The sequence below is a fragment of the Terribacillus jepli genome (assembly GCF_047228925.1).
Lineage (GTDB): Bacteria > Bacillota > Bacilli > Bacillales > Amphibacillaceae > Terribacillus.
In genome coordinates, this window is the sequence record NZ_JBFEGH010000004.1 from 56,686 (window position 1) to 113,822 (window position 57,137).

General features: G+C 44.7%; 64 protein-coding genes, 1 other RNA gene and 1 pseudogene (2 of these 66 only partly in view). 52 read left to right on the plus strand and 14 right to left on the minus strand.

Going from position 1 to position 57,137, the window contains the following annotated elements; genetic code table 11:
* From panC to nth, 8 genes are all read left to right on the plus strand, one after another.
* On the plus strand, positions 1–635 hold the 3' portion of the coding sequence (panC, locus tag AB1K91_RS06090) for a pantoate--beta-alanine ligase (protein ID WP_413088893.1). 235 nt of this gene lie to the left of the window's left edge; 635 of the gene's 870 nt are visible here — the last part of the coding sequence; its start codon lies beyond the left edge, outside the window; the stop codon is at positions 633–635.
* 16 nt (positions 636–651) lie between these two features.
* On the plus strand, positions 652–1,038 hold the full coding sequence (gene panD, locus AB1K91_RS06095; protein WP_413088894.1) for an aspartate 1-decarboxylase: 387 nt from the start codon (positions 652–654) through the stop codon (positions 1,036–1,038).
* A gap of 77 nt (positions 1,039–1,115) precedes the next feature.
* Positions 1,116–3,881: an ATP-dependent DNA helicase DinG gene (gene dinG / locus AB1K91_RS06100; RefSeq protein ID WP_413088895.1), complete on the plus strand. Its 2,766-nt coding sequence runs from the start codon at positions 1,116–1,118 to the stop codon at positions 3,879–3,881.
* A 201-nt stretch (positions 3,882–4,082) separates the two neighbouring features.
* Positions 4,083–4,256, plus strand: coding sequence for a YpmA family protein (locus AB1K91_RS06105; RefSeq protein ID WP_413089072.1), 174 nt, complete (start codon positions 4,083–4,085; stop codon positions 4,254–4,256).
* Positions 4,222–4,752 (plus strand): cell wall elongation regulator TseB-like domain-containing protein, encoded by a 531-nt coding sequence (locus AB1K91_RS06110; RefSeq protein ID WP_413088896.1) that lies wholly within the window; start codon positions 4,222–4,224, stop codon positions 4,750–4,752. Before AB1K91_RS06105 ends, AB1K91_RS06110 begins: the two co-directional genes overlap by 35 nt.
* A 39-nt stretch (positions 4,753–4,791) precedes the next feature.
* On the plus strand, positions 4,792–6,084 hold the full coding sequence (asnS, locus tag AB1K91_RS06115) for an asparagine--tRNA ligase (RefSeq protein ID WP_413088897.1): 1,293 nt from the start codon (positions 4,792–4,794) through the stop codon (positions 6,082–6,084).
* A 69-nt stretch (positions 6,085–6,153) separates the two neighbouring features.
* The gene (locus AB1K91_RS06120) at positions 6,154–6,858 is read left to right on the plus strand and encodes a DnaD domain protein (protein ID WP_413088898.1); all 705 of its coding nucleotides are present in this window, start codon (positions 6,154–6,156) and stop codon (positions 6,856–6,858) included.
* A 17-nt stretch (positions 6,859–6,875) separates the two neighbouring features.
* On the plus strand, positions 6,876–7,529 hold the full coding sequence (nth, locus tag AB1K91_RS06125; protein ID WP_413088899.1) for an endonuclease III: 654 nt from the start codon (positions 6,876–6,878) through the stop codon (positions 7,527–7,529).
* A gap of 47 nt (positions 7,530–7,576) precedes the next feature.
* Here the strand turns inward: nth and AB1K91_RS06130 are convergent, their stop codons facing one another.
* Positions 7,577–10,204, minus strand: a complete 2,628-nt coding sequence (locus tag AB1K91_RS06130; protein WP_413088900.1) for a PBP1A family penicillin-binding protein — start codon at positions 10,202–10,204, stop codon at positions 7,577–7,579.
* Entirely contained in the window at positions 10,204–10,812 is a 609-nt protein-coding gene (gene recU, locus AB1K91_RS06135; RefSeq protein WP_413088901.1) for a Holliday junction resolvase RecU, read from the minus strand. The genes AB1K91_RS06130 and recU overlap by 1 nt, the downstream gene beginning before the upstream one ends.
* A 92-nt stretch (positions 10,813–10,904) precedes the next feature.
* On the opposite strand from recU, the gene AB1K91_RS06140 reads away from it, so the two are divergent.
* Positions 10,905–11,867 carry a DUF2515 family protein gene (locus AB1K91_RS06140; RefSeq protein WP_413088902.1) on the plus strand — a complete coding sequence of 321 codons (963 nt, stop codon included), beginning with the start codon at positions 10,905–10,907 and terminating at the stop codon, positions 11,865–11,867.
* A 17-nt stretch (positions 11,868–11,884) separates the two neighbouring features.
* Here the strand turns inward: AB1K91_RS06140 and AB1K91_RS06145 are convergent, their stop codons facing one another.
* On the minus strand, positions 11,885–11,998 hold the full coding sequence (locus AB1K91_RS06145; RefSeq protein ID WP_413088903.1) for a spore protein: 114 nt from the start codon (positions 11,996–11,998) through the stop codon (positions 11,885–11,887).
* A 134-nt stretch (positions 11,999–12,132) separates the two neighbouring features.
* Between AB1K91_RS06145 and AB1K91_RS06150 the strand changes: the two genes are divergently transcribed.
* From AB1K91_RS06150 to AB1K91_RS06205, 12 genes are all read left to right on the plus strand, one after another.
* Positions 12,133–12,348, plus strand: coding sequence for a hypothetical protein (locus AB1K91_RS06150; protein ID WP_413088904.1), 216 nt, complete (start codon positions 12,133–12,135; stop codon positions 12,346–12,348).
* 45 nt (positions 12,349–12,393) lie between these two features.
* Positions 12,394–12,801 (plus strand): DUF1798 family protein, encoded by a 408-nt coding sequence (locus AB1K91_RS06155; protein ID WP_413088905.1) that lies wholly within the window; start codon positions 12,394–12,396, stop codon positions 12,799–12,801.
* On the plus strand, positions 12,779–13,195 hold the full coding sequence (locus tag AB1K91_RS06160; protein WP_413088906.1) for a cytidine deaminase: 417 nt from the start codon (positions 12,779–12,781) through the stop codon (positions 13,193–13,195). The genes AB1K91_RS06155 and AB1K91_RS06160 overlap by 23 nt, the downstream gene beginning before the upstream one ends.
* A 275-nt stretch (positions 13,196–13,470) precedes the next feature.
* Entirely contained in the window at positions 13,471–13,599 is a 129-nt protein-coding gene (locus AB1K91_RS06165; protein ID WP_413088907.1) for a hypothetical protein, read from the plus strand.
* 265 nt (positions 13,600–13,864) lie between these two features.
* Positions 13,865–14,038 (plus strand): hypothetical protein, encoded by a 174-nt coding sequence (locus tag AB1K91_RS06170; protein ID WP_413088908.1) that lies wholly within the window; start codon positions 13,865–13,867, stop codon positions 14,036–14,038.
* A gap of 53 nt (positions 14,039–14,091) precedes the next feature.
* Positions 14,092–15,132: a type 2 isopentenyl-diphosphate Delta-isomerase gene (gene fni / locus AB1K91_RS06175; protein ID WP_413088909.1), complete on the plus strand. Its 1,041-nt coding sequence runs from the start codon at positions 14,092–14,094 to the stop codon at positions 15,130–15,132.
* A gap of 80 nt (positions 15,133–15,212) precedes the next feature.
* Positions 15,213–15,617 carry a CotD family spore coat protein gene (locus tag AB1K91_RS06180; protein WP_413088910.1) on the plus strand — a complete coding sequence of 135 codons (405 nt, stop codon included), beginning with the start codon at positions 15,213–15,215 and terminating at the stop codon, positions 15,615–15,617.
* A 71-nt stretch (positions 15,618–15,688) separates the two neighbouring features.
* Positions 15,689–16,258: an SLOG family protein gene (locus AB1K91_RS06185; protein ID WP_413088911.1), complete on the plus strand. Its 570-nt coding sequence runs from the start codon at positions 15,689–15,691 to the stop codon at positions 16,256–16,258.
* Between the two features lie 75 nt (positions 16,259–16,333).
* Positions 16,334–16,696 (plus strand): cell division regulator GpsB, encoded by a 363-nt coding sequence (gene gpsB, locus AB1K91_RS06190; protein WP_413088912.1) that lies wholly within the window; start codon positions 16,334–16,336, stop codon positions 16,694–16,696.
* 62 nt (positions 16,697–16,758) lie between these two features.
* Positions 16,759–17,132, plus strand: an RNA gene (gene rnpB, locus AB1K91_RS06195) — RNase P RNA component class B.
* Positions 17,133–17,226: 94 nt separating this feature from the next.
* Complete coding sequence (locus tag AB1K91_RS06200; protein ID WP_413089073.1) at positions 17,227–18,360, plus strand: THUMP domain-containing class I SAM-dependent RNA methyltransferase; 1,134 nt, start codon at positions 17,227–17,229, stop codon at positions 18,358–18,360.
* Positions 18,361–18,377: 17 nt separating this feature from the next.
* Positions 18,378–19,868 (plus strand): carboxypeptidase M32, encoded by a 1,491-nt coding sequence (locus AB1K91_RS06205; RefSeq protein WP_413088913.1) that lies wholly within the window; start codon positions 18,378–18,380, stop codon positions 19,866–19,868.
* Positions 19,869–19,906: 38 nt separating this feature from the next.
* On the opposite strand, the gene AB1K91_RS06210 is transcribed toward AB1K91_RS06205, so the two are convergent.
* The gene (locus tag AB1K91_RS06210; protein WP_413088914.1) at positions 19,907–20,437 is read right to left on the minus strand and encodes a hypothetical protein; all 531 of its coding nucleotides are present in this window, start codon (positions 20,435–20,437) and stop codon (positions 19,907–19,909) included.
* A gap of 190 nt (positions 20,438–20,627) precedes the next feature.
* Here AB1K91_RS06210 and AB1K91_RS06215 point away from each other — a divergent pair, with 190 nt between their 5' ends.
* Entirely contained in the window at positions 20,628–20,909 is a 282-nt protein-coding gene (locus tag AB1K91_RS06215; RefSeq protein ID WP_093728395.1) for a DUF6123 family protein, read from the plus strand.
* Here AB1K91_RS06215 and AB1K91_RS06220 read toward each other — a convergent pair.
* From AB1K91_RS06220 to AB1K91_RS06230, 3 genes are all read right to left on the minus strand, one after another.
* The gene (locus tag AB1K91_RS06220) at positions 20,903–21,295 is read right to left on the minus strand and encodes a ribonuclease HI family protein (RefSeq protein ID WP_413088915.1); all 393 of its coding nucleotides are present in this window, start codon (positions 21,293–21,295) and stop codon (positions 20,903–20,905) included. The genes AB1K91_RS06215 and AB1K91_RS06220 overlap by 7 nt on opposite strands.
* Before the next feature lie 12 nt (positions 21,296–21,307).
* Positions 21,308–21,991 carry a queuosine precursor transporter gene (locus AB1K91_RS06225; RefSeq protein WP_413088916.1) on the minus strand — a complete coding sequence of 228 codons (684 nt, stop codon included), beginning with the start codon at positions 21,989–21,991 and terminating at the stop codon, positions 21,308–21,310.
* 129 nt (positions 21,992–22,120) lie between these two features.
* Positions 22,121–22,321 (minus strand): cold-shock protein, encoded by a 201-nt coding sequence (locus AB1K91_RS06230; protein WP_093728398.1) that lies wholly within the window; start codon positions 22,319–22,321, stop codon positions 22,121–22,123.
* 382 nt (positions 22,322–22,703) lie between these two features.
* Between AB1K91_RS06230 and AB1K91_RS06235 the strand changes: the two genes are divergently transcribed.
* The 12 genes and pseudogenes from AB1K91_RS06235 to AB1K91_RS06290 all read left to right on the plus strand — a co-directional run bounded on the left by AB1K91_RS06235 (position 22,704) and on the right by AB1K91_RS06290 (position 34,153).
* Positions 22,704–23,555, plus strand: a complete 852-nt coding sequence (locus tag AB1K91_RS06235; RefSeq protein ID WP_413088917.1) for a DUF72 domain-containing protein — start codon at positions 22,704–22,706, stop codon at positions 23,553–23,555.
* 15 nt (positions 23,556–23,570) lie between these two features.
* Positions 23,571–24,185 (plus strand): HD domain-containing protein, encoded by a 615-nt coding sequence (locus AB1K91_RS06240; RefSeq protein WP_413088918.1) that lies wholly within the window; start codon positions 23,571–23,573, stop codon positions 24,183–24,185.
* A 15-nt stretch (positions 24,186–24,200) separates the two neighbouring features.
* Positions 24,201–25,157 (plus strand): thymidylate synthase, encoded by a 957-nt coding sequence (locus AB1K91_RS06245; protein WP_413088919.1) that lies wholly within the window; start codon positions 24,201–24,203, stop codon positions 25,155–25,157.
* Positions 25,158–25,168: 11 nt separating this feature from the next.
* The gene (locus tag AB1K91_RS06250) at positions 25,169–25,663 is read left to right on the plus strand and encodes a dihydrofolate reductase (protein WP_413088920.1); all 495 of its coding nucleotides are present in this window, start codon (positions 25,169–25,171) and stop codon (positions 25,661–25,663) included.
* A gap of 108 nt (positions 25,664–25,771) precedes the next feature.
* A complete protein-coding gene (locus AB1K91_RS06255) occupies positions 25,772–25,987 on the plus strand; it encodes a YozE family protein (RefSeq protein WP_413088921.1) in 216 nt (71 codons plus the stop codon).
* Between the two features lie 133 nt (positions 25,988–26,120).
* A complete protein-coding gene (plsY, locus tag AB1K91_RS06260; RefSeq protein ID WP_413088922.1) occupies positions 26,121–26,711 on the plus strand; it encodes a glycerol-3-phosphate 1-O-acyltransferase PlsY in 591 nt (196 codons plus the stop codon).
* Between the two features lie 6 nt (positions 26,712–26,717).
* Entirely contained in the window at positions 26,718–28,319 is a 1,602-nt protein-coding gene (locus tag AB1K91_RS06265) for a GNAT family N-acetyltransferase (protein WP_413088923.1), read from the plus strand.
* On the plus strand, positions 28,316–30,154 hold the full coding sequence (locus tag AB1K91_RS06270; RefSeq protein WP_489686330.1) for an LTA synthase family protein: 1,839 nt from the start codon (positions 28,316–28,318) through the stop codon (positions 30,152–30,154). The genes AB1K91_RS06265 and AB1K91_RS06270 overlap by 4 nt, the downstream gene beginning before the upstream one ends.
* A 206-nt stretch (positions 30,155–30,360) precedes the next feature.
* Positions 30,361–30,816, plus strand: a pseudogene (locus tag AB1K91_RS06275) (recombinase family protein); the annotation flags it as partial.
* A 63-nt stretch (positions 30,817–30,879) separates the two neighbouring features.
* Positions 30,880–31,842 carry a helix-turn-helix transcriptional regulator gene (locus AB1K91_RS06280; protein WP_413088924.1) on the plus strand — a complete coding sequence of 321 codons (963 nt, stop codon included), beginning with the start codon at positions 30,880–30,882 and terminating at the stop codon, positions 31,840–31,842.
* Positions 31,843–31,917: 75 nt separating this feature from the next.
* A complete protein-coding gene (locus tag AB1K91_RS06285) occupies positions 31,918–32,550 on the plus strand; it encodes a type 1 glutamine amidotransferase family protein (protein ID WP_413088925.1) in 633 nt (210 codons plus the stop codon).
* Between the two features lie 202 nt (positions 32,551–32,752).
* On the plus strand, positions 32,753–34,153 hold the full coding sequence (locus tag AB1K91_RS06290) for an L-cystine transporter (protein WP_413088926.1): 1,401 nt from the start codon (positions 32,753–32,755) through the stop codon (positions 34,151–34,153).
* 43 nt (positions 34,154–34,196) lie between these two features.
* Here the strand turns inward: AB1K91_RS06290 and AB1K91_RS06295 are convergent, their stop codons facing one another.
* Complete coding sequence (locus AB1K91_RS06295) at positions 34,197–34,529, minus strand: YolD-like family protein (RefSeq protein WP_413088927.1); 333 nt, start codon at positions 34,527–34,529, stop codon at positions 34,197–34,199.
* Positions 34,530–34,643: 114 nt separating this feature from the next.
* Between AB1K91_RS06295 and AB1K91_RS06300 the strand changes: the two genes are divergently transcribed.
* The 11 genes from AB1K91_RS06300 to AB1K91_RS06350 all read left to right on the plus strand — a co-directional run bounded on the left by AB1K91_RS06300 (position 34,644) and on the right by AB1K91_RS06350 (position 44,770).
* Complete coding sequence (locus AB1K91_RS06300; RefSeq protein WP_413088928.1) at positions 34,644–34,868, plus strand: WYL domain-containing protein; 225 nt, start codon at positions 34,644–34,646, stop codon at positions 34,866–34,868.
* Between the two features lie 70 nt (positions 34,869–34,938).
* A complete protein-coding gene (locus AB1K91_RS06305; protein ID WP_413088929.1) occupies positions 34,939–35,673 on the plus strand; it encodes a YqcI/YcgG family protein in 735 nt (244 codons plus the stop codon).
* A 70-nt stretch (positions 35,674–35,743) separates the two neighbouring features.
* Positions 35,744–36,895, plus strand: a complete 1,152-nt coding sequence (locus AB1K91_RS06310; protein WP_413088930.1) for an exonuclease SbcCD subunit D — start codon at positions 35,744–35,746, stop codon at positions 36,893–36,895.
* Position 36,896: 1 nt separating this feature from the next.
* Complete coding sequence (locus AB1K91_RS06315) at positions 36,897–40,004, plus strand: AAA family ATPase (protein ID WP_413088931.1); 3,108 nt, start codon at positions 36,897–36,899, stop codon at positions 40,002–40,004.
* Between the two features lie 12 nt (positions 40,005–40,016).
* Positions 40,017–40,265 (plus strand): DUF2584 family protein, encoded by a 249-nt coding sequence (locus AB1K91_RS06320; protein ID WP_413088932.1) that lies wholly within the window; start codon positions 40,017–40,019, stop codon positions 40,263–40,265.
* A 168-nt stretch (positions 40,266–40,433) separates the two neighbouring features.
* Positions 40,434–40,952, plus strand: coding sequence for a VrrA/YqfQ family protein (gene vrrA, locus AB1K91_RS06325; protein ID WP_413088933.1), 519 nt, complete (start codon positions 40,434–40,436; stop codon positions 40,950–40,952).
* Between the two features lie 67 nt (positions 40,953–41,019).
* The gene (gene msrA / locus AB1K91_RS06330) at positions 41,020–41,973 is read left to right on the plus strand and encodes a peptide-methionine (S)-S-oxide reductase MsrA (protein WP_413088934.1); all 954 of its coding nucleotides are present in this window, start codon (positions 41,020–41,022) and stop codon (positions 41,971–41,973) included.
* Between the two features lie 76 nt (positions 41,974–42,049).
* The gene (locus tag AB1K91_RS06335) at positions 42,050–42,808 is read left to right on the plus strand and encodes a TerC family protein (RefSeq protein WP_413088935.1); all 759 of its coding nucleotides are present in this window, start codon (positions 42,050–42,052) and stop codon (positions 42,806–42,808) included.
* Between the two features lie 5 nt (positions 42,809–42,813).
* Positions 42,814–43,884 (plus strand): AbrB family transcriptional regulator, encoded by a 1,071-nt coding sequence (locus AB1K91_RS06340; protein WP_413088936.1) that lies wholly within the window; start codon positions 42,814–42,816, stop codon positions 43,882–43,884.
* On the plus strand, positions 43,884–44,087 hold the full coding sequence (locus AB1K91_RS06345) for a DUF6501 family protein (RefSeq protein WP_413089075.1): 204 nt from the start codon (positions 43,884–43,886) through the stop codon (positions 44,085–44,087). Before AB1K91_RS06340 ends, AB1K91_RS06345 begins: the two co-directional genes overlap by 1 nt.
* Before the next feature lie 131 nt (positions 44,088–44,218).
* Positions 44,219–44,770: a histidine phosphatase family protein gene (locus AB1K91_RS06350; RefSeq protein WP_413088937.1), complete on the plus strand. Its 552-nt coding sequence runs from the start codon at positions 44,219–44,221 to the stop codon at positions 44,768–44,770.
* Here AB1K91_RS06350 and AB1K91_RS06355 read toward each other — a convergent pair.
* A complete protein-coding gene (locus tag AB1K91_RS06355; RefSeq protein WP_413088938.1) occupies positions 44,767–45,954 on the minus strand; it encodes a M14 family metallopeptidase in 1,188 nt (395 codons plus the stop codon). The two genes, AB1K91_RS06350 and AB1K91_RS06355, sit on opposite strands and share 4 nt — an antisense overlap.
* Before the next feature lie 234 nt (positions 45,955–46,188).
* On the opposite strand from AB1K91_RS06355, the gene AB1K91_RS06360 reads away from it, so the two are divergent.
* The 3 genes from AB1K91_RS06360 to AB1K91_RS06370 all read left to right on the plus strand — a co-directional run bounded on the left by AB1K91_RS06360 (position 46,189) and on the right by AB1K91_RS06370 (position 48,025).
* Positions 46,189–46,428 carry a ferredoxin family protein gene (locus AB1K91_RS06360; protein ID WP_093728423.1) on the plus strand — a complete coding sequence of 80 codons (240 nt, stop codon included), beginning with the start codon at positions 46,189–46,191 and terminating at the stop codon, positions 46,426–46,428.
* Positions 46,429–46,514: 86 nt separating this feature from the next.
* Positions 46,515–46,652: a hypothetical protein gene (locus AB1K91_RS06365; protein ID WP_413088939.1), complete on the plus strand. Its 138-nt coding sequence runs from the start codon at positions 46,515–46,517 to the stop codon at positions 46,650–46,652.
* A 23-nt stretch (positions 46,653–46,675) separates the two neighbouring features.
* Complete coding sequence (locus AB1K91_RS06370; RefSeq protein WP_489686332.1) at positions 46,676–48,025, plus strand: FAD-dependent oxidoreductase; 1,350 nt, start codon at positions 46,676–46,678, stop codon at positions 48,023–48,025.
* A 25-nt stretch (positions 48,026–48,050) separates the two neighbouring features.
* On the opposite strand, the gene AB1K91_RS06375 is transcribed toward AB1K91_RS06370, so the two are convergent.
* Entirely contained in the window at positions 48,051–48,323 is a 273-nt protein-coding gene (locus AB1K91_RS06375) for an acylphosphatase (RefSeq protein ID WP_093728425.1), read from the minus strand.
* A gap of 112 nt (positions 48,324–48,435) precedes the next feature.
* Between AB1K91_RS06375 and AB1K91_RS06380 the strand changes: the two genes are divergently transcribed.
* The 4 genes from AB1K91_RS06380 to AB1K91_RS06395 all read left to right on the plus strand — a co-directional run bounded on the left by AB1K91_RS06380 (position 48,436) and on the right by AB1K91_RS06395 (position 53,568).
* A complete protein-coding gene (locus AB1K91_RS06380; RefSeq protein WP_413088941.1) occupies positions 48,436–49,956 on the plus strand; it encodes an FAD-dependent oxidoreductase in 1,521 nt (506 codons plus the stop codon).
* A 125-nt stretch (positions 49,957–50,081) separates the two neighbouring features.
* Positions 50,082–51,230, plus strand: a complete 1,149-nt coding sequence (locus AB1K91_RS06385) for an NAD-dependent epimerase/dehydratase family protein (RefSeq protein ID WP_413088942.1) — start codon at positions 50,082–50,084, stop codon at positions 51,228–51,230.
* 9 nt (positions 51,231–51,239) lie between these two features.
* Positions 51,240–52,394 carry a glycosyltransferase family 4 protein gene (locus tag AB1K91_RS06390; RefSeq protein WP_413088943.1) on the plus strand — a complete coding sequence of 385 codons (1,155 nt, stop codon included), beginning with the start codon at positions 51,240–51,242 and terminating at the stop codon, positions 52,392–52,394.
* Positions 52,395–52,596: 202 nt separating this feature from the next.
* Complete coding sequence (locus AB1K91_RS06395; RefSeq protein ID WP_413088944.1) at positions 52,597–53,568, plus strand: NAD(P)H-quinone oxidoreductase; 972 nt, start codon at positions 52,597–52,599, stop codon at positions 53,566–53,568.
* Positions 53,569–53,785: 217 nt separating this feature from the next.
* Here AB1K91_RS06395 and AB1K91_RS06400 read toward each other — a convergent pair whose 3' ends face one another.
* The 4 genes in view from AB1K91_RS06400 to AB1K91_RS06415 are tightly spaced (at most 21 nt apart) and all read right to left on the minus strand, a layout consistent with a single transcriptional unit that may run on beyond the window.
* Entirely contained in the window at positions 53,786–54,331 is a 546-nt protein-coding gene (locus AB1K91_RS06400; RefSeq protein WP_413088945.1) for a DinB family protein, read from the minus strand.
* Positions 54,328–55,017 (minus strand): 4'-phosphopantetheinyl transferase family protein, encoded by a 690-nt coding sequence (locus AB1K91_RS06405; RefSeq protein WP_413088946.1) that lies wholly within the window; start codon positions 55,015–55,017, stop codon positions 54,328–54,330. Before AB1K91_RS06405 ends, AB1K91_RS06400 begins: the two co-directional genes overlap by 4 nt.
* Complete coding sequence (locus AB1K91_RS06410; RefSeq protein ID WP_413088947.1) at positions 55,014–56,225, minus strand: beta-ketoacyl-[acyl-carrier-protein] synthase family protein; 1,212 nt, start codon at positions 56,223–56,225, stop codon at positions 55,014–55,016. Before AB1K91_RS06410 ends, AB1K91_RS06405 begins: the two co-directional genes overlap by 4 nt.
* 21 nt (positions 56,226–56,246) lie before the next feature.
* Positions 56,247–57,137 carry the 3' portion of an FtsX-like permease family protein gene (locus tag AB1K91_RS06415; protein ID WP_413088948.1) on the minus strand. The gene runs 1,251 nt beyond the window's last position, so the window shows 891 of its 2,142 coding nt (coding positions 1,252–2,142); its start codon lies beyond the right edge, outside the window — the gene reads right to left on this strand; the stop codon is at positions 56,247–56,249.

Genomic DNA, 57,137 nt, shown 5'->3' on the forward strand with positions numbered 1-57,137 from the left:
AGCTCATCGCTGAACAGGAAGGCGTCGATATCGTTTTCATGCCCGAAGCAGCAGCTATGTATCCAGGCGAAAGCACAATCAAGCTGCAGGTTACCGACCGCGTCGATGTTCTGTGCGGTAAATCGAGACCTGGTCACTTCGATGGAGTTGTCACCGTTTTATCGAAACTTTTCCACTTGATCCAGCCGGACCATGCTTATTTCGGACTGAAGGATGCACAGCAAGTCGCAGTTGTCCAAGCATTGGTCCATGATCTTAACTTTCCGCTTGAAGTTGTGCCAGTGCCAACAGTCCGTGAAGCAGACGGATTAGCGAAAAGCAGCCGGAATGTTTACTTATCAGAGCACGAAAGACAAGCCGCACCAGCAATTTATCAAGCGTTGCAGCAAGCTAAGCAATGCATTCAAGGCGGGGAAAAAGATGCTTTGAGAATTGTGTCTGCTGTAAAAGAATTTATAAACAGCGAAACAAATGGTAGAATAGACTACGTTGAAATTTTGTCTTATCCTGCATTGCAGCCGGTAGGGAAAATAGAAGCACGCATCATCATCGCTGCGGCTGTCTATTTCGATAAGGCGAGGTTGATCGACAATCTTGTATTGGAAGCAGACGGCTCTATCATGGACCGTTTTTGATATAGGGGGAAATAAGATGTTTCGCACAATGATGAAAGCGAAGATACATCGCGCCCGGGTCACGGAAGCGAATTTGAATTACGTCGGCAGTATTACGATTGATACGGATATTCTGGAGCAGGTAGGTATACTGCCTCATGAAAAAGTCCAGATTGTGAACAATAATAATGGAGCTCGTCTTGAAACATATGTCATTCCGGGAGAACGGCATAGCGGTGTTATCTGTCTAAATGGCGCTGCTGCACGTCTCGTGCAGAAAGATGATATAGTGATCATCGTTTCATATGCCATGCTCTCTGATGGGGAATTGGCTGATTTCAAGCCGAAAATCGCCCTGATGAACGAAGATAATACCGTTCAGGAGATCATCGAGGAAGAACCGCCGCTCACTGTCATGATGTAACGGCGGAAAGAAATGGACGATAAGACTCTTATCATAGATAAGGGTCTTTCTTTTCTAAGCAGTATGGAGGGTGGAGTATGGATAAATTTGTAGTGGTGGATCTAGAAACAACAGGACATGCGCCGTCGAATGGCGATAAAATCATAGAGGTCGGGATTGTCGTCATCCAAGGACGTGTGATCACGGATCAATTTCAGACGATGCTGGATCCCGGTATGCCGATTCCACCTTTCATTTCCCAGCTTACCGGTATTGCCGATGAAGATGTAGCTGGAGCTCCACAATTCGAGGAAGTAGCAGGAGAAATATCAGCTTTTTTCAAAGACAGCTATGTGGTTGCCCATAATGCGAACTTTGATTTGCGATTTTTGAATAGTGCCCTGGAATTGGCTGGATTGGCACCGATCAAGCGGCCAGTACTAGATACGGTCGAGCTTGCTCGTATTTTACTGCCAACCGCACCTAGCTATAAATTGAGTGTTCTGAGCGAATATTTATCTTTTGAGCATGATCAGCCTCACCGAGCGTTGTCTGATACGCTTGTAACAGCAGAGCTTTTGCTGTCCCTGCTGGATGAATTGGCTAAGCTGCCATATGAGACAATATCACATCTGCTTTCGCTTGAAAAAGCATTGAAGAGCGATTTACGAGGCCTGCTTGAGAATCGGCTGGAAGAGCTTGCTTTTGAGGGAGCAGAAAATGATGTGCTGGAGGTTTACCGCGGACTGGCAATTCGGAAAGTGCCTGAGAATGAAGAGACAGCTTCTTCTGTCACACAGTCTTTTGGTGAGATAGCGGATCAGTTGTATCGACAAGATGGCTGGCTTTCTGAGGGGATGAAGGTATATGAACCGAGAAAAAGTCAGGTTGAAATGAGTGAGCAAATTTTTGATGTCTTTCAATCAGATAAACACGCGCTGTTGGAAGCGGAAACCGGAACTGGTAAATCACTCGCCTATCTTTTGCCAGCTGTTTATACAGCAGTCAAAAGCAATAGCAGAATCGTCATCAGCACACATTTGACACAGCTGCAAGCACAGCTGATGGACAAGGAAATCCCCCTTTTGCAGCGACTGTTGCCATTTACCTTCAAGACTGCACTGCTGAAGGGAAAGCAGCATTATTTGAGCCTCAGCCGATTTGAATCCGAGCTGCAGCAAACAGCAAATGACAATTATGATATTACGCTTACCAAGGCAATCTTGCTTGTCTGGCTGACAATGACTGAAACTGGGGATATTGATGAGGTGAACTTGCCTTCGAGCGGGAAGCGATTCTTCCTGCATATGTCTGCAGATGCAGAAGATACACAAGATCCATTTTCACCTTGGTTTTCCCGCTCCTTCTATCAGCGGGCCAAAAAAGCAGCATGGCAGGCGGACGTGATTGTGACAAATCACGCTTTACTTTGCAGTGATATGCAGGAAGAATATCAGCTTTTGCCGTCGTATCAGCGGGTCATCATCGATGAAGCGCATCATTTCGAAGCAACGGCTGCGAAGCATTTCGGCTTGGCATTGGATTATGTGTCGATTCACCATATGCTGTCCCATGCGAATACAGTTTTTGAGAAAGCGACAGCTGAGCTTCCCAATACACAGGCAGAGATGCTGATTTGGTCAAGCTTGTGGGATCAGACTAAAGTGGAAGCCGATGATATGTTCCGCTATATTCACGATTTTGTTTTATCGCAGCATAAAAAGAAGCTGGGCACTAACGATATAGGCAGGCTTCAGCTGCGACTGGATGAAGTAAGGGAAACGAAGCAGGTGCTTGTCATTGCGGAAATGAGCAGCAGGCTGCTTTTCGGTGTAAGGGATTGTATCCATCATCTCCTGCAGCTGGTGAAAACAGCTGATAAGCAAGGCGAGAAAAAAATCGCTGATTCCTTGCGTAATGCAGTCGAGCAGTTGCAGGGGATCATCGATAACATTGAACGCATGTTCCTCATTTACGATGACGAAGAGGTCAAGTGGATCGAAGTCGATATGTATGGGGCACGTAATGCTGTCTATTTGTACAGTGAACCACTGGATATTGCGGATTTATTGCTTGAGCATTTTTTTGCCGAAAAGAAAAGTGTCGTACTGACGAGTGCGACCTTGACGATGAAGCAATCCTTCGATTTCATTCAAAAACAGCTGGGATTGGATGATCAGACAATCACGAGGCGTTTTGATTCTCCTTATTCCTATCAAGATCAAGTGCAGCTGCTTGTCCCGAATGATTTCCCAGATGTCAGGGGGAAAGATAATTATCCTTTCATCTATGCTGTGTGCGAAGCCATTCTCAGCCTTGCATCGATAACCGATGGCCGTATGCTGGTGTTATTCACTTCATACGATATGCTGAAAAAAGCTTACGGACTACTAAAGGAGCTAACAGAAGATCAAGACTATACCTTGATTGCTCAAGGTATTACGAGCGGCAGCCGCGACCGGTTGAAAAAGAACTTCCAGAGTAATAAAAAAGCCATCCTTTTCGGTACAAGTTCTTTTTGGGAAGGCGTGGATATTCCGGGGGAGGATTTAAGCTGCCTGGTCATTGTCCGCTTGCCATTCCAGCCGCCTGATCATCCAATTTATGAAGCAAAAGCTGCTAAATTGAAAGCGGAAGGGAAAAATGCCTTTATGGAGCTTGCATTGCCAAATGCGGTAATCCGCTTCAAGCAAGGGTTCGGCAGGCTGATTCGTTCCTCGAGCGACAGAGGCATTGTATTCGTCTGTGATGACAGAATGATGAAAGCAAGATATGGCAGTTATTTCACAGCTTCCATACCAGCCGTTCCTACGCATTATAAAAGTACAGGCGAACTTTTGGAACTGGCAGCGGAGTGGTTATAAAAAAAGTGCGCCGCTATGGACGCACAACTGCTGGGGAAAAGGAAGAATTTTGTTGAAAAAACTTTGAACTCGTCTTAGAATTACACCATGACTACTGGTATAATAAGAATTGGATTGCTTCTCAACATACATTAGTTTGCTGCAGAAAGCCATCTCTATGAGTAACAAATCATGTAAATGGATTGCTCGGAGGTTACAATGATGGAAAATAATAAGATGGAAACATTGTCCACCGTACGTGTACAATACAGCAGCGACCTGTACAAGCTGGTCGATTCACTGAATCGTACACTAAAGGAAAAGGACTTAATGTTCGGATTAGCATTGGAAGAGGACGATCATGATACGGCGATATTCACGATTTACCGTACCTAAATGGGCAAAGATCACTCTGTTCAGCGCTTTAGCTGTTCTGATCATTGTCCTCGGCTGTGGTATATACGTGTACAGCACGGCTCAAAATGCCCGAACAGACGGCTTCGAAGCTTCAGAGGAGTTTGTGCTTGAGAACACGGATTTAGATTCCGCAGATGAAGTGACACGCTTCAATGGCGAGCATGTATATCATGTCGTAAAGGGCAAGCAGGCTGACGGGACAGAGGCTATCGCTTATGTAAAAAAAGGCGAGAAGGATCCGGAGCAAATCATCTATACCACTGATACAGCTGATGAACAGCAAGCCGAGAGCAGCTGGCAATCAGCATGCGGTGCGGACTGTGAAATGGACGATGCCAGGCTGGGATTATACGATGGTTCTCCCGCCTGGGAAGTGATCTATCGTGATGGGCAGGATCGCCTTGGCTACAGCTATTACACTTTGGATGGTACGGAGCAGCTGGAAAGCTTTGCTCTATCAAACCAATATCAATAACACAACTACATATGTAGGACAGACAATGGAGGGTTCTTTTTGAAGACAACGATCGCTAAGCTTAGTGAACATGTAGGAGAAGAAGTAACAATCGGGGCTTGGCTCCGCAATAAACGATCCAGCGGGAAGATTGCATTCCTGCAGCTGCGTGACGGAACAGGTTTCGTTCAAGGCGTCGTCGTTAAAAGTGACGTTACAGAGGAAGTTTTCCAAGCAGCGAAAAATATGACGCAGGAAACATCTCTTTATGTTACAGGAAAAGTAGTGGAGGACAGCCGTTCATCCTTTGGATATGAAATCCAAGTCAGCAATGTGGAAGTAATCCACGCTGCAACAGATTATCCGATCACACCAAAAGAGCATGGAACTGAATTCCTTATGGATAACCGCCACCTGTGGCTCCGTTCCCAAAAACAGCATGCGGTGATGAAAATCCGCAATGAAATCATCCGTGCTACTTATGAATATTTCCATGAAAATGGCTATACGAAAATCGATCCGCCTATCCTGACAGGTTCTTCCGCAGAAGGCACAACGGAATTGTTCCATACAAAATACTTCGATGAAGAAGCATATCTTTCCCAAAGCGGACAGCTTTATATGGAAGCAGCTGCAATGGCATTCAATAAAGTGTTCTCCTTCGGTCCGACATTCCGGGCAGAAAAGTCTAAAACAAGACGCCATTTGATCGAGTTCTGGATGATCGAGCCGGAGATGGCATTCGTCGAACATGAGGAAAGCTTGGAAATCCAGGAGAATTACATCAGCCATCTTGTCGCTTCTGTACTGAAGAACTGCAAACTGGACCTTGAAATCCTTGGACGTGATACAGAAAAATTGGCTAAAGTTACAGCGCCATTCCCTCGTATCACATATGATGAAGCAATTGAATTGCTGAAAGAAAAAGGCTTCGATGATATCGAGTGGGGAGAAGATTTCGGGGCTCCACATGAAACTGCTATTGCAGAAAGCTTCGATAAACCGGTATTCATCACGAATTATCCAGCGGCAATCAAAGCGTTCTACATGAAGCCAGATCCAAATCGGGAAGAAGTAGTATTATGCGCTGACTTGATTGCACCGGAAGGCTACGGAGAGATCATTGGCGGTTCCCAGCGTATCGATGATCTTGAACTGATGGAAAAACGCTATGAGGAGCATAATCTGACTGGCGATGCATACAACTGGTACTTGGAATTGCGCAAATACGGCAGTGTGCCGCACTCAGGTTTTGGACTGGGCCTTGAACGGACAGTTGCTTGGCTATCCGGCGTGGAGCACGTGCGTGAAACGATTCCATTCCCACGTCTATTGAACCGCCTATATCCATAATATATAGTTTAACTGACGATCCCTTGTCCTATGACGAGGGATTGTCCTATTAAAGGAAGGTGACCCCAGATGAATGACAATTTAAACTACCAAAGAATGCTGGGAAATCCATTTTCCTTTCCCGGTATCTTGATGGATCGTTACGCTGCTCTCGGATTGAACGAGACGGAAATGATGATCATTTTGCATATTTGCTTTTTTCAGCAGCAAGGCATCATGTTTCCGACTACAGATGAATTGGCAGCGAAAGTGACGCTGACTGAAAGGGAAGTTGCTCTTGTTTTGCGTAAGCTCGTCCAGCGGAATATGCTGCAGATTGAAGATGTGCAGGAAGAAAACGTACGAAGTCAAGCTTACAGTCTAAATGGATTATGGCAATTAGTATTTGCGGAAACCGTTTATCCAGAACCTGAAAAGAGTACGACCAAAGAAGAAGAGGCCGCCATATTCATACTCTTTGAGCAGGAATTCGGCCGGCCATTATCGCCTTTTGAAATCGAAACGGTCACCCTATGGCTGGATGAGGATATGCAGCCGCCATCGCTGATCAAGGCAGCCTTACGAGAAGCGGTGCTGATGAGTAAACTGAATTTCCGCTATATCGATCGTATTCTGCGGGAATGGAAACGCAAAGGCATCCGATCAGTGGAACAGGCTCGCAAACAGAGCAAAGCATTTCATGAAAACCAGCGGCCTGCTGCTGCTGTGCAAGCAGACCAACAAGCACCAGCCCGCGATGTGAGTATTTACTACAACTGGCTGGAAGAGGATTGAGGAGGAAAAGCTGACCAATGCTGAACAAAACACAGATACGACGGGCACTGGATGTCATGCGGGATATGTTCCCGGAAGCGGCCTGTGAGCTGGTGCATAAAAATCCATTTGAGCTTGTCATCGCCGTACTGCTTTCAGCGCAATGTACCGATAACCTTGTCAATAAAGTAACAAAGGAATTATTCCAAAAATATAAGACTCCAGAAGATTATTTGGCTGTTTCCCTCGAGGAACTGCAGCATGACATCCGTTCCATCGGTCTTTATCGCAATAAAGCTAAAAATATCCAAAAGCTATGTCAGACATTGATCGATCACTATGATGGAATCGTACCTGACACACGTGACGAACTGGTCAAGCTTGCTGGAGTAGGGCGCAAGACAGCCAATGTGGTAGCTTCTGTCGCATTCCATGAACCGGCTATCGCCGTGGACACCCACGTTGAACGAGTCTCCAAGCGGCTTGGATTTTGCCGATGGAAAGATAATGTCACCGAAGTGGAAAACACATTGATGAAAAAGGTACCGCGTGATGAGTGGAGCGATACACATCATCGGATGATCTTTTTCGGCCGCTATCATTGCAAAGCAAGAAATCCGAACTGCCTTGCATGCCCGTTGAACGACATTTGCCGGGAAGGAAAAAAGCGGCTCAAAGCAGAAGCAAACTAAAAAGACAGTCACTCCAATTTGAAGTGACTGTCTTTTTTATTGTTTCATCATTGTTGATTCTCTGTATTGCCAGAGCTTGCGCCTGTATCAGCGTTTTGGCCGGAGCCATCTCCCTGATCACCTTGATCAGTTTCGCCTTCCGAGCTGCCTGGATCCTCATTTTGACCAGCATCTTCATTTCCATTGCCGTTACCATTTTCACTGCCATTACCGTTGTTATTGCCATTGTCGGTATTTTGGTCACTGTTTTCATCGGTGTTTTGGTCTTGATTCTGGTCTTCATTTTGATCCTGGTTCTGCTCGTCCTCATTTTGCTGTTCGTCTTCGTTCTGATCCTGTTGGTCCTCAGCGTTCTCATCCGGATTTTCTTCTTCTTCCGCATTCTCATCTTCACCAGGAACAGTGACAGAAGTCGTTTTCGCCTCACTAGTCTCCCCATCAACAGAAGCCGTAACCGATATGTTGTAGGTTTGTCCAGCTTCGACGTTCTCAATCACAGCCGAAGTATCCGAAGTCGTCTGGGATCCGCTTGGATCAGCACTTACACTGAAATCAGCATCGCCGTCATAATTCCAGCTGATGTTGATGCTATTGCTTGCTTCATCATAGCTTGCAGATAGTCCGGTTACCGGATCGATTTCCTCTTCTTCATATCTTTCCGATGTAGCACCAGGCAGATGGCCTTTCAGGAATAACTCCGTCAAGATCTCGGAAGAGGGGGTTCCACTGCTTGGAGAAGCAGCGGGGCGAGAGCCTTTTTCAACTTTCGCCTCCACTACGCTACTGGGTTTTTTAAAACTTTCCGTATCTTTGCCTTGATGGACTTCGGTCATGATTTGTTTGAACAGCTGCTTGGCAACATTTGTGCCAATGACACCATTACCATCTTGTATTACCTTATTACCTTTGTCGTAACCAGTCCAGATGGATAGGGTGTAATTAGTCGTCAGGCCATTCATCCAAGAATCAGGACTTCCTTGTTGATCTTTAAGATTCGTTGTACCAGTCTTACCGGCAATATCTAATCCGGCTACATTGGCTAAAGTTCCAGTACCTTCTGTCATAACAGAACGCATCATATCGGTAACCATGTAAGCAGTAGAATCGCTCATTGCAGCTTCAGAATCTGGTTTCATATCTAGCGTACTTCCATCGCTGAATTCAATTTTCGTAATGGCATATGGTTCTGTATAAATTCCCTCATTACCGAATGCAGCATAAGCACCAGCCATATCAATGGTATGGAACTGTGCTGCGCCACCTATACTATCTCCAGTCTTGATACCATCTTCAAATTCCAGACCCAAGCCATTTGCAAATTGTTCTGCGTTCTCTGCACCAACAGCTTGGAATGTCTTGATTGCTGGAATATTATACGATTTTGCCAAGGCAGTTCTTGCGCTCATCCAGCCATGGAACCGGTCATCATAGTTGCCAGGAGACCAGTCTCCAATTGTAATAGGCTCATCATTGATTTGTTCGTACGTAGATGTATATATGCCGTTCTCAAATGCGGGGGCGTAATCCAAAATAGGCTTCATACTTGACCCCGGCTGACGTCCGTCACCTTGAATAGCATAATTAAATCCACCAAGTTCGTTGTTTCGATTACCTCCGATGGCACGTATTGCGCCGCTCTTCGTATCAAGCAACGTAATTCCAGCCTGCAGTTCTTCATCCGGCCACACTATGCTACTATCTTCACTCAATGCATTCTCCACAGTCTCCTGCGCATCCGGATCCAAAGTAGTATAAATCTTCATACCATCAAGGTTCAGATCCGTATCCTCGAAGCGCTCACTAAGTTCCTTCTGTACTTGATCAAGGAAAGCGCCGTATTTGTTCTGCTGAGGCTGCTTCTCGGTAAGCAAATCTTCTACTTTCGTCTTTTTCGCTTCGTCTGCTTCTGCCTGTGTAATCTTTTCATGCTGCACCATCAAATCAAGCACTGTATTCATGCGTTCCTGAGCCAAATCAGGATTTTCAAATGGGTTGTACGCGGTAGGGCGCTGCGGCAATCCAGCTAGCAAAGCGGCTTCCGGAAGGGTAAGATCGTTTAAATCTTCCTTGCCGAAGTAGGTGTCTGCCGCAGTAGCAACTCCATATGCATATTGACCGTAGAATACTTTGTTCAAATACATCTCCAGAATTTCTTCCTTCGAATATTTACGGTCAAGCTGGAAGGCAAGCCACCATTCCTGCATTTTTCGTTTTATGGTTTTCTCTGGTGATAGGAAGGAGCGTTTGATGACCTGCTGGTCGATCGTACTACCGCCTTCTGCACCGAAACCATTCTTAAAGTTCGAAAGCAATGCTCCTCCGGTACGGATGATATCAATTCCGTTATGTTCGAAGAAGCGGGAATCTTCCGTTGCTGTGACAGCATCGATCAGCTGCTGCGGCAGCTCATCATAGGTCACTTTTCTTCTGCTTTCCGATCCCAGTTCCGCAAATTCGTCACCATTCATGTCATAGACGATGTTCGAAGCAGGATCGGCTAATTTCTCTTCATCCAGTTTTGGTGCTGTAGCTGCGTAATAACCAAATACTGCACCACCAGCCACAACGCATAATACACCAATTAACACAATCGTAAGTAAAATTTTCTTCCAAATAGGTCTTTTTTTCTTTTTCTGTTTTCTTCTTGATGCACGAGATTGGCCCTTTTCTGCCATTACTCCTCTTCCTCCGTTCTAAAATGAAGCTGGTCGATGATGTGCAAGTAATCGACCTTTGCCTGATACTTCATCGGAATCAGAAATCCTTCCTTACAGATGATATCATAAGGTATGGATTTTCTTCCTCCATCATATTGACGTTTCCACCACGGAAAAAGTTTCTCAGCTTCGAAAAAAAATGTTTGATCATGTGCGGTGAAGCGCATGATTACGAAGCAGATGCCCCCCTGGCTGCATACATGCTCCATGTGGGCAATCTGGTGATCATGGAAATTGGAGAGAGGGAAACTGGTCTTGTTTTTCGTGACCTTTGCTTCAAAATCCACATATTTTCCACGATAGATGCCATTATAATCCGTAGTGGATGCTTGTTTGAAATACGCTTCCTTTATGACCGCTGCACTTCGTTTTGGATAATCGACTTGGACAATCTGTACAGGGGTTGGTTTTTTGTGAATGACGGCTTTTTGCCTGGCAAGGTAATACTCGTTTGTTTCGTTGATATCTTCCTCTAGAGTCATCCCCCTGTTACCAAAGTCAATATGCTGCGAAAGCCTTGATGCAGCAGTCTGTCTGATGATCTTTTTCCCATTAGGATACTGCACGTTTTCTCCCCCCACTATAGGAATGATCATACCATAATCCTTAGAATACTTCACTCTGCGCCTGTAACTCAACTAATAAAAGGGGCAATTCGATGACATTTACCGACATAGCGGAGCTGCTTGCTTCCATCGAAGAGAAAACAGCCTCTGCAAATTTAGATAATATCCGAAGAACGATGGCTTATCAAGCTTTTTATGAAAGGAATCCCGAGATACGCTGGGCATTTTTGGCATCCATGGTTTCCAGGAATGCTGGTTGGAATATGACCGATCTGCAGTTGGATATGTTTAGATGCTTACTATCAGCCCGAATCAGAAAACAACTTTTCTCTCTTTACGAACGTGCCAATTGGCTGATCTTCTCCGATGCCTATCCGCAACTGCTGCTTTATGAGGCTCATAAGCAAGGGAAAATCGATATGACTTGTCACTTGCGTCATTTTCATGTATCCGCCTTTATGAAAGAAGCATGGCAGCTGTATCTGGATGAAAATGATGGCCAGCGTTTGCTTTACAGTCTTATTGTCAATGAACAGCATGTCATCGGATCGCCTGTCATCATCCAGCCTTTTTACCAAAAGCATATCTTCAGGCGATGGCCGTATCAATTGCAGGATTTGTTTCGTTTGAATGCAGTGTTTTTCCCTACGTTGGATGGGAAATTATATGGGTTATATGCACATCATTTTACGAGTGTCGATGATCGGATACGGATGGGCAAGGAGTTGAGTCAGCTGCTCTTTCATGACCAGCTTCACCAGGCATTCGTCCAGTTCGCCCGGAAAACGCCTCATACGGCATCTCGAAATGATTATGAACGTTATGGGAGTTTTAGAACAGTGGGCAGCAGTCCCTTGCGTCAATGCTATCCGGTCATTTCACACCAAGATAGTATTCGTATGGACTGGTACAGGAATGGGGGCATCAAACAAAATTGGCTAAAAGCTCCCGTAGATAAAGCATTCCGGCCGACCGGTTCCATATTTTATTGGAAGCGAAAAATGATGGCTTTAGCTGCGGTCTTCTTTAAGAAAAAAAGCAAAGCGGTCCAGTGATCGCTTTGCTTTTTTCATTATGTGGAAGGACGATTTGGTCCATCAAGCTTCTTATCATATCCGTCGCCGGCAGTACGGGCTGTCGGGCGTTTCTGGTCGGTCGATGTCTTCTTTTCCTGCTTTTTCATCATTCACCCTCCTTTACTGTTAGGATGGGCGAAAGAGCTCTGAATCATGCGGATGCCCACGTATTTTTTGTTGTTTTGTCAGCTGTGCAGGAGAAGTCTTCTCTTACCAGAAACTTATAGGAAAAGGGGGCAAACGGATGAACAAGCAAAACGGTGTGACAAAAGAGGAATTACAGCTGGCCTTGTTCCAGCTGACAGGCACTTATCGGAGATTGGATCAAAGGCTCACCGTACAGGCGAACCGTTCCAGGATGTCATGGAAGCAGCCATTGATTGAAAGGGTGCTTCAAGTCGAGTCCCAACTGGATAGAAAGCAGGATAAATGGAGTCAAGAGCATGGTAAATTAGCCTGACTGCTTGTATAATGGAACAACACGATAAGCAGAGAAGGGGTTGCATTGACGACATTAAGCATTTATAACAAGCAGTTATCCGAATTGCTGGCCCGTCTGAAAGAGCGTTTCCTGACGCACGAGCCGCCTAGTGATAAACACGATAGAGCTTTCTTCGAGCTGGTGAAAGCCGAAACCGGACCAATGTATGAGCTTTTGCAAAAATGGCATCAGACGGCAGCTGATTTTGTCCAGCAGCGCGATGTCAGTGTACATCCGCAGCAGGTCCAATCAACGGAAGAGAATGTCCATTTGATCATCCTGCATAGCTATTACATAGACATCCGGTCCGAGCGATATATGGATTACCATCAATCGATCGGATACGTCATCCACTTGCTTGATGAAGATTTGGACCGATTGAATGGAAACGACAGAGAGGAAGAGGAACATGACGAAAGAGGAATTGATTGAATTAGCCAAAACAGCAAGAGAGCGAGCATATATACCATATTCTAAATTCGGTGTGGGGGCAGCTGTCCTGACAAAGTCAGGCATTGTCTATCAAGGCTGTAATATCGAGAATGCGGCTTACCCCGTGACATGCTGTGCCGAAAGAACTGCTATTTTCCAAGCTATTGCAAATGGAGAGCGGGAATTCTCAGGAATCGCCGTCGTAGCGAATACAGAGCGGCCGGTACCTCCATGTGGTTCGTGCAGGCAGGTTATGGCTGAGTTCTTCCCGCACGATGCAGTTATTCATATAGCAAACATGAACGGCGTTTCAAAAACAGTTACAATGGAAGAGTTGCTTCCATTCTCGTTCCAGCCGGAAGATTTGTACTCAGACGAAAAAGCAGCCCAATAACATTTGTCCTAAAAGACCTAAAGCACGTGCTTTAGGTCTTTTATCGTTATAATTTTTGTGCTTCTGAATATGTTTATTTTTTCATCATTCTATGGAAATCTGCGATAACCAGATCGCCCTCGCGGATGCTTCTGCTTCTTGTACATTTTTCTTTATCCAATTGCTGCTTAATTTCTTACGCTGGATGAAGTTCGGATTCATGTAAGCGGAAGGGATATGAATGGAGAGGCAGGATATATTGATGAAACGTGTCATCAACATCGGAGGAAGGTTGGGTGGCTGACTGTCAGCATCAACAGCTGCATGCTTGGGTCATAGGCTCGAAAAATACAAACAGTCTGGCGGAAAACGCCAGCAAGTTGTTTGGCGGTTCGTATCCAAACAAACACGGATATGGCGTGTAAACGCACTAGCCAAGGTTGAGTCATAGGAGTTACGACTACCAAATGGGACTATGCTTGTGATACGCTTATCGGAAAAGGAGCCGTCCTTGCCATGCTTTACGATGCTCATGCTGTCGATAAGCACTATGCGTAGCTCATCCTATTTTTTCCCGTCGATTATAAAAAAGGAATTCACTTTGATTATTGAGGAAAAGCTTTATATGAAAGAGCCGGCACTTTATATTTGTTTTTCGGTTGCAGATGATGCGGGACTCGCGCCTGCAAGGTGAAGAGCTTTTACAAGGAACAGCAGCTTCAGCAACTTGAAGATAGCGGACTTCCTGATTTGCCTGATTCGATAGTTTACCAGGATAAGGATACATATATTGACGTCTTTGGTATGCGGTGGATTCGATTTCATCCAAGCGGCGGTACGCCGGTTGTGAACTCAAGCGGGTAATTGTCAGCCCAAGCAATCATACAGGATAGCTCCAGGAGCCAGGGGGAAACAGAATGACAGAAAGATCCATACATAACCGTAAGGATGAACATATACATATTACACTGAATGAACAGGTGCAAGGGAAAGGTATTTCGACGGGTTTTGAGTATTACCGATTCGAACATCAGGCTCTCCCCGAAATCAGCTTTGCATCCATCGATACTTCGACTGCGTTTCTTGATAAACGGGTGAAAGTCCCTTTTCTGATCAGCAGCATGACCGGGGGTACAACACGTGCCCATGAAATCAACCGTAATTTAGCAGGCGCGGCTGAACAAAAGGGGTGGGCATTAGGGCTTGGTTCCAGCCGGGTAGCGCTGGAGAATAAAACCGCAGCTGCAAGCTTTCAGCTGCGGGAACAAGCACCGACCATCCCGATTTTTGCAAATATCGGTGCGGTGCAGCTGAATTATGGTTACGGAGCAGAAGAATGCAGTGAAATCGTGCGTTTGACAGGCGCAGATGCCATCGTCTTGCATCTTAACAGCATGCAGGAAATTTTTCAGGATGAAGGAGATACCGATTTCAGCGGACTTTTGATAAAGATTGCAAAAGTGGCAGATAAATTGAATGTACCTATCGGGGTGAAAGAGGTAGGTTTCGGAATTGCACCGGATACTTGCAGTCAGCTAATCGAAGCTGGTGTGCAATTCATCGATACTGCCGGGGCTGGCGGCACTTCTTGGATCGAGGTGGAAAAATACCGTTCGCAGGATACGATAAAGCAAAGAGCTGCATCAGCATTCCTTGACTGGGGAATTCCGACAGCCAGAAGTATCGAGCAGCTAAGCGGGTTGCCAAAGCCCCCTGACTGTTTGATTGCAAGCGGAGGGATCACCAATGGCGTGGATGCTGCCAAAGCGATTGCTTTAGGCGCTGATATGGCAGGATACGGCCGCTCGATACTCCCTGAGGCAGTAAATTCAGCAGAAGCACTGCTTGAGCGTTTCGAGCAGCTCGAACTTGAGCTTCGGATCAGCATGTTCGGCATTGGAGCAATGAACTTGGAGGCATTAAAAAATACGGACAGGTTAATCAGGCAAAACGCCTGAAATTTAGGTTGTTGTCATAGTACATGTTCTGTCGCCCTCTCATATGTTATAGGGAATCCAATACAGAAAGGGGAAAGAACATGCGAAAAAGACATTGTTGTCCTAAGATTCAGCCGCAACACACTGTCCACTGCGGTACGAAGACACTTGTCGATCCCGTTATGAATAATGTACAACACACATATTCCGAAGAGGTAATAGAGCATATACACCCTGTCCACACTACAGTCGTGAACCATCATAAGGTAAAGAATGTCCATGCGTATCCGCATACGACTTCTTTTGCGAATGAGCAATCAGTAGAGGAAACTCATCTCAGCCCGACTCATAACTCTCCGCCTCGCCCGAATCCATGCAATAACTGCGGACCGATGATGCCAATGCCACAGCACATGCCGCAGCAAGTAAGCCCGGAAATGTATCAGCCACAGCAGCAGCCTCAAATGGCACCAAAACCAAAACCGAATCAGAAAAAGTGGTATTGATGGAGCTGGCTTATGCCAGCTCTTTTATGTTTAGATAGAAACAGTAAAAGGAAAAGGAGAGCATCTCCCGGATGAAGAATTTATACATTACAGGATACAAGCACTATGAAATGGGAATCTTTAAAATGAGTGATCCGCGTGTGCATTATATCAAGCAAACCATACGGGACAAGCTGATCGGTTTGATCGAAGCAGGACTACAATGGGTGCTCTTATCCGGTCAGACAGGCGTGGAACTGTGGGCAGCCCAGATCGTACTCGATTTGAAGGAGGAAGGATATGACATCCAGCTTGCTGTCATACCGCCTTTTGATAATCAGGATGCACGATGGTCAGAGGAACTGCAGGAAGACTACCAGGAAGTGATCATGCTTGCTGATTTCCATCAGCCCATATATGAAGGGGATTATAAAGGACCTTACCAATTCAAAGCACGCGACAAATGGATGCTGTCGAAAACCGAGGCGGCACTCGTCATGTATGACGAGAACCAGACCGGCAGTATCGACTTCTTCCTTAAAGAAGCTCGGAGCTATCAAGAAGCCCATAATTATGAGCTTTACTATATAACCGCCCTGGATTTACAGGACACCGTCGAACGGGAACAAATGAACGATCCATCCTATTGGGACCAGACTTGAGAAGAAAATTGACAATCCTGCTTGATTTTGAAAGAATGTACTTATATACAATCGTATAAATGAGGTGACTTGTGTATGGCATTGGCAAATATCCAACTGACACAAAAAGATATCTTTGAAAAGAATTTTAAAACCGGTATGCGCGGTTATAATCAAGATGAAGTCGACGAATACCTGGATAAGATCATCCAAGATTATGAAACATTCCAAAAAGAAATCGATCGTCTGAAAAGCGAAAACGAACGACTCAGACAGCAGCTCTCAAACGACAGCAGACCACAATCGAGATCAGCGCAGCAGCCAAAGGAACAAGCAGCACCGGCTGCACCAGTGCGAGAGGCACAGACAAACCATCAGGTGAATTATGATATCCTGAAACGTCTTTCCAATTTGGAAAAGGCTGTTTTCGGTAAAAAATTCGCCGAGAATGATGTTTGATGCCGAACCGTCTTGACTATTGACGTCGAACCGCGTACAATAGGTTAGCAACTTAAAAATGAATGTTTGAGTAATCGCTGCAGCAATGCAGAGGAAAGTCCATGCTCACACAGGCTGAGATGCTTGTAGTGTTCGTGCTTGGCGAATTCATAAGCCAAGGTAGCAGCAATGCTAACGGCAGGCAGAACGCCTAAGTCTTCGGATATGGCCGACATGTCTTGAAAGTGCCACAGTGACGTAGTCAGCTTGGAAACTTGCTGAGTGGAACGAGGTAAACCCCGCGAGTGAGCAACCCAAATGTTGGTAGGGGCACCCTTGATTATGGGAATTCAACCTAAAAAGGGACAGGCAATGCGCTTGTAGATAGATGATTACTGCCGTTGTACGAGGCTGACCACCGCTCGCAGTGCATCGGTACAGAACATGGCTTACAGAACATTCATTTGGTCCACTGTATACAACAAACAGCCCTTTCTAACTGGTTACAGCTAGAGAGGGCTTTTTAATACATAAAAGCGAGGTTTTACATGATGAACAGGCAAGTGACCCTGATTGCCACTGCTGCGATGGGACTGGAAGCAGTCGTTGCCCGCGAAGTGAAGCAGCTGGGCTATGAAGAAGTGCAAGTTGATAATGGAAGGGTAGTTTTCCAGGCGGATCCGTCCGCCATTGCGCGCTGCAATCTATGGCTGCGGACAGCCGATCGTATCAAAGTACTCGTCGGTGAATTCAAGGCGACGACTTTTGATGAGCTTTTTGAACAGACGAAGGCATTGCCATGGGAAACGTACATACAGGAAAACGGGGAATTCCCGGTTATCGGAAAAAGTGTCAAATCGACGCTTTATAGTGTCCCCGATTGTCAGCGTATCGTCAAGAAGGCTGTCGTTGAGCGGCTGAAACAAAAGCATGGTATTGCTTCCTGGCTGGAAGAGTCAGGTCCAAGACACCGTATCGAAGTGGCTATCTTGAAGGATACGGTAAGTCTGACATTGGATACAAGCGGTACAGGCTTGCATAAGCGCGGCTATCGTGTCGGGCAAGGCGAAGCGCCGATCAAAGAAACCCTGGCAGCTGCTATGGTGCTTTTGACGAATTGGCGTCCGGAATTCCCGCTGCATGATCCGTTCTGCGGAAGCGGCACGATTGCCATCGAAGCTGCACTGATCGGTCAGAATATCGCACCTGGATTTAACCGCGAATTTGATGCCGAGAACTGGCATTGGGTAAAATCCGACCTTTGGGAAAAGGCACTGGAAGAAGCCGAGGATCTAGCCGATTATGATCAAGAACTCGAGATTTCCGGCTCGGATATCGACCATAAAATGGTCGATATCGCAAAAGCAAATAGTATTGAGGCGGGTCTTGGCGAATTGGTCAACTGGAGACAGATGCAGGTGGCAGATTGGAATCCAAAGCAGGATAATGGCTATATGATAACGAATCCGCCATATGGGGAAAGATTGGGAGATCGCCCTGAAGTGGAAAAGGCCTACAAAGAGCTAGGTTCCATCATGAAGGACAATCCTTCTTGGAGCGGTTATATTTTAACTTCCCATGAAGGTTTCGAAACATTCTATGGCAAGCAGGCAACGAAGAAACGCAAGCTTTTCAATGGTTTTATCAAAACCGATTATTATCAGTATTTCGGTAAACATATCTGAAAAAGGGAGCCGATAGTATGTCAGATGCAACACAGCAATATTGGGACTTGATCAAGGAACAAAAAGCGTATGAAGAAGCAATCGCCCTCATGCATTGGGACTTGCGGACGAAAGCACCGAAAGCCGGTATGGAATATCGGGCTGAAGCCATCAGCTATTTATCACAGCAGTCGCATCGTCTATCCACATCTGACAAACTGAAAGAACTGATTGACGAACTGAAGCCAATCGCCAAGGACGAAATTCTGATCAAATCACTGGCTGAGAGTGAAAAAGAATACAACCGCAACAAGAAAATCCCTGAAGCGGAATTTAAAGCATATGTTATGCTTCAATCCAAAGCCGAATCCGTTTGGGGAGAAGCAAGGGAGAAAGATGATTTCAGTTTGCTCCAGCCGTATTTGGAGGAACTGGTCGCCTATAAGAAGAAATTCGCTTCCTATTGGGATGCCGATCAGCATCCTTATGACGTGCTGCTGGACTTGTATGAGCCAGGTGTGACGATGCAGACACTTGACGAAGTGTTCCCGACTTTGCGAAAATCATTGACGAATTTGCTTGAACGAATCAAGCAGTCCGAAGTAAAACCGGATGTGAGCGTCCTCCAGACACATTTCTCGAAGGACCAGCAGAAGGCTTTCACCATTTCCGTCCTGAAGAAAATGGGCTATGCTTTTGAAGCAGGAAGACTGGATGATACGATCCATCCGTTTGAGATTACCCTGAATCCCAAAGATGTCCGCATCACGACACGTTATGATGAGGAAGACTTCCGAATGGCTGTCTTCGGTACAATCCATGAAGGCGGACATGCACTTTATGAACAGAATATAGCGGAAAAGCTAGCTGCAACCCCTTTGGCAAGTGGAACAAGCATGGGGATCCATGAATCACAGTCGTTATTCTGGGAGAACTTCGTTGCCCGCAGCGAGTCATTCTGGAAAGGGCACTTCGAAGAATTCAAGACGTATGCACCTGCTTCCTTGCAGGAAATCGATTTTGATACGTTCTATCAAGCAGTAAATGAAGTGAAAGCATCCTTCATCCGAATCGAGGCTGACGAATTGACGTATGCTTTGCATATCATGATTCGTTATGAATTGGAGAAGGCTTTATTCAAGGAAGAGATTACGGTTGCCGAGCTGCCGGCAATCTGGAACAAAAAAATGGAGGAATACCTCGGCATCGTTCCGGAAAATGATTCACAAGGCGTGCTGCAGGACATTCACTGGTCCGGTGGTGATTTTGGCTATTTCCCTTCCTACGCTTTAGGTTATATGTATGCGGCACAATTCCATGCGAAGATGCAGGAAACCTTGGATACAGACCGTCTGATTGAACAAGGAGAATTTGCGCCGATCAAGCAGTGGCTGACAGAACAAATCCATCAATACGGGAAAATGAAGAAACCTTTGGAACTGCTGCAGGATGTGACTGGTGAAGGATTGAATGCCGATCATCTAGTATCCTATCTGACTGAGAAATACAGCAAAATCTATCAGCTATAAAAAAACGATGCAGAGTCCATCTCTGCATCGTTTTTCCTTTAGCTCAGAGCTGTGGCCATGTTTGGTACTTGCAAGCCAGCATCTTCATAGATAACCTCTAGATCGGACTGGAAAGCATCGAATTGCTTCTGAGCTGCATCGAAGTTCGGCTCTGTTTCAGAAGCGTCTATTGCTTTTGTCACTTCCTCGAAATAAGCTTTTAAAGAATCCAAAGATTTCGTGAATGCTTCTTTTTGCTCATCCGGAAGATTGCTTTCCAGTTTGTAATCAGCAAGTTTTGCCGCACCTTCATCCGCTGCTTTCTTAGCTGCTTCGGCAGATGTCTTGATAACATCGTCCGTGGAAGCTTCATCGGCCAGAGCAGTCTGATACGCTGCAATCGGTGCGTAATTAGCACTTAAATCAGCTGTAAAATCCATTTGTGTACTAAGAAGTTCTTTTTTGACATCGGTCGTTTCTGTTTTTTCTGAACCGCTATCAGCTTTACTTTGTGAGTCAGCACTTGAACAACCTGTTGCGAATATGGCTACGATAGCCGTTAACGCAAGCAAGAACATGAGCTTTTTCACGCTAACATCCCCTTTCTGATTGGCTTCATTAGTTTAATGCTAATTTTTTGAATTGTAAATACTTAGTAGAAATGTTCCAAGAATGGGAAGAATCTGATAAATTAAAGGAAATAGAATTTTCATGATTCTGTTGAAACCGGAAACAACAATGCTATAATTATAAGCGGATTCTGATAAAGGAGTTTTGCAGTTGAAGAAACAAAGCTTAGCATATTTTCTGGATGATTTATGGGCGAAAGGGTTTAAACTGACAGATGAAGATGTACAATTCATCTATTTCGGAAAAAATTATGCGAATGCGCCCGATTGGAAAGTAGTGGTTGCCCTCCAGGTCACACTTCGGTTCCAGCATGCATTTGATGGCAGTTTCTACCTTAGTGTATTGGACTTGATCGGTGAAGATGGGGTGCAGACAAAAAAACAAGCAGAAGATCTGCTTGCGAAAAAAGGGTTCCAGCTTCAATATCATTGATTCTGGCGGATTGCTTCCCTGGCAAGCTGATCTGCTGCTTTGTTTTGTTTTTCCGGTATCCATTTGATGAAGAAATAAGGAAACACTCGGCTCAACTCCATTATTTGTTCTAATAATGGCTGGAATTCTTTGTTCTTTGTATATTCCTTATCGATTGCCTGCACGGCAGCCTGGGAATCCGAACGTAAGGAGATGATGGCTTCGGGGTGATCTTCGCGACAGATTTCCAAAGCTTTGATGATGGCCCAGAATTCAGCTTGGTGATTCGTCATTGTCCCAAGCTGTATGCTGTATGTCTTGCGCACTCCTTCTTTTATGACCACGATCCCTGCTCCGCTTACCCCTGGATTACCGCTGGTAGCACCATCGGTATATACCTCGATCAATCCGTATCCCTCCTAGTCGTCGATATTTCTGTACATTCTTTTTGCTCCGTAAAGGAACGGCGTGGAGATGATGCTGACCACGAATTTCAGCACATATGTCGAAATGAAGATTTCCATCCATACTGAGCCTTCATAAGTCCCGGCGAAAGCAATTGTACAGAAGACGAGCGTATCAAGCAGCTGACTGAGCATCGTGCTGACATTATTTCGCACCCAAAGGAATTTATCATCCGGAAGTACACGTTTGACAAGCGCGTACAGCCAGACATCGACATATTGACTGATGGCAAATGCAATCAAGCTTCCAAGTGCCACTCGGGGAATAAAACCGAATATCGTACTGAGCGATGACTGGGCAAAGTCACTTGGTGCCGGATCGAACAATAGGACGAACTGCATGATCACAGTCATCATGATCAAGGTAGCAAAGCCGAGACCAACAGCTTTCCTGGCAATTTTCTTACCATAATTTTCGTTCAATATATCCGAAGCCAAGAAGATGGTACCATATATGATGTTACCCATTGTTGCTGTCAATCCGAACAGCTCGATTGTCTTTGTTACCTGTATATTTGCCAGCACTGTTGCCATGCCGACCCATACGAACAGTCCGAGGCGTCCGAATAGCCGATACATGACCAAAAGCAGGACGAAGTTTATAATGGAAAAAGCAATCCAAAGTAAATCATTATGCAATGCTGCTCCTCCTAGTGTAAATTACTTAGACAATGGAAAAGTATACGCGCTTTTCCAGGAGTATGCAACATATGGAAGGATTCTGATACAGAAAAGCGGCAATCCCGAGGATTGCCGCTTGCGCTTATATTATAGTTTTACCACGTTAGCTGCTTGAGGTCCTCTTTCTCCTTCGATTACTTCAAAGGATACTTCCTGACCTTCTTCAAGATTCTTGAAGCCTTCTTCCTGGATGGCGGAGTAATGTACAAACACATCGTTACCGTCCTCTACTTGAATGAATCCGTAACCTTTTTCAGCGTTGAACCATTTTACAATTCCGTTTGGCATATTCCTTATCCTCCTAAAAGACGTTTCACAGAAAACGCATGAGATAATACAAAAAAGACGTGCATGAATTGAAAAAGGCAGTCTGCTAGAAGGGCGGAATTACTTTAGCTCCTCTAACAAGCTGCCGACGTTCGTATTCCGCTCATCTTGTTTGCTTGTCACAAATATAGCTTATTTTGAAAAATGCGTCAAGTGGGGAAAAAGAAGGATTTGTTGGGAAAGTAATCGCTTTCGGAAGGAATTGAAAGAGTCTGTCATTCCTTCTATCTTGTCAATTTGCGACATGTTTAGTTTTTTATATCAAGGAATGGTCTTCATTGAAGGGTTGATAGGATTCCATTACAATATAGTTAATCGTATTTTGTCGGAAGGAGGCAGACGATTGACCATTCAAATAGGCGTGACCGGATGGGGTGATCACGACAAACTTTATCCAGATGCGAAAGCGAGACAGCAGAAACTAAAGACATATGCGACGCATTTTGAAGTGGTGGAAGTGGATGCTTCCTTTTACGCCATTCAACCAATCAGCAATTATATGAAATGGGTCCAAGAGACTCCCGAACATTTTTCATTCATCATTAAAGCGCATCAGGATATGACAGGCCAAAGCCGCCGGAAAATGACACGATCCGAAGCAGCTTCCTTGTTCGAACAATTCTTAACATCGATTCAGCCTGTTGTCGAGGCTGGCAAGCTGGCTGCAATCTTATTTCAGTTTCCTCCTTGGTTCCAAGTGGAGAAGACGAGCATCGATCGGCTGCGTTATATACGTGAGCTGACAAAAGGATTACCGGTAGCGATAGAATTCCGCCATCAGTCTTGGTATGCAGAGGAATACCGGGAAAGGACGCTCAGCTTGCTGCGTGAGCTGCAATTCATACATACAGTTTGCGATGAACCGCAAGCAGGAAGCGGCTCTGTCCCTGTTGTCCCAGTGACGACATATGATCAGTTGACACTTGTCCGATTCCATGGCCGCAATGTTCATGGGTGGAATCAAAATGGGCGTGAGGATTGGCGCAAAGTACGCTTTCTTTACCGATACAATCAGACAGAACTCATGGAATGGCGGGAGCTGGCACTTGCGTTGGAGCAATCCAGCACACGTGTCATTCTGTTATTCAACAATAATTCCGGCGGTGATGCCAGTGACAATGCCAAGGAGATGATGCAGCTCCTCGGACAAAAGCTGCCGGATCCTCCGCCGGAACAACTGAATCTATTTGATTAGGAAGGGCGATGAACGATGGAACAGACGAAACAACTGGAAGAGATGGAGCGTTATGTCTACACCATCTTCCGCAAAGATGCGACAGGGCATGATTTCTATCATATGAAACGGGTAGCCAAGATGGGGAGGAAGATCGCTTTTGCAGAAGGTGCAGACCCATTCCTGACAGAAGCAATCGGTTGGATGCATGATATCGGGGATCATAAGCTATTTGATGAGCCGGCGGATGCGGTGGCCGAGGCTCAAGGTTTCCTGCGCCGTATCGGATTGGAAGAAGACGTCATTCAAGAAATATTCCTGGCTTGCCGGAATATTTCCTTCAGTAAAGGACGCATTCCGGATTCATTGGAAGGAAAAATCATCCAGGATGCGGATCGTTTGGATGCAATCGGTGCCATTGGAATTGCCCGTACGTTCGCTTTCGGCGGAGCAGCCAGCCGTCTCATCCACTGGCCAAATGACCCCAAGCATTCGAGCGTCCAGCATTTTTATGATAAACTATTGAAATTGAAAGAAACACTGCATACGAAAACAGCTGTACATATGGCTGCATCCAGGCATGCCTTCATGCAGGACTTCCTGGATCAGTTCTTTGCGGAATGGGATATGCCGTGTGATGATATACGATAAAGGAATGATATATTTATGAAGACTTCTGAACAAGCCTATCTGGATTTATGCAGATATGTTTTGGAAAACGGCACGAAGAAAGAAGACCGTACAGGTACGGGCACAGTCTCTGTTTTTGGCTATCAGATGCGTTTTGATCTTCAGCAAGGCTTTCCATTGCTGACAACGAAACGTGTCCCATTCCGGCTGATTGCAAGCGAACTGCTCTGGTTCCTAAAGGGAGATACGAATATCCGATATTTGTTGGAGCATAACAATAACATTTGGAATGAATGGGCTTTTAAAAACTGGGTGGAAAGTGATGCGTATGGCGGACCGGATATGACCGACTTTGGACGTCGATCCTTGCAGGATGAGGATTTTCGTGTCGTATATGAAACACAGATGGAAAAATTCAAGCAGCTGATCCTTGCCGATGATGCATTCAGCGAACGTTTCGGCCATCTTGGTGATGTTTATGGCAAGCAGTGGCGGAACTGGAAGACGACAAAAGGTGAAAGCATCGATCAATTGCAAGACGTAATTGAAACGATCAAGAAAAATCCGGATTCCAGAAGATTGATGGTTTCCGCCTGGAACCCGGAGGATGTCCCGACGATGGCACTTCCGCCATGCCATACGATGTTCCAGTTCTATGTGGCTGACAACAAGCTTTCTTGCCAGCTGTATCAACGCAGCGGAGATATCTTCCTCGGCATCCCATTCAATATAGCCAGCTACAGTTTGCTTACACATCTGATTGCCAAGGAATGCGGATTGGAAGTCGGGGAATTCATCCATACGATCGGTGATGCTCACTTGTATTCGAATCATCTTGAACAAGTGGAAATGCAGCTAAGCCGAACACCGAAAGCATTGCCATCTTTGGAAATCAAAGAAAGCTTCCGCTCGGTTTTTGATGCATCGATGGATGATTTGGAAATCATCGGATACGAACCGCATCCGGCAATAAAGGCACCTGTTGCCGTTTAAGGAGGATCAGTATGATTTCACTATTATTCGCAATGGATCAAAACCGTGGTATCGGATATGAAAATGACATGCCATGGCATCTTCCGCGTGACTTGCGATTTTTCAAAGAGAAGACGACCAACCAAATCATCGTAATGGGCAGAAAGACACTCGACTCGATGAACGGAGCATTGCCGAATCGGGACAACGTCGTCCTTACACGGGATAAAGCGTTTAAAGCAAAAGATGTCACTGTCTTGCATAGCGTGGAGGAAGTGAAGGAATTAGCGGACAAGCATTCTGAACAAGAAATCTTCATTATCGGCGGAAGTGAGATATTTTCGCAGACATTGAATATCGCTGATCGTATTTATATGACGTATATAGAAGAAACCTTCCCTGCAGATCGTTTTTTCCCCGACTTCCCTTTGGAAGAATGGCAGGAAACAAAACGGGAAAAAGGTATGAAGGATGAAAAGAATCCTTACGATTACTACTTCATCCAATATGATCGGGTGAAAAACTGAATGCTGTATGTATTCTTGCCTCCGGCTTGCTTTTTCCTGCTGATCGTATTGACAATCTTTTATCCGGTTTGGACAAAAAGCGAAGCAGTGCAGAAAGAAGGTGAATGAATGCGATCTTTTTACCATTTTATGATGACATATCGGGGTCGAAAAAAGCCCACGGATGAAAGCAAACTTGCTGACTGGATGTTTGCAGATCATAATTTCCCGAAACATAGCGCATCTTATGATGAGATCAGTGAATATCTGGAATGGAATAGTCCTTTCCATGGGGCACTGCAGGTTTTTGACCGGCTATGGCGGACATATGAAACTATGGAATAAATGAATTGTATGCCTGTATCACTAGATGCAGGCATTTTTTATGGGATCTTTAGGTAAAATTTTGTCAAATGTCATTGAAAGTTCAGATATTTATTTATACTATGGAAATATCGCTAGGTGGTGGTGTAAGTTTATGGAATCCATTGGGTTTGCTTTAGTGAGCATCTTATTGGCTTATCTGCTTGGCTCGCTTAATGGAGCCTATTATATGATGAAATGGAAGCATGGAACAGATATCCGTACGACTGGAAGCGGGAATGCCGGTGCAACGAATGCAGGCAGGGCTATGGGCAAGAAGGGTTTCCTTCTGGTTCTTATGTTTGATTTAGTCAAAGGAATGCTTGCTGTTTTGCTTGTTCGATGGAGCAATCAGGCTGAAATTATTGCGGGTTTGAGTGTCATTGCAGCAGTATTGGGTCATATTTTCCCGGCTCAACTCCGTTTCAAAGGGGGGAAAGGAATCGCTGTGTCCCTCGGGGCACTTGTCATCTTTTCCTATCAAGCAACCTTCCTGCTGCTTGCTATATTTCTATGTATCTATCTTTTCATGAGAAGATTCAGCATCTCCGGGCTGCTCGCATATGGCTGTACAGCCGTTTTGCTTCCGCTTTTACGTTTTGATCTGCTGACAATCGCTGTTTACGTTGTAGTGACTGTCTTTATTTTGGCGGCTCATCATACACATTTGAAAGCTGCCTGGAGCTATTTACGCAACGAAAGGTGACATACGATGAATTCGACACAATTATATTATAAAATTGCAACCGAACCATGGGAATTCGAACAAATACACGCCCTCAACTACCGGACGTTTACGGAGGAAATCCCACAGCACGAAGCCAATCGGGAACGTAAGAGAATCGATCGGTTCAATGAGGAAAATACATATATAATCGGTATTGATAAAGAGAAAGTAGTTGCCATGATCGCTATCCGTTCTGTCAGGCCATTTTCATTAGATGAAAAATTGGACGACTTGGATCGCTACCTACCTCCGCATACAGCTAAATGCGAAATAAGATTGCTTGCGGTAGAGCAAGCATATCGGGATAGTTTTGTATTCTTCAGGCTGGCTGAAGCCCTTATCGAATACTGTTTGAAAAATGGTTTTGATATGGCTGTTATTTCCGGCATCTTACGCCAGCAGAAATTATATAAGCATATGGGATTCGTTCCATTTGGACCGTTGACTGGTACCGGGGATGCACAGTTCCAGCCGATGTATGTGACCGAATCGTTGTTTCAGAAAAAAGCACGTGCCTTTGAGCGTATACTCCAGAATAGGCAAGAGCCGAGCAGTTTTTTGCCCGGACCCGTTCCGATGGCAGAGCAAGTGAAAAAGGCGATGGGAGAGACGGCAGGTTCCCATCGTGCACCGGCTTTTCTTGATCAGCTCGATCAGCTTCGCGGGAGATTGAGAAGTTTGACTCATGCAGCTCATGTCCAGATTCTGCTCGGCTCCGGTACCTTAGGAAACGATGCGGTGGCAGCGCAGTTGCGTAATCTTGATCAATATGGTCTCATCCTTGTGAATGGCGAGTTTGGTTCCCGGCTGACTGATCATGCCAGGCGGGCAGGTCTGCGCTTTGCCACATTGGAAATCCCCTGGGGCGAAAGCTTCGATTATGAACATGTACTGACTGAAGCCAAAGCAACTGATGCTGCTTGGATTTGGGCAGTGCATTCGGAAACTTCCACCGGTGTGCTGCAAGACATGGACCGGTTGAAATACATAGCAAACAAGATTGGCAGCAAACTGATTCTGGATTGCTGCAGTTCCCTTGGCAATGTAGCAATCGATTTACGGGGCGTTTATATGGCAACTGCAGGCAGCGGGAAAGGATTGGCTTCTTACGCCGGTTTAGCTTTCGTCTTTTACCATCATCCAATCCCGATCTCGGATAATATCCCGCGCTATTTGGATTTAGGCCTTTACCATGCATATGACAGCGCGCCATTCACGCACTCTTCCAACTTGATAAGTGCTTTATCGGCAGCAATCGAACAATGGGAAGATAAACAACTGTTAAAGCGGGTTCGGGAATTGACAGAAAAACTAGTCGCATTATGCAGGCTTAAAGGACTGACACTCTTGACAGAATCGGCTTTTACACCTGGCATCGTCACGATTGTTCTGCCTAGAGAGCTTCGCGCGGACATCGTCGGCAGGGAAGTTGCCCGAAAAGGCTATTTGATCAGCTGCAATAGCAGTTACCTTATCGAGCGCAATTGGGTGCAAATTTCCGTCATGGGACATCATCAGGAGAAGGATTTGGAACGCGTTACCGATACACTTTCCACTCTGATCGGAAAGAAGGAAACATTCGTTTGAAGAACTTTTTCACCACTGCTAAAGGATTCTGTTCGATTGGAGCAGTTCTCCTTTTGAGTAAAATGTATCTTATTTGCATTATCTATTTCGATTTACCTTTATATGAGCCATTCGATTACATACAATTGTTCTTGTCCTGTTTGTCGTCGATCGTCATTTTATCGTTATTGCTGTATCTGTTTACGAAGAAAATGCGTGCTGGTGCATTCTTGCTTTTACATATTATTTTGACCGGGATTTTGTATGGCAATTTATTGTATTTTCGCTTTTATATCGACTTTGTCACACTGCCGATTCTATTCCAATTCAAGAACGTTGGCGGTCTTAGTCAGAGCACGGCTGAGTTGATGGATCCACTCGATCTCATTCTATTCGCTGATACAGTGATCCTGCTTGCGTGGTGGATTCTCAAAAAACCAAAACCAATCTCTGTCAAATGGAAGCATAAAGGGATATTTGCAAGCCTCACTGCTCTGCTTATCGGAATCAATGTTGGAATCTCCCATATCGGGGCGGGAGATCAGCATGATGGCAGCTATAACCGATCGGCGATGGTCAGCACGCTCGGACCTGTTTACTATCATGGATATGATATTTATCAAACGGTGCGAGCCGAGCTCAGCAGCACGTTTGCGACAAAACAGGATTATGAGAAGGCAGCTGCTTATCTGGATTCTGCCGATACGGATATCACGTCACAGTACTTCGGCGTTGCCAAAGGAAAGAACGTCATCCTGGTCAACTTGGAATCGACGCAGCAATTTGTCATTGGCAGAAAAGTCAAGGGGGAGGAAATCACCCCCTTCATGAACAGCTTGATTGAGGACAGCTTTTATTTTGACCAAATCTACCATCAGACAGCACAAGGGAAGACATCGGATGCTGAATTCATGTTCGATCAATCCTTTTACCCGCTTGCCAGTGGTTCCGTATACGTAAGACGGCCGGAAAACGAATACATCGCCATGCCGGAAATCCTGGCGGAGTCCGGTTATCAGAGTGCTTCCTTCCACGGCAATGTCGGCAGTTTTTGGAATAGGGAAGAAGCGTATGACGCTTTTGGCTATGATAGATTCTTCTCCAAGGATGCTTATCAAGTATCGGATGAGAATTCGGTTAATTACGGCATCAAGGATGAAGCTTTCCTCGATCAGTCCATGCCGTATCTCGAGGATTTGAAGCAGCCATTTTACAGCAAGTTCCTGCTGCTAACGAATCATTTCCCATTCCTGCTGGATGAAGAGGACGTGTTATTGGACGAGGCTGAGACAGGGCTGGATGTTGTAGATCGCTACTTCCAGACAGTTCGTTATGAGGATGAAGCACTCAAAGAATTCTTCTCCGAATTGAAACGCTCTGGCTTATATGAGAATTCCATCATTGTGCTCATCGGCGATCATTATGGTATCTCCGAAAACTATTATGATGGCATCGCGTCCTACTTGGATGAGGATCTGTCAGTCCCAGATGAGCTTGATTTGCAGCGGGTACCATTGATCATTCATGTACCAGGCCAGGAGGGAGAAACCTTCCATAGTCCTGGTGGACAAATCGATATCCAGCCTACAATCCTGCATCTGCTCGGTGTGGATACAGCTGATTATCCGAATTTCGGACAAGATTTGCTTGCGCCAGAGCGCGATCCTTTCGTCGTCTTCCGTGACGGCGATTTCGTGACAGAAGATGTCATCTATACAGCTCAGCTTTGCTATGATAAAGTATCCGGCAAGCAAACAAACATGAACAAATGCTCGCCATATTTTGAGAAACGGAATAAAGAGCTTTATTATTCGGACGCCATCTTGAATGGTGATTTGCTCCGTTTCGCTGATTGAATGAAATCCGGCACCTTTTGTGGGCCGGATTTTTTGTTGCACAAATAAACCTTGGGATACCGTCAGGAAAACGCGGATTTACAACGCTAAACCTATTTCCTGACGATTCCCCCGTTTTTAACAACGTTAAGAAAGTTTCAGTTTTGTTTCTGAATTTCTACTTGAGCCTTACGGTTTTTTGATAACAGACTGAGTATTTGACTATCATGTCCGGAGCAACAAAAGATCGTGAGCAACTTCAAAAAATGTTAGAGGATATACAAGAAGGTGACATCATTTATGTTACGGACTTAACTTGGATTACTCGTAGTACACAAGATTTATTTGAATTAATCGATAATATACGGAGTAAAAAAGCAAATTTAAAATCCTTAAAAGATACATGGCTAGATTTATCAGAAGATAATCCCTACAGCCTTATGGCGGGTGTAAACCAATTAGAATGTGAGCTTATCCGTATGCGGCAGCGTGAAGGAATTGAACTGGCTAAGAAAGAAGGAAAGTTTAAAGGTCGGTTAAAGAAGTACCATAAAAATCATGCAGGAATGAATTATGTAGTAAAGCTTTATAAAGAGGGAGATATGACTGTAAATCAAATTTGTGAAATTACAAATGTGTCTAGGGCCTCATTATATAGAAAGCTATCGGAAAGTAACAGTTGATGAGTTATATCAAAAATCGGAAATATACAATAGAAAATAAAATTCATATAGAGGTGGAATTATATGCCTAAAATTGACAATATGCTAGCGATTCTATGGATGCTTCGTTCAGGTGAAAAAATTACTGCAAAACATATTTCAGAAAAGTTAGAGATGAATATAAGGACTGTGTATCGTTATATTGATACAATTTCAACAAGTGGCGTACCTATAATTTCAGAACCAGGACATAACGGTGGATACACTTTATTGAACAATTTTATTGATGCTCCTCTTTTTTTTGATTTTGAGGAGCAAACTTCACTTTTTCACGCTGCTGTTTTTGCAGAAGAAGCCGGATATTATGGAGGTGAAGCACTAAATAGGGCCATTTCAAAACTAAGTAAATACTCAAATCAAGAGCAGGAAACAAAGATAAACCAACATTTAACTAGTCTTGAAGTAATAAGTCGATTAAGTTCACTCTCTATGAAACCTTTTTTGAAGGAGTTGGAGCAGGCCGTAGCTGACGGGTACTCAGTAAAAATTCTTTACCATAAAAGTGGCGAAAAGCAATTAAATTATAGATTGGTCGATCCGTACAGAATTATCTATTGGAATAATAAGTGGTATGTGATTGGATTTTGTCATCTTAGGAATGATATCCGTAGTTTTAGAGTAGATCGAATTGAAAGTCTAATGCTAACCGAAAATAAGTTTAACCGGCCAGAAAATTTTTCAGCACGTGACTTTTTTATGAAAAGTCTTCTTCCAACTATAGAAGATAAGGAAGGGATTATTTCTTTGGTTATTAATGGGGATAAAAGTGTATTGGCTGATATTTGCCAACATTGGTTTTTAGGACATTATTTACAAGAACGGACTTCAAATCAAGCAGTTTTTCTTCTTGAAAAAGATATGATACATACATATGTACCTTATTTACTGTTAACGTACGGTAAATCTATTCGAGTTATTGAGCCAATCAGCCTTAAGAAAAGAATGATTGATGTTTTGTCGGAATTAATAAAATTTCATCAAATTTGATTACTTCCCTGACGCTAGGTGTCAGGGAAGTAATGTTATATTTGGCTATATCAATTGTGATTGGAGTGTTACTGGATGCAAACAGGAAAAGTATTTCTATATGTATTTAATACAATGTCGGACTGGGAATATGGATATTTAATTGCTGAACTAAACTCAGGAAGATATTTCAAAAAAGATTTAGCACCTTTAAAAGTAATTACAGTAGGAGCTAATAAAGAAATGATTACTACTATGGGAGGACTGGGCATAAAACCGGATATTTCCCTTGATGAATGTACTCTTGAGAGTAAAGATCTTTTAATTTTACCAGGAGGGGCTACTTGGAGTGAAAAAATTCATCAACCTATCTTGGAAAGAATTGGCCAAGCTTTAAAGCTTGGCACTATTGTTGCTGCAATTTGTGGTGCAACTGAGGGCCTCGCGAATATGGGATACTTAGATACTAGAAAACATACAAGTAATAACTTAGAATATACTAAAATGGTATGTCCTAACTATAAAGGAGAAAAGTTCTATGATTTGGGATCTGCGGTATCTGATGCGAATTTAGTTACTGCATCAGGAATAGCTCCTCTGGAATTTGCAATGGAGGTACTGAAAAAAATAGATGTATTTACACCGGATGCATTACATTCATGGTATAACCTAAATAAGACTCATAAACCTGAATACTTCTTCCAGTTAATGAATTCAATAAATAAATAAAGTAACTGAAAAGCTCAATTTCTCTATTTTGATTTGTAGAGAAGTTGGGCTTTTTAATCTGGACTTTCCTTATCGTTGTTGTAAATCTGCATTTTCCTGACGCTACCCCATCTTTAATATTTACATAATCCTTCCAACGTGCTATGGTGTATAGGTTCTATTCATACTAAGTTAATAGGAATTGTAGAATATAAGAAGGAGGATGATTAACTTGAACTTATTCACTTTTGTGAACATTATTTTTTTATTAGCTTTATTGAGCGTGCTCTTTTATATGCAAAAGAAGCATGTTTCCTTTTCCAAGCGTGTGCTGACTGGATTGGGACTCGGTATCATACTCGGAATCGTACTGCAGTTGATTTATGAGCCGGCTTCCGAAACCATTGTCATGACAAATGACTGGTTCGGTTTGGTGGGAAGCGGTTATGTGAAGCTATTGCAAATGATCGTCATGCCACTTGTCTTCATTTCGATTGTAGCTGCGTTTACCAGACTCGAGAAATCATCGAATATCGGTAAGATAAGCGGTCTTGTCATCGGAACTCTGATGGTGACGACAGCCATTGCTGCAGCTATCGGCATCGCGGCAGCTGCAGGGTTCGACTTAAAAGCAATCGATGTTGCAGCAGGTGATGCCGAGATGACACGTGGAGAAGAATTGGAAACTAGCTTGACAGAAGTACAAAGCACAACCATTCCGCAAAAAGTATTGGAATTCCTGCCAGCAAATCCATTCTTGGATCTGACTGGTGCACGAGCTACTTCTACGATTGCAGTCGTTATATTTGCAGCATTTGTAGGTGTGGCCTACTTGGGAATAAAGAGGAAGAGTCCGGAGCAAGCTGCATTCTTCCAAAAAATGATTGAATCCTTGCATAGTCTTGTCATGCGCATTGTTACATTGGTATTGCGTCTGACACCTTACGGAATTCTTGCTTTGATGGCAAAAACGGTTGCAGGGAGCGACTTTCAAGCAATCGCGACATTGGGTAAATTTGTTATCGCCTCTTATGCTGCGCTGATTGCCATGTTCCTTGTCCACTTGCTCATTCTTACTATAATGGGGCTCAGTCCGAAACAATATGTCAAAAAGATCATGCCAGTCCTGGCATTTGCCTTTACTTCCCGTACCAGTGCGGGAACCTTGCCGCTGAACGTCGAGGCACAAAGGAATAAATTAGGTGTACCTGAATCGATCGCCAACTTCTCGGCATCCTTTGGGATCACTATCGGACAAAACGGCTGTGCCGGTATTTATCCAGCAATGCTCGCAGTCATGATTGCGCCTACCCAAGGTATCAATCCGCTATCTCCGTCATTCATTGCGACTTTGATCGTCGTCGTCATGATCAGTTCATTCGGTGTTGCCGGTGTCGGAGGGGGCGCTACGTTTGCCTCTTTGATCGTTCTATCTACGATGAATTTGCCAGTTGCTTTGGCAGGTGTATTGATATCGATCGAGCCGCTGATCGATATGGGCCGAACAGCGCTGAATGTAAGTGGATCCATGGTATCAGGGTTGGTGACAAGCCGGACACTTGGTGAATTGGACACAAAAACTTATCGTTCCGATGAAGCTGCTTCAGAAAGCATGGTACGCTAAAGTCGCATGATACAAAAAGCCGCTCCTAATGTGAGCGGCTTTTCTAATGCAATGAAATATCCATTATATGATGGAACGGTATGCGAATCGGATATAAGGAATCATGTGTATCCAAGAGCAAATATTGTTCGGATTGTTCCAGACTAATCACGACTCCAAGAGCAGTTTCTACTTGTTGCCCTTTTCTATACAGTATACGGATCTTCGTTTTCCCCACCTCGATATCCCGCACCTTCTGCTCAAGCTCTTCCAGCTGCTGCTCATCCATGATCGGCGGCTTTGCCTTGCCGATTTCCCGTCCCATGTGCTGCAGCATTTCCACATGCTCCGGCAGCATTAAAGATGTCCATTTGATCTTGCCCCGATCATTCACCATAGCTCATTCCTCCTGTTAACAGCATAATCGAACGTACGTTCTTTTTCAAGTGACAAAGAACGTATGTTCGATTATAATATTTATATAAACTCGGCAAAGAAAGCAGGGATCCAAATGGACAGAGCATCGTGGATAAGATTTGTGGAGCAGCAGGTTATGATGATTTATATGGCGAAAGATGGCTCCTTGACGAAACGTCAGGTCAAAATTGAAAAGATCAATGAAGCATCCGTGACAGGTTATTGCTATTTACGAAAGCAGCTTCGTACTTTCCGGATGGACCGGATCCTTGCCATTCAGCCAATCAAACGGCAACACACGTGGCGCATGTCATCTTGATTCCTGTCATTCACCCACTATCTCCTTCCTGAATAGACTGCTAGGGAACCTAGGAAAAGGAGAACATACGATGGCGATTTTGTCCGATGGGACCAATGCCCTTCATTACCCAGAGGCTTCATGGCAGCGAGAAGCACTGCTTGCCTTTCAGCATGAATTATCCGACCAGCAATCCAGATTCCCTTGTATACCGGCTACAGTCGGACACCGGCTAGGGCAGTTCCGCTTTGGTTTTGCGGGCGATCCGGCTACAAAAGACACAGCCAGACAGCTGGCTGATTTATTGCATATATATGGACAGCAATCAAAGGAGTTCGGTGCTTATACTTCCCTGATTGTTTTCTTTGATACAACAAAGCAGAAGGAGCTTGGCCTGGATGTGCCTTCTTATTTTCATATTTACTGGGACTTGCTCAGCAGGACAACGGCCTATGATCCAGCCAGCTGGCCGAACGATATCCCTGAAAGTCCTGAAAATGCGTTGTGGGAGTATTGTTTCGGAGGGGAGAAATACTTCATGTATTGTGCAACGCCTGCGCATCAGCAAAAGAAAAGCCGGAATTTCCCATGCATGATGCTTGCCGTCACACCCAGATGGGTGCTGAAGGAATTCGAATCGAAATCCAAAGCCGCCGGTATCAAACGGAAAATAAGATCACGTATAATTGCCTACGATGATAGTGACATCCATCCAGATTTGAATGCATACGGCCACCCCGATAATCATGAATGGAAGCAATATTTTCTTCATGATGACAATACCTCTCCTCTCAAATGCCCTTTTCACAGAAACAAGCAAGACTGATGGATTCTACCCGTTCTTCCCATACCACCCCTTTACAAATCATGCTAGAATAATAGCAGGAGGAATATGTATGAAACTATTGCATACCGCTGACTGGCATCTTGGTAAGATTGTCAACAGCGTACATATGACAGAAGATCAGGCCTTCATTTTGGAGCAGATCAAAGTGATAATTGATAGAGAACAGCCTGATGCGGTCATCGTAGCAGGCGATTTATATGATAGGGCGATTCCGCCGCGTGATGCAGTGGAGTTGCTGAACGATACATGGAACTGGCTGGTCGGCGAGAAGGAAATTCCAGTATTGTCGATCAGCGGCAATCACGACAGTCCGGATCGTCTTGATTTTGGCAGTCAGCTGTTCAGAGCGAGCAAGCTATTCATCGAAACGAAGCTGCGGCAGGGAATGCAGCCCGTCACCTTGGAAGATGAGCATGGCCCTGTACGTTTTCATCTTATCCCGTATACGGAACCAGCTGATGTACGGGCATTTTTCGACGATGAGAGCATCACGACCCACCAGCGGGCAATGGAACGCATCGTTACCTACATTACCGATACGTACGATATGACTGAAAGACATGTATTTGTTGGACATGCCTTCCTTGCCGGAGGTATGGAATCCGACTCGGAAGAGCGGTTGTCGATGATCGGAGGAAGTCCGTATGTGGATGCAGCTCTTTTCGAACCATTCACCTACGCAGCTTTCGGACATCTGCATCAAGCACAGCGAATCGGCAGTGATCATATCCGTTACAGCGGTTCACCGCTTAAATATTCATTTTCGGAAGCGACCCATAAAAAATCGGTTACGATGGTGGAACTGGACGCTGCCGGATTTCGTTCATTCGAGAAGATAGACCTAATCCCCAAACGTGATATGCGCATCGTAGAAGGTTATTTTGATGAGTTAATGGAAGGGACGGCAGGAAGCAAAGACGACTACCTGCATATCAGAATGTTGGATGATGGACAGCTGCTGGATCCAATGGGTAAACTTCGCAAGCTTTATCCGAACATCCTGCGGTTGGAACGCAAAGCAAAGACTGGGGCAAGCAGCATGTCCGATATCAAACAAATCAAAGAAAAACAACGCATGTCACATATGCAGCTTTTTGCCGCCTTTTATGAGGAAATGAAAGGTGAGGCTATACCGGAACACCGCCAGAAACATATGGAAGCAATCATCCAGCGACTGGTCGAGCAAGAGAGGAGAAGCTGATATGCGTGCCATCACTTTACAAATGACCGCTTTCGGTCCTTATCATAAAGCCCAGACCATCGATTTCCGGGAACTTGGAGCAGAATCCATCTTCTTGATCACAGGTCCGACCGGGGCAGGAAAGACCACGATATTTGATGCTATTTGCTATAGCTTATATGGACGGGCCAGCGGCAGTGACCGCGATCAAGATTCCCTCCGCAGTCATTTCGCAGCACCAGGCGAAACGACAGAAGTGCGCTACCGCTTTGCACTTCGCGGTACGGAATACGAGATTATCCGCTATCCGAAACAGCAAAAGAAAAAAGAGCGCGGCGAAGGTTTTACAGATGATCCGGCAAGAGCGGAATTTTATGAATGGAAAGACGGGGAAAAGGTACTGATTTCGTCCAGGGTCAAAGAAGTAAATGAAGCCATCGAAGAAAAAATCGGCCTTGACTATGAACAATTCCGCAAGATGATCATGATCCCCCAAGGAGAATTCCGGAAGCTTATCTCTGAAAACAGCAAAGAAAGGGAAGAAATCCTCCAGCGCATCTTCCGCACATATTTCTATGAACGAATGACAGAAGCACTGAAGGATGAAGCGAAGCAATTAAAGGAAAATCTGCAGCAGACGGAATGGAAGGAACAGCAGCAAATCAGCAAAATCGAATGGCGCACACAAGTGCCAGTAGAATCTGACAGCGTACCAGAAACGATGCAAAAGCTGCAGCTTGAATTGGAAGCTATTACTGCCAGCATAAAAGAAGGTGAGCAAGAGCTTGTAGAGCATAAAAAAAACTGGCAGGAACGCCAGCAGCAATATTATGAAGCGAAACAATTGCTGGATATATTCCAACAGCTTGAACAAGCACTTGTACAAAAAGAGCAGCTTGAACAAAAATCACCTGATATCGAACAGAAAAAGCAGCAGCTTATGAACATGGAGCGTGCGAGCCGTCTGCTTCCATACGAGCGGCAGCTTGCTGCCAGGAAACAGGAATGGCAGCGTCAAACAAAAGCACAGCAGGAGACGAAGGAACGAAAAGATCTCATAGAAAAGCAGTATATCACGATTAAATCTTCTTACACACAGGCAAAAGAGCAGGAGCCAAAGCGCCTTAAACGGCAGGAACAGCTTCAGTTGGAGAAGCAGCAGTTCGAGAAGTGGAAGGAATACGAGAAACGTAAACTGGAATTGGTTCGTATCCAAAAGACGCTGGAAGATAAGCAACAGCGATTGCTCAAATTAAATGATGCACATGCAGATAAAAAAACTAAACAAAGTAAACTCGAACAAGATTTAAGCGGGGAAGCTGCTCTGATCCAGGCTTTCTTTGAGGAACAAGGGACGTATGAGAAACTCGAACGCCAACTGGAAGAAGCAGTACGATTGAAAGAATCTTTCCGACAGTTGCAGGAAATGCGTACTGTCTATCAGCAGACCAAGCAGCTTTTGCAGGATAAAGAAAACGATGTCCTCAGACTTCGGGAGGAAATTGCGAAGATGGAAGAAGCCCAAGCTGCCCATCACGCCGCCCATCTTGCCGGACAGCTGGCAGAAGGAGAGCCCTGCCCTGTTTGCGGCTCCAGCGTCCATCCTTCCCCAGCCAAGACAACTGCGCATATCCAATCATTCGAGCTGTTGAAACAAAAGAGAATGATGCTCGATGATGCCCAGCGTGCATATGATGAAGTACAGAAAAAATATGTAGAAGCAAAATCGAATGGGCAGGCAATCAGGCAAGTAACCGATGAGCTTTATCGGAACATTACAGGGGAAACGTCATTCGATCACACTGAACTGGAACAATTAAAAACCCGCATCCAAACGGAAAGAGACAAAACGGCTGCTTCCTTACGCACCAAACAAGCAGAGAGAAAGCAAATCGAGCAGAAAAAACAGATGCTCGATCAACTTAAACAAACGCTTGTTCAAGAGGAGAAGGCAGCGGAGGAGCTCCAAGCTGAACTGCGCAAACTCGAAGAAACATACCATCGCGCCGAAGCTGAAATAAGTTATCAACGGAAGCAGCTTCCTGAGGTGCTTGTGGACCATGCTGAATGGGAACAGAAAATCAAGCAAGAGGAAGCGGCAATCGAAGCCGCGTTCAGGAAATGGGAAGAGCTGCAGCACCAGTACGAGGAGATTTCCAGAAGCAAAGAGCAAATAGCAGCCGCTTTGGAGTCGACAGATAAGTTCACAGCTGACTTGGAGCAAGCGTACCAGCAGGAGGAACAAACGTTTCTTGCTAAGCTTGGAGAAGCTGGTTTTGCCAATACGGAAGCATATCGGTTGGCCAGAGGTACGGAACAAGAAATAAGAATCATCCAGGAAGAAGTTGATCGGTATGCACAGCAGCGCATTAGTAACGCTGAACAGATAGAAACATTGCGTAAGCAGACGGATCAGCGGGAAAAACCGGAGCTCATTGTATTTGAGCAAGCTGTGACAGAAGCAGAGCAAATAGTTGAAGCGAAGAATAGCAGCTTGAATGCGGCAAAGAGCTATGCTTCCCATCATGAAAATATCATGGAATGCTTGTCGCGCCTCCAGGAAGAAGCAGCCGAACAGAAGGCACAGTATTATGATATTGGCGAATTGGCTAATCTGGCCAAAGGCGACAACGGCCTGCGACTTTCCTTTGAGCGCTATGTGCTGACAAGCTTCTTGGATGAAATCATCCTTCAGGCGAATATCCGATTGGAGGAAATGACTGATCATCGCTATCAGCTAAAACGAAGCGGGCAAATTGCCAAACGCGGTGCCCAAAGCGGTTTGGATCTTGAAGTAGTCGATCATCACACCGGACAGGAACGCCCGGTCAAAACATTATCCGGCGGTGAAGGCTTCAAGGCAGCACTTTCCCTTGCACTTGGAATGTCTGATGTTGTCCAGGCGCATGCCGGCGGTGTGGAATTGGAAACATTATTCATTGATGAGGGGTTTGGGACACTCGACGAGGTGTCACTAGAGCAGGCCATTGACAGCTTGAAAGGACTGCAGGCAAGTAATCGGGTGCTCGGAATCATTTCCCACGTGCCGCAGCTGAAAGAGGAAATCCATACGAAATTACAGATTGAAACTTCCCCCACGGGATCATCTGCGAAATTCATTTTCCAGTAAGGAGGAAAAGATTTGGGAACACCAATCAATTTTGATACTGTCCTGCGTACAGAAGGTAAAGAAAAACGAATTGACAGTAAAGAAAATATTTTTCAGCTCGAACTTCAGGGTTATCACTTATTTCCCCTGCATCAGGTCATCGATATCAAGCGCGCGAAAGATACCGACGAAATAGGCAGAGCTATCATTGTCGAATTGACGTTGAAAGAGGAGCGAACCATTTGTACGTATCAGCTTGTTTCGTTATCAAGCGTCAATTAATGACAAAAACCTTCGCCCCAAATGGAGATGGAAGGGGAATCTTGCGCTTGCCCGGGAAATAGAGAGCCAATCAGGGAAATATATTACCTCGATGCAGAATAGAATGGAACAAAATACTTCTTGCTTGCGTAAACTGATAGAAATATTGACGTGAGAAGAGGTATGAGAATGGCAAGAAATCCACTCGGTCCTAATGTTTTTGGACGACGCAGCCAGCCAGCTGTCCGGCGAGATCCGTTTCTTCCCAATCAAGGAGGTTTTCAGCAGCCCCCGCGTTCCAACGGGGGGCTGCCTGGCATCCTGCAAAGGATTCTGAACCGGGGAAATGGTGCACAGACCCCGGCAGCTCTTCCAGCGGCAAGCAGCAGCTCTTCTAGTGGAATATCGTTACTTGACATGCTGAATCATACGCAAAATGCACTAAAGGCAGCGGAGTCCTTCATGCCGATGGTACAGGAATATGGACCGATGGTGAAGAACTTGCCTTCCATGCTGAAAATGATGAAAGCCTTAAAGGACATCGATTTTGACGAAGAAGATGGATCAGCGCCAGAGACGGAAGGAAAAGATAAAAGCAAGCAAGAAAACGAAGAACAAATTTCCGTTAAAAAGGAAAAAGAGAAACTTTCCGAGCAGAAAGCGAAGCAAACCAAGTCTGGAGAGTCCCTTCCAAAATTGTATATTTAAGCATGCTACTTGATTTTTTTCCGCAAAAGAGGAAAATATATAGCATACATTGAAGGAGGGATTTATCGTGGCATTACAACACGCTACTTTTGCAGGAGGCTGTTTCTGGTGCATGGTCGAACCATTTACGGAACGTCCTGGTATCGAATCCGTAGTCTCCGGTTATACAGGCGGCGACAAACCGAATCCCACATACGAGGAAGTGTGCTCGAACACGACCGGCCACGTCGAGGCTGTCCAGATTACTTTTGATCCGGATGTTTTCCCTTATGAAAAGCTGGTGGAAACGTTCTGGCAGCAAATCGATCCGACCGATGCAGGCGGTCAGTTCCACGACCGTGGTGAATCTTATAAAACAGCTATCTTTTACCATGATGAACAGCAGCGGCAGGCGGCAGAAGCATCAAAAGCGAAGCTGCAGGAGAGCGGACGGTTCCAAAAAGATATCGTTACCCCTATCCTGCCTGCCAAGCCGTTTTATCCAGCAGAAGAAAAACATCAGGATTATTACAAAAAGAACAGGTACCATTACAAGATGTACAAGCGCGGATCCGGCCGGGAGGATTTCATCAAGCAGCATTGGAGTCCAAAAAAAGACAAAGACAAGCTGAAGGAAATGCTGACGCCGATTCAATACCATGTCACGCAGGAGAATGGAACGGAGCGTCCTTTTGAAAACGAGTACTGGAACAACACCAATGAAGGAATCTATGTGGATGTCGTATCCGGCAAAGCATTGTTTTCTTCCAAAGATCAATATGACGCTGGATGCGGATGGCCAAGCTTCACCAGACCGATCGATTCTTATGAAGTGAAGGAAAATATGGACCTTTCACACGGGATGGTGAGAACAGAAGTCCGGGCCACAGAAAGCGATTCCCATCTTGGACATGTTTTTGAGGATGGTCCAAGAGCGACAGGCGGTTTGCGATATTGCATGAATTCCGCAGCGATGAAATTCATTCCTGTCAGCGAAATGGAAAAAGAAGGTTACGGAGAATATTTGTATCTCTTCAAGTAAATAAATACAGCAACAGCTCTGCTCTTGTTCGCTACATGATGGAACAAGAGCATTATTTTGGACAAGGAGTATGAGAATGGATTCTACATTATTGATTGAATATGGCTGGATCCTTCTGGTCCTGATCGGACTGGAAGGGTTGCTTGCAGCTGATAACGCGCTTGTTATGGCGCTCATTGTAAAACATCTGCCCGCTGAACAGCAGCGAAAAGCTTTATTGTATGGTCTGGGAGGAGCATTCATCTTCCGATTCGCCTCCCTATTCTTTGTCAGCTTCTTAGTGAATATTTGGCAGATCCAGGCTTTAGGTGCTCTTTATTTGCTATATATTTGTATCTCGAACCTTATCAAACTGAAGAAAAACGGTGGAGAGGAAGAAGCAGAGAGTCCATTCAGCAAGAAAAACTCCGGTTTCTGGATGACTGTTCTGAAAGTGGAACTGGCCGATATTGCTTTTGCAGTGGATTCCATCCTGACAGCCGTGGCATTGGCAACATCCTTATCAGCTACACCGCTGCCGCATATCGGAGGAATGGATGGCGGACAATTCTTGGTTGTATTGGCAGGTGGTATGATAGGTTTGATTCTTATCCGGATTGCAGCTTCTTATATCGTAAAAATCCTGGACAAGCGTCCCGGTCTTGAAGCAGCAGCCTATTTGATCATTGGATGGGTCGCAATCAAATTGGCCATCCACACATTGGCACATCCTGCTTTGGTAATCATTCCAGAACATTTCCCTGACTCTGCGGGGTGGAATGCAACATTTTGGATTGTGATGGCTGTCATCGCCATCGGTGGATGGTTCTATAAACCGAAAAGCGAAAGGTCCTGATTTCAATGGGGGGAAGCGATTCATTACGTTCCATCTTGAAGTCTTATCTGATTGCCGTCATAGGCGGCGGTCTTTTCACTTTGCTGCATTTGCCATTACCCTGGATACTCGGCCCGGTAACTGGTCTTTTGCTTTCCAAAATCATTTGGAATAACAAGACTGCCGCTTCCCAGCCGCTCCGTAAAATTAGTTATTGGCTGCTTGGTATCCAGATCGGCAATACGTTTACAGTACATACATTTCACAATGTACAGCCTTATTTATTGATCTATACGCTTTTGACATTGCTTTTGATTGTCATTTGCATGGTCAATGCCTATGTGGTCAGTAAATGGGTGAATGTCGATATGAAAACAAGCATGCTCGGGAGCATACCGGGCGGTTTGTCTGCTGTATCGGCACTCAGTGAATCCATGAAGGCCAATACTGGACTTGTGACGATATTTCAGACGATACGCCTTGTCAGCATCCTTTTCATCATACCGTTTGCTGCCACCCACTTATTCATGGATGGCGGTGCTCAAGGAGCAGTACAACTGCCTCAGACCGAGCAAGGAGCTTGGTGGACGATCGGATTATATGGCATCATGTACATCATCGCCCGTCTGACAAACCGATTCATTCCGTCAGCTTTAGTAATTGTACCGATGCTGCTTACAGCGATGCTGCAAGTCAGCGGAATGCATTTGTATCAGTTCCCGCACTTATTTTTCGTCGTAGCCCAGTTGACAATCGGTGTCTATTTGGGTCATTCTATCTCTATAAGGGATTTAAAAAAAGCTGGCAGACTTTGTCTCTATTATACTGGTCTGTCTTTGCTGCTTATTTTGCTTTGCTTCGGACTAGGGCTTTTATTCAGTATGTTCACTTCATTGAACATGGCCACCTCCGTCCTCAGCATGGCGCCGGGCGGGCTCGTTGAGATGGCATTGACGGCCCAGATGACAGGCGGAGATCCGTCCATTGTCAGTTCCCTGCAGACGATCAGGCTGCTGCTTGTCGTCCTTGTGCTGCCGCTGCTGCTGCAGTGGACGCTGCCGAAGCTTGAGAAACAACAACGGAAGGAAGAAATATGATGATACACAAACATTGGCAAGATGCTGAAACGATCAAACAAGTGGAATGTGTCCACACAAATGCAAAAAAATATGTCGTGAATACGACGCTGACACCGGGGAAAATCTATGATGTTAAAAATGAAACGGAAGAATTCATATTTATTGTCGACAATACAAACCGGGTCGGTGCTTTCCGGAAGGATTATTTCAAGGAAGTGTAATAAACTGGCAAGTTAAAGGCTAACCTAGTAAAGGTTAGCCTTTTTTCGTTGATTGGTGTTTTTCAGTGCTTGTAATTGTTCGATGGTTAACCGATAATAAGGCTATGCATAGCTAGAAGGAGATGGGGCTTGTGAAAAGGATCATTCTTGTTCGTCATTGTAATGCAGAAGGACAGCACAAAGACTCACCGCTAACGTATGAAGGTATTAACGAAGCCCGGATGCTTGCTGCTTTTTTGAAACGGCAGGACTATCCGATCCAGCGCATCCTCTCCAGTCCCTTCTTCCGGGCCGTCGAGACAATCAAGCCTTTCGCTGATGCAGCCGATATACCGATCGAGCTGGACCGGCGGCTGCAGGAGCGTATTTTGAGCGAAGAGCCCGTCGACGATTGGCTAGAAGTATTGGAAGAATCATTTGCTGATTTTGATTTGCGGCTGCCCGGCGGCGAATCATCGAATGACGCCAGAATCCGCATACGTGGCCTGCTCGATGAACTCGAAGCACAAGAGCAGCTTGAAAACGTCGTATTGGTGACACACGGTAATCTCCTAGCGATTTTACTGAAGGAATTCCAGACTGATATCGGATTTTCCCATTGGAAAGGTTTCACCAACCCGGATGTATTTCTTGTACAGCGCGGAGCAGGAAGTTATATGGTGGAACGTATCTGGAATGCTTAAATAGTTTCACTCGTAAGGATGACCATTAATAGGATGCACAGTTTTTCATAGATTGTATCAACTTGTTCAATGGGCAGGGGATTTTCTCCTCTGCCTAGTTCCAGTGTAAAGCCCGCCCGCAGGTGAGAAGCTATGAACCAATCCTTGAAGCCCGCATAGTTATCCAGTTCCTTTACACCTTTGTATCCGCTGAGCTGCTCCATCTGCGATACAATCTTGGCAGCGCCAGGAGGCTCTTTCCCTTCGAAACTCCAGTAAATTTCCTCTCCTTGTGTGTGCAACGCAACCACTGAATCAAAATCCCCTGAGTTGACAAGCTCATACATCCCGATCGATTCCGGTTCAGTCAGGGGAGTGCGGCCGGGAAAATCACGAGGTCCAGGAAGTTTCGGTTTCCTCAGTTGTTCATATTCCCATTTGGCAGGATATTGCTTATTCAAATCGACTCCAATTATATTTGCTTTCCATCCATTAAAGTCACTGGAACCTTCATTCAAAAAGTGGACAAGTTCTTCATACTCATGTGCAGTCTTGCTGCCATGGATGACAAGATCGACTCCGTCCGGGTTCACCATCGGAACAATCGAAAGTGTTACATCCCGATATAATTTACTTGCAGGATACCCGAAGAACTTTTTGTCATGTGCGATAGCCGCCAAGTAGTCATTGACAAATCGAATCAGAGCCAAAGAAGTGATCCATTCATTTCCATGAAAACTTGCGTTTATGTGAATTCGCTTCTTTCCTTTGCCGATTCGGAGCTCGGTCATCGGTTTTCCCAGTATGGATTTGTAAATTGTACGCATTCTGAAAAAGGGGAAAATCTGGTGAAGTAATCGGATATCCTGAAGGCATGTGGCATAATCATACGGCTGACGGAAACATGTCACTGGCTCGGTCACCCGACGGGGGAGCAAGAGCATTGACCCCGCGGTAAAATAGGAAGTATCATACAGCAGGTGAACCAGCCGGAGGGGAATCTTAAAGGCAGATGCTACTTCCGCATCTGACATATCCTCATCAAGCATGACAGATTCGGGGGCATAGCCTGGGACCTGTATGGGCTGTTGCGGCTTTACATGGGTGGATAGAAACGGATTTGCAGCAAACAGTACATATGTCGGAAGGTGGAACATTGTCGCCACGGTACTCAATTGACAGCCTTCTTGCAGTATTATTTCCATCTGGATCGCCTCCTTTTCTAAATTGTATGTCAAGTATGAAGTAAATATGGTGAGGGGGCAAGCTGTCAAATTGTTGACTACGCCCGTTGTTATTATCGAATATTGTTGTTATAATTTGAATCGATAGGGTATAAATACATATAGTTCGTTTGTATTTTGCGAAGTCGCAGTATACCTGGAAAGAAACCGAGTCTGATGGCCGGTTCATTCATAGTAGTAGAGGAGGCTGTACACATGGCTTTTGTCATTACTTCCCCATGTGAAGCGGAAAAAGCCGGCGAATGCATGGAAGTTTGCCCGGTTGACTGTATCGCGGAAGGCAAAGATATGTTCTATATCGATCCTGACATCTGCATCGATTGTGGTGCATGTGAAGCGGTATGCCCAGTTGAAGCGATCTTCATGGAAGATGAGGTACCAGCGGAAGAAACCAAGTACATTGAGATCAACCGCAAGTTCTTCCAGGAAAACTAAGCGAATCCACTGCCAAGAGGCAGTGGATTTTTTGTTTATCTTTCCTTGAATAAGGTAAAGAGGAACAAAAAAGGAGTTGTCACTATATGTCGACTGGCAAATATGAATCTTACTGGATAGACAAAAGCAAGCTTCCAAGCTTTGAGAAACTGCAGGATGACACTGAAACAGAGGTTTGTGTAGTCGGCGGGGGATTGCAGGAATTACAACTGCGTATTTACTGACCAAAAAAGGCTACAAAGTCATTTTGATTGAGGCACTGAAACTCGGGTATGGCACAACCGGTTATACGACAGCTAAACTAACGGCCCAGCATGAGCTCATTTATGATCAGTTGATCAGCAAGTTCGGCGAAGGAACTGCACGGACGCATTATCATGCAGCAATGGATGCCATCGACTTTGTACGAGAGGCAGAAAAAGACCTGCAGGCAGACTTCCAAATGAGCGTGGAACCTGCCTACGTCTATACAGACGACAAAAAGAATGTCCGACAGATCGAGAAAGAATGGGAAGCCTATGAGAAACTAGGCATACCAGGGGGTTTGGAAGAAGAGATCCCTTTGCCTGTTTCTGTACGCAAAGCGGTAAGGATGGACAATCAAGCGCAATTCCATCCACTTCTATTCCTGCAAGCAATGACAGAATATATCAGTTCAAATGATGGCCGGATTTATGAAGATACACGTGCCGAAACGATTGTAGAAGGGGAAGATGCGACTGTCAAACTGAAGGATGGGGGCAGCATTACAGCCAAGCATGTCGTAATCGCTACCCATTTCCCATTTTATGATTTCAAAGGCGCTTACTTCGCACGTTTGGATGTTGCCAGATCTTACATCGTGGCGGGGAAAAGCCCGTATACGTATCCAGGCGGCATGTATATTTCAGTTGATAGTCCTTCTAGATCAGTAAGGAGTGCCAAAGATAATAACGGAGATACGATATGGCTGTTGGGCGGTGAAGGACATCGCACTGGTAAAGGGAAAGAACTGAAAGAGCATTACAGCAACCTCCGTAACTGGGGCCGTTCCGAACTGGATATGGATGACTTTGATTATAATTGGTCATCGGAAGATTTTATGAGCCTCGATTCGCTTTATTATATCGGCCGCCTTACGAAACGGACACAGAATCTGTATGTTGCTACAGCATTCCGCAAGTGGGGCATGTCAGGCGGCATTACGGCAGCGAAGGAAATTACTTCTTTAATAGCGGACGATATAAGCCTGTACGGCGACATATATGATCCTGCGCGGCAGGACGCGGTGAAAGGAATCACGACTCTAGCAAAAAATATGATCGAAGTAGGTACAGAGCTTATCTTTGGCAAAGTGGAAAAGACAGAAAAATCCATTGATGATCTGGAGCGTGGCGAAGCGGGTAAAATTCGCCGGAATGGAAAACTGATAGGTATCTATAAAGACAACGAAGGAATTGTTCATCAGGTCGATACCACATGCACCCATATGGGATGTGAGGTTCACTGGAATGACGCGGAAACGACTTGGGACTGTCCATGTCACGGATCGCGCTTTTGGGCAAGTGGCGAAGTCATCGAAGGACCAGCTGTTAAAGATCTGAAAAAAGCAGACTAAAAAAAGCCCGGCTGATTTCCGGGCTTTATCTAACTTCAAAACGTTCAAAACCTTGCTGTTTGTCTAAGTATAGTACATCTACATTCCTAACCTTCACAAACCGATTAGGGCCTTTCCTGATTTCGCTGATGAACTTTTCCACATGCTCAGGATTCCCCTCTACATTCACTTGAACTGTGCCATCGGCTTCGTTCCGCACAAATCCTACTAAATCAAGATTACGGGCTATTTCTGCTGCTGATAAACGGAAACCGACACCTTGGACCTTGCCACCAACCACGATTTGTACACATTTCATCCCTATACCGCCTCCTTACAAAAAAGTCTTCCCTGATAGCGTATACAAAAAACATGTGATTAACACGGCATTTCTTTGGCAAAAATGGTGTTATTACAACACATGGAGGCTAATGATGACACATAATAAAAGTTATTGGCGCGAAAAGACGGATATTCCAAAGCTTGAATCGCTCCGTTATGATACGGAAAGTGAAATTGTCATTATCGGCGGAGGAATTACCGGTATCGTTACGGGATATATGTTAGCTAAAAAAGGGCGTCAAGTGACCATTCTCGAGGCAGACAGTCTTTATAGCGGAACGACCGGCTATACGACAGCAAAGCTCACAGCACAGCACGGGCTGATTTATGATGAATATATCCAGCATTTCAATATGGATACCGCCAAGACGCATTATGAAGCATGTATGGACGCAATCCATTTCGTCAAGGAGACAACGTCAGCTCATGACATTGATTGTAATCTGACAAAACAGGATGCCTACATCTATACGAAGGAAAAGCAGAACGTCAAAAAATTGGAGACAGAATATAAGGCGTATCAAAAGCTTGGAATTCAAGGGGAACTGTCCGACACAATACCGCTTCCCTATGAAGTCGAAAAGGCATTGATCATGAAGGAACAGTACCAGTATCACCCATTGAAATTCCTTAATGGTTTGCTGCAAGTGTTCCTCGAAAATGGAGGGAAAGTATATACAGAAACGCCGGTCGACACGATTGAAGAAGGGGAAAATCCGACCGTCGTAACAAAAAACGGATTGAAAGTAACGTGTAAGAAAGTCGTTGTAGCCTCCCATTTCCCTTTTTATGATGGACAGGGCTTCTACTTTGCCAGATTATATCAAGATCGATCTTATGTTGTAGCCGCTAAACCAAAGAATACCTATCCGGGCGGCATGTACATCAATGCCGACACACCTACACGGTCCGTCCGCAGCATCCAAACAGAGGAACATGGTACTTTGCTCCTGATCGGCGGCGAGTCTCACCGGACAGGCGAAGGATATCCTGAAGAAACGTATTATAAAGAACTGACGGACTTTGCAGCTTATTTGGATACGGAAACACCGATCTATATGTGGTCCGCACAAGATATCGTCACATTGGATAATCTTCCATATATAGGATACATCAGCAAAGGCAAGGACAATATCTTTGTCGCCACCGGCTATCGTAAATGGGGTATGACAAGCAGTATCGTTGCCGGTCTGGAAATTACGTCGCTTATCGACTCAGGCATCAGTCGCTACAAAAATATTTATCAGCCATCGAGGTTTCACGCCGACCCGGATTTGGGTAGTGTAACTAAGAATGTAATGGAAGTGGCAAAGGAATTTGTGATTGGTAAATTGGAACAGCCTTACGAGTATATTCCGCATCTGAAGCGTGGAGAAGCGACCAAGGTTCGGTTCAATGGTTTATTGCTTGGTGTCTATAAAGATGAAAGCGGCGAAATACACCAAGTCGATACAACATGCACACATATGAAATGCGAAGTGAATTGGAATAGTGCCGAATCCAGCTGGGATTGTCCTTGTCACGGATCGCGCTTTACCGGAACTGGCGAAGTCATCGAAGGGCCAGCGAAAAAGCCATTGAAAAAATTGGATCGCGGGCTTAACGGTTAACACCATGTTCATTTACAAATTCTCAAATCTTCCTTAACACCATATTGTTTTTCATTGCAGCATCGTTAGCATATAATTGTTAACGAACGTACCAAGAAATGTTGATGTCACAGGAGGGATGAGTCATGAAAATTGTTGTAGCTGGTGGAGATGGTTTCTGTGGATGGCCGACAGCGCTTTATTTGTCCAAGCAAGGTCATGATGTAGCAATCGTCGATAACCTAGTAAGACGCAAGTATGATGAAGAACTACGATCCAATTCCGTCACACCAATTTATTCCTTGGAAGAGCGGGTCGCAAAATGGAAAGAGAAGACCGGTAAGGAGATCAAGACGTACATAGGCGACTTGAATCATTATGATTTCCTGTCAGAAGTATTCCTTCAAGTTCAGCCTGATGCATTCGTACATTTCGCAGAACAACGCTCAGCTCCGTACAGCATGATCGATCGTGAACATGCGGTTTATACGCAGCAGAATAATGTGATCGGAAACTTGAATGTGCTCTTTGCAATCAAGGAATTTGCCCCATCTTGTCATCTGATCAAACTTGGTACGATGGGAGAGTACGGCACCCCGAATATCGATATTGAAGAAGGTTATATCGAAATTGAACATAAAGGCAGAAAGGATAAGCTGCCATTCCCGAAACAGCCAGGGTCTTTCTATCATTTATCCAAAGTGCATGACAGCCATAATATCATGCTCGCTTGCAAAATTTGGGGCATTCGTGCAACAGATCTCAACCAAGGCGTGGTATATGGTCTTCATACGGAAGAAACGAAGCTCGATCCAGTATTGGCAAACCGATTCGATTATGACGGTGTTTTCGGTACTGCATTGAATAGATTCCTTATCCAGGCGGCAACTGGTCACGACATCACTGTATATGGCAGCGGCGGTCAGACACGCGGTTTCTTGAATATCACCGATACGATCCGCTGTGTGGAAATCGCTGCAGAGAATCCGGCGGATGCCGGGGAATTCCGGGTATTCAACCAATTCACGGAAAGTTTTTCTGTGAAGGAGCTTGCTGAGAAAGTACAGAAAGTGAGCCGGGAGCAAGGACTCGACCCTAAAATCACATCCATTGAAAATCCGCGAGTGGAAGCAGAGGAGCATTATTATAATGCAGTGAATACACACCTCCGCGATCTCGGTCTCGAACCTAATCTTCTTACAGATGACGTGCTTCGAGGCATTTTGGAGACTGCGATCGAACACAGAGATCGCGTAATCAAAGAAAACGTGCTTCCGACGGTTACGTGGAAATAGGAGCAAACGGTGAAAATCGTCATTATCACCGAGACATTCCTGCCATCGACTGACGGTGTTGTCACCCGGCTCACTGAAGCAATCAAGTTCCTTCGCAGCCAAAAGCATGAAGTCGTCGTCATCGCTCCCGATTTAGGTGTTACCGAATACGAAGGCGCACTTGTTGAAGGCGTTGGAACGGTAACAATGCCATTTTATCGTTCCAAGAAGTTCTCCTTGCCGACAAGACGCATCAAAGCATTGCTGGAGAAGCACCAGCCTGATCTAGTGCATGTGGCGAATCCAGCCCTGGTCGGAATAGCGGGAATCTATTATGCGCATAAGAGCGGAGTGCCTTTGTTGGCATCCTATCATACGCATATACCGAAATACCTGGATTATTATAAGTTTTATAAACCTTTGAAACCATTATTTTGGTGGCATTTCCGCAAGCTTCATAATACAGCTGATTTGAATCTGTGTACCTCTGCAGCCATTAAACAGGAACTAGACGAACATGGCTTTGAGCGCATGCATGTTCTGAAGAGAGGTGTGGACGTGGAGAAGCGCCATCCGGATTATTATTCCCAGCACACGCGTGAGCGGCTGCTGCAAGGCGATTCCAGTAAAAAACTGCTCATCTTCGTGGGAAGGCTGGCAATCGAAAAGGAAATACACAAGATTCGTCCATTGCTGGATGAGCGGAATGACTTGGCTTTAGCCATTATTGGCGACGGGCCTGCCCGAAAAGAGCTGGAGAGGGTATTCGAAGGGACGAACACACTGTTTACAGGCTTTCTCCATGGAGAAGAACTTTCGCAGGCATTCGCCTCTGCAGATGCCTTTGTATTTCCGTCCATTACCGAGACATTGGGCCTGGTCATCTTGGAAGCAATGGCTTCCGGTATCCCCGTCATAGCAGCTAAGAGCGGACCGACATTAGAACAGATAGAAGAGGGCAAGACTGGCTTCCTTTTCGAAAATGAAAATGTCAGCAGCATGAGCAAGGCAGTAGGTAAACTCGATGACCAAGAATCGGTGGCAATAATGAAAAAGAATGTTCGAATGGAAGCAGAAAAGCATTCCTGGACGAATGCATCCAGCGAATTATTCGATTTCTATTTAGCAACTATCCAAGCAAAATCCCCCGTATATCAAGCAGTGCAGAACCCGAGCTCCAGATGACGGAGCCGGGTTTTTGCATGTTTAGGAATTTTATCATATGGTAATCAATAAGAAAAAGCACATGAAATGAGGTACAGCAGCATGAAATTCTTCAAAGGACTGTTAATTGGGATCTTGCTGGCCATACCATTCTGGATAGTGCTGATTTATTTACTTTTTTTCCGTAAAGGTTGACAATAAAAGCAGAAAGGGAGTATTAGATATGAAAGCAATCACACTACAAGGTTTTGGCGGCACTGATCAACTAAAGCTCGAAGAAACCGATAAACCAACTATAAAACCGGACGAAATCCTCGTTGCTGTAAAAGCATCAGCTATTAACCGCGCCGATATCGAAAAACGAAAAGGAAATTATCCATCCAGTGACTTTGATCCCATTTTAGGGTTGGAAATAGCTGGAGTAGTAGAAGAAGTAGGAGAGGAAGCATTCGGCTGGGAAAAAGGAGATCGTATCTTCGGACTGATTCCATCCGGCGGCTACGCAGAATACGCCATACTCAACAGCAAGCTCGCTATGCCCATTCCGGAGCATTTGAGCTACGAACAAGCAGCAGCCGTACCGGAGGTATTCCTGACAGCTTATCAGACGCTGCATTGGCTTGGTGAACTGAAACAGGGAGAAACCGTCTTGATCCATGCCGGTGCCAGTGGAGTCGGAACCGCAGCCATCCAATTGGCAAAACAAGCAGGAGCAACAGTTGCCGTTACAGCTGGATCACAGGAAAAACTTGATTTCTGCAAAGAACTTGGCGCTGACATCACAATCAACTATAAAAAAGAAGACTTTGCTGATAAATTGGCCGACACGGGCGCGGATATCATTTTAGACTTTATTGGAGCATCATATTGGGATCAGAATATCAAAACCTTGAAAACAGATGGCAGACTGATACTGATTGGATTCCTAGGCGGTACAGAACTTGAAAATGCAACGATAACACCGTTTCTTGCAAAACGCTTACATGTGAAAGGAACGTTACTTAGCACAAGAAGCAACGATTATAAAGCGAAACTGACAGCCGACTTAATCGATAATGTATTGCCGTTATTTGAATCACAAGCAATTAAACCGATTGTCGATAAAGTATTCCGATTATCAGATATCGCTGATGCACATGATTATATGGAAAGCAATAAGAACACAGGCAAAATCGTATTACATGTAGCAGATTAATTTAAGATCGGATTGCGCAGCAAACTTGTTGTGCAGTCCGATTTTCTTATTTTGTCTCACTATCTCAAGAATACTTAGTTTTTGAGATATGAAATGGCGATTTGCAATTACTTCCGATAATATATATTATGTAAACTAGAAAATGAAGAGAAAACTTGTTTTGCCTATTCGTCTCTTCGTACTCCGTATAACTAACATTCAAATACGCTACAAGTAATTATAGTTTCAGGTATGCTTCCGAAATTTTAAAATGATGCATTTCATGGATGGCCAAAATATGTATGCATTGTATCAAATTCGGATTGTGCGCAATTGGATCTGGATACCTTATATGACCCGCAATGTTATCCTCGATACCTGCCAGCATGTCCCTTAAACGTTCTGTTTCCTTTGTTATATTGCTTTGCAACTGGTCACTGCTCAGACGATATCGTATCTCTTTTGGCGGTACTATGAAGCAAGGCGCTTTCATCGGTCTATGGTGCTTTTGTTTGTACTCTTGATAAATATCTTTGCTGAATACGGAGAATGATTGACGCTTTCTCATTCTCGCTAACTTTACAGCAGCAGGTAAATAAATCCTGTTCAATTGCCTGAATCGCTTGACCATCAAATATAAGTGATAATATGTCTCTCCAAAAGACCACTTATCACTGACTGGTCTTTCCCAAAACGTGTCCTGGATATTGCGATTTTCAGCAAAAAAAGCCTCTCTTTGTTTATAAATTGTTTGAAAATGCATGTGCATATGATCGCTTCTCATTTTAAACTCCTGTAATGGAGATCTCGCACCCCCTGAATTAGTTCCACCTTGCTCAATCGCGTCAGCTTGTAATCATTAAAACAATGGACTCCCATGGCACACCAGCTGTAATCCTCCAGGAATCCGCGCACAAAATGATATCTCTTGTTTCGGATGATTCCATCACCCGGGATAAAATAATTCGGACGATATACTGCAAAGTTATCGTTTTTCACATCAAATATACTTAATCCATTCGTCTTTATATAGCTTTCCTTGAAAGTCCAAGTATCCGTAAAGTAAATTATTTGTTCTTTGCCGGTTAGCCCAGCTAAATAGGCTGATTCCTCCTCCGCAAAGTAGTGCTTGGCTAGATCTGCATTGCAGTCTATATAAGGCTGGATGTCCACACCGACATCCTGCTCGTCATATGCGCAAAGGATCCAATTACCTGAATGGGAGATATTATAGCAGCCCCCTTCTCTAATATAAGGCTTTCCATGCCTGCCACGATAAATGGTGATTGGGTGTATACCTCTCTCGTAGTATGCTACGTACTGCAGCAGAAGGTCACCATAGATAATATGATGCCTTCTCTCTAAGTTTTTTACACACTTTAATCGCAGACTATTGTATTCCATCAGCATATCAGTTTCAGTAAATTCCTTATCTTCGTCCAGGTCAATTTTGAGACAGTATATTTTCATGAATAATCAGCTAATAGTAATGATGCATTATGACCTCCAAATGCAAAAGAGTTTGTTAATACTTTCCCACCTTCATATTGTTTCGTTTTATTGAGTAAGAGATTGATATCGATGCCTTCATCTATAGCATCTGCTGTCACATTTATGGTTGGTATCAGTTTTCTGTTCTTGATCATCATCGAGCATAAAGCTGCTTCAATGGCTCCCGCTGCACCCAAGGCATGACCATTGAGCGATTTGGTTGATGACACGCATGGTGTATCGCCGAATAGCATTCGAATGGCAGCTGATTCCGTCGAATCATTCAGTTTTGTGGACGTGCCATGTGCATTTATATATTCAACTTCACTTTCATGTACACCAGCGTCCTTTAGGGCATTGGCCATGCATCGACTCACACCGTTAAGGTCAGGAGCTAACAATGATTTTGCATCGGAAGTGCATCCATAACCCTCTATCTCGCAATAGATACTGGCATCACGTGCTTTTGCGTGTTCAATCTCTTCAAGTACCAAAAACGCAGCACCTTCACTCATCACGAACCCAGATCTATTTCTTGAAAAAGGTACACTTGCTTGATCCAGAGTCTTGGAATTGGTTAGTGCCCGCAATTTCCTGAATGCTTCAATCACTTGAGGAATAACACAAGCCTCTGCCCCGCCGGCAATTACTATCTTTTTATTTCCGGACTGGATTTTCTTGAAAGCTTCCCCGATTGCAATGGTTCCAGAGGCACAGGCATTGGCATAGGCAAGTGTCTCCCCTGTAATATTAGCGTCGATACTAATATTAGCCGGGATCATATTAATCAGATTTCGCGGTATGACGAGCATTGTCATATGGTCGACACCTTTTACTGCTGCGGTACCAAACTCATCTGCCAGAGCCTGTATGCCTCCAACCGAACTGCCCACATAAACAGAAATATCCTCGCTATTTGTTTCATTTATATGCAAATTTGCGTCCTGGAGAGCCTCTCTGGATGCAACCAGTGCCATTTGCGTACACCGGTCCATATAGCGTTTATCTTTCGTAGTCAATGTTTCGTTAAACAGATCATCGACACGACCGATAAATGCAGTGTTGTCATATGGTGAAGGAACCAATCCGTTCTCCAGATTTAAAACACTTTCCCATGTAAGGTTTCTGGTAATACCGTTTGCCGTCACTAAGCCTATCCCGGTTATGACAACTCTTTTCACGATCATCCTGCCCTTCACCGAATATTGTTATAGTTTTCTTAATCTTGGCCTCATTCTAAGTAAGAAGAATATGAAGATTAAAATAATCATTCCATTACTTGAAAGTATGATCAGTAAACTGTCTGTCACACTTACAAAGTTAACGAAATCATACATAATCTGATCCAGGAAGATCCGTACTGCGATCCTCGAGATATAATAGGAACCGATGATGCATAATAGGGCAATCGGGATACTTAAGGAGAAATGCATTCGCATAAGATCCCGTAAACCATAGCCTTCCAGCTTTAAGGTTCTGATCGATGTCACACTGTTCTGGAAACTGAACTCCAATAAAGAATACAGTAGGGTGAATTGCAGAACGATGGCTAAAGCCAGAATGAGGCTTATCTGCTTGTTTATCACATTCAATATATTCTCTCCTGATGTGATGATTTCATCTCGGCTCAGCTTCGCTTCGATTTGGCTATCATTAGTGTCAGTATATTGCTCAGCCAATGCCACTGCAGGAGTGGAATACGTTCTGTCATCAAATAAGTCCCGACTGTCAGAAACCATGTAAATGCTGCTGACAGTACTTGATGCATTCACCTTGTTAATCTGGAAACTATATTGTTTTTCATTCGACACATCGGTCAGTGTTATGTCATCACCGACGTTTTTGTTATATTTGTCCGCGTAAGCTTTTGTGATGATGACATCTCCATCTTCCAATGTAAGACCATAATCATAATGCTCTGAATCGGATCCTATGACATACACACTTTGTGTGATGCCTTCTTCATCATATAGCTTATACAATTCGAATTCTTCGCCCTCCGCTTCCACTTCATTGGATGAGTCCAGAAATAGTACTTCTTCGAATGTATTCTCAATTGCTAAGTCTTCTACATATTGGGTTACGGAATCTTTTAATAA

What these genes read in the sequence shown, in the direction of transcription:
- panD (WP_413088894.1), top strand. Translation starts at nt 652, where the DNA reads ATGTTTCGCACAATGATGAAAGCGAAGATACATCGCGCCCGGGTCACG.
- dinG (WP_413088895.1), top strand. Translation starts at nt 1,116, where the DNA reads ATGGATAAATTTGTAGTGGTGGATCTAGAAACAACAGGACATGCGCCG.
- AB1K91_RS06105 (WP_413089072.1), top strand. Translation starts at nt 4,083, where the DNA reads ATGGAAAATAATAAGATGGAAACATTGTCCACCGTACGTGTACAATAC.
- AB1K91_RS06110 (WP_413088896.1), top strand. Translation starts at nt 4,222, where the DNA reads ATGATACGGCGATATTCACGATTTACCGTACCTAAATGGGCAAAGATC.
- AB1K91_RS06120 (WP_413088898.1), top strand. Translation starts at nt 6,154, where the DNA reads ATGAATGACAATTTAAACTACCAAAGAATGCTGGGAAATCCATTTTCC.
- nth (WP_413088899.1), top strand. Translation starts at nt 6,876, where the DNA reads ATGCTGAACAAAACACAGATACGACGGGCACTGGATGTCATGCGGGAT.
- AB1K91_RS06130 (WP_413088900.1), bottom strand. Translation starts at nt 10,204, where the DNA reads ATGGCAGAAAAGGGCCAATCTCGTGCATCAAGAAGAAAACAGAAAAAG.
- AB1K91_RS06140 (WP_413088902.1), top strand. Translation starts at nt 10,905, where the DNA reads ATGACATTTACCGACATAGCGGAGCTGCTTGCTTCCATCGAAGAGAAA.
- AB1K91_RS06145 (WP_413088903.1), bottom strand. Translation starts at nt 11,998, where the DNA reads ATGATGAAAAAGCAGGAAAAGAAGACATCGACCGACCAGAAACGCCCG.
- AB1K91_RS06150 (WP_413088904.1), top strand. Translation starts at nt 12,133, where the DNA reads ATGAACAAGCAAAACGGTGTGACAAAAGAGGAATTACAGCTGGCCTTG.
- AB1K91_RS06160 (WP_413088906.1), top strand. Translation starts at nt 12,779, where the DNA reads ATGACGAAAGAGGAATTGATTGAATTAGCCAAAACAGCAAGAGAGCGA.
- fni (WP_413088909.1), top strand. Translation starts at nt 14,092, where the DNA reads ATGACAGAAAGATCCATACATAACCGTAAGGATGAACATATACATATT.
- AB1K91_RS06180 (WP_413088910.1), top strand. Translation starts at nt 15,213, where the DNA reads ATGCGAAAAAGACATTGTTGTCCTAAGATTCAGCCGCAACACACTGTC.
- AB1K91_RS06185 (WP_413088911.1), top strand. Translation starts at nt 15,689, where the DNA reads ATGAAGAATTTATACATTACAGGATACAAGCACTATGAAATGGGAATC.
- gpsB (WP_413088912.1), top strand. Translation starts at nt 16,334, where the DNA reads ATGGCATTGGCAAATATCCAACTGACACAAAAAGATATCTTTGAAAAG.
- AB1K91_RS06200 (WP_413089073.1), top strand. Translation starts at nt 17,227, where the DNA reads ATGAACAGGCAAGTGACCCTGATTGCCACTGCTGCGATGGGACTGGAA.
- AB1K91_RS06205 (WP_413088913.1), top strand. Translation starts at nt 18,378, where the DNA reads ATGTCAGATGCAACACAGCAATATTGGGACTTGATCAAGGAACAAAAA.
- AB1K91_RS06230 (WP_093728398.1), bottom strand. Translation starts at nt 22,321, where the DNA reads ATGCCAAACGGAATTGTAAAATGGTTCAACGCTGAAAAAGGTTACGGA.
- AB1K91_RS06240 (WP_413088918.1), top strand. Translation starts at nt 23,571, where the DNA reads ATGGAACAGACGAAACAACTGGAAGAGATGGAGCGTTATGTCTACACC.
- AB1K91_RS06245 (WP_413088919.1), top strand. Translation starts at nt 24,201, where the DNA reads ATGAAGACTTCTGAACAAGCCTATCTGGATTTATGCAGATATGTTTTG.
- AB1K91_RS06250 (WP_413088920.1), top strand. Translation starts at nt 25,169, where the DNA reads ATGATTTCACTATTATTCGCAATGGATCAAAACCGTGGTATCGGATAT.
- AB1K91_RS06255 (WP_413088921.1), top strand. Translation starts at nt 25,772, where the DNA reads ATGCGATCTTTTTACCATTTTATGATGACATATCGGGGTCGAAAAAAG.
- plsY (WP_413088922.1), top strand. Translation starts at nt 26,121, where the DNA reads ATGGAATCCATTGGGTTTGCTTTAGTGAGCATCTTATTGGCTTATCTG.
- AB1K91_RS06265 (WP_413088923.1), top strand. Translation starts at nt 26,718, where the DNA reads ATGAATTCGACACAATTATATTATAAAATTGCAACCGAACCATGGGAA.
- AB1K91_RS06280 (WP_413088924.1), top strand. Translation starts at nt 30,880, where the DNA reads ATGCCTAAAATTGACAATATGCTAGCGATTCTATGGATGCTTCGTTCA.
- AB1K91_RS06285 (WP_413088925.1), top strand. Translation starts at nt 31,918, where the DNA reads ATGCAAACAGGAAAAGTATTTCTATATGTATTTAATACAATGTCGGAC.
- AB1K91_RS06290 (WP_413088926.1), top strand. Translation starts at nt 32,753, where the DNA reads ATGATTAACTTGAACTTATTCACTTTTGTGAACATTATTTTTTTATTA.
- AB1K91_RS06295 (WP_413088927.1), bottom strand. Translation starts at nt 34,529, where the DNA reads ATGGTGAATGATCGGGGCAAGATCAAATGGACATCTTTAATGCTGCCG.
- AB1K91_RS06300 (WP_413088928.1), top strand. Translation starts at nt 34,644, where the DNA reads ATGGACAGAGCATCGTGGATAAGATTTGTGGAGCAGCAGGTTATGATG.
- AB1K91_RS06305 (WP_413088929.1), top strand. Translation starts at nt 34,939, where the DNA reads ATGGCGATTTTGTCCGATGGGACCAATGCCCTTCATTACCCAGAGGCT.
- AB1K91_RS06310 (WP_413088930.1), top strand. Translation starts at nt 35,744, where the DNA reads ATGAAACTATTGCATACCGCTGACTGGCATCTTGGTAAGATTGTCAAC.
- AB1K91_RS06315 (WP_413088931.1), top strand. Translation starts at nt 36,897, where the DNA reads ATGCGTGCCATCACTTTACAAATGACCGCTTTCGGTCCTTATCATAAA.
- vrrA (WP_413088933.1), top strand. Translation starts at nt 40,434, where the DNA reads ATGGCAAGAAATCCACTCGGTCCTAATGTTTTTGGACGACGCAGCCAG.
- AB1K91_RS06335 (WP_413088935.1), top strand. Translation starts at nt 42,050, where the DNA reads ATGGATTCTACATTATTGATTGAATATGGCTGGATCCTTCTGGTCCTG.
- AB1K91_RS06340 (WP_413088936.1), top strand. Translation starts at nt 42,814, where the DNA reads ATGGGGGGAAGCGATTCATTACGTTCCATCTTGAAGTCTTATCTGATT.
- AB1K91_RS06345 (WP_413089075.1), top strand. Translation starts at nt 43,884, where the DNA reads ATGATACACAAACATTGGCAAGATGCTGAAACGATCAAACAAGTGGAA.
- AB1K91_RS06355 (WP_413088938.1), bottom strand. Translation starts at nt 45,954, where the DNA reads ATGGAAATAATACTGCAAGAAGGCTGTCAATTGAGTACCGTGGCGACA.
- AB1K91_RS06360 (WP_093728423.1), top strand. Translation starts at nt 46,189, where the DNA reads ATGGCTTTTGTCATTACTTCCCCATGTGAAGCGGAAAAAGCCGGCGAA.
- AB1K91_RS06365 (WP_413088939.1), top strand. Translation starts at nt 46,515, where the DNA reads ATGTCGACTGGCAAATATGAATCTTACTGGATAGACAAAAGCAAGCTT.
- AB1K91_RS06375 (WP_093728425.1), bottom strand. Translation starts at nt 48,323, where the DNA reads ATGAAATGTGTACAAATCGTGGTTGGTGGCAAGGTCCAAGGTGTCGGT.
- AB1K91_RS06380 (WP_413088941.1), top strand. Translation starts at nt 48,436, where the DNA reads ATGATGACACATAATAAAAGTTATTGGCGCGAAAAGACGGATATTCCA.
- AB1K91_RS06385 (WP_413088942.1), top strand. Translation starts at nt 50,082, where the DNA reads ATGAAAATTGTTGTAGCTGGTGGAGATGGTTTCTGTGGATGGCCGACA.
- AB1K91_RS06395 (WP_413088944.1), top strand. Translation starts at nt 52,597, where the DNA reads ATGAAAGCAATCACACTACAAGGTTTTGGCGGCACTGATCAACTAAAG.
- AB1K91_RS06400 (WP_413088945.1), bottom strand. Translation starts at nt 54,331, where the DNA reads ATGAGAAGCGATCATATGCACATGCATTTTCAAACAATTTATAAACAA.
- AB1K91_RS06405 (WP_413088946.1), bottom strand. Translation starts at nt 55,017, where the DNA reads ATGAAAATATACTGTCTCAAAATTGACCTGGACGAAGATAAGGAATTT.
- AB1K91_RS06410 (WP_413088947.1), bottom strand. Translation starts at nt 56,225, where the DNA reads ATGATCGTGAAAAGAGTTGTCATAACCGGGATAGGCTTAGTGACGGCA.